The sequence below is a fragment of the Stenotrophomonas sp. TWI1409 genome (assembly GCF_039673015.1).
Taxonomy (GTDB): domain Bacteria; phylum Pseudomonadota; class Gammaproteobacteria; order Xanthomonadales; family Xanthomonadaceae; genus Stenotrophomonas; species Stenotrophomonas maltophilia_A.
Genome location: NZ_JBDJKU010000024.1, coordinates 1 through 55412, shown reverse-complemented (window position 1 = coordinate 55412; position 55412 = coordinate 1). Strand labels below are relative to the sequence as shown.

Below are 55412 nucleotides of genomic sequence, written 5' to 3'. Positions count from 1 at the left end.
TGCCGGCCACACCGGCCAGTTCGAGCGCACCCTGATCGTGTGCGAGGACAAGGCCTACGTGTCCTACCTGGAAGGCTGCACCGCGCCGATGCGCGACGAGAACCAGCTGCACGCTGCGGTGGTCGAGCTGGTCGCGCTGGAAGACGCGGAGATCAAGTACTCCACCGTGCAGAACTGGTACCCGGGCGACGAGAACGGCGTCGGCGGCATCTACAACTTCGTCACCAAGCGTGCCGAGTGCCGTGGTGCGCGCAGCAAGGTCACCTGGACCCAGGTCGAAACCGGCTCGGCGATCACCTGGAAGTACCCGTCCTGCGTGCTGCTGGGCGACGACTCGGTCGGTGAGTTCCACTCCGTGGCGCTGACCCATCACCGCCAGCAGGCCGACACCGGCACCAAGATGATCCACGTCGGCAAGCGCACCAAGAGCAAGATCGTCAGCAAGGGCATCAGTGCCGGCCGCGGCCAGAACACCTACCGCGGCCTGGTACGTGTGGACCGCAATGCCGATGGCGCGCGCAACTACACCCAGTGCGATTCGCTGCTGATCGGCAAGCAGTGTGGCGCGCACACCTTCCCCTACATCGAGGTGAAGAACCCGGGCGCCACCGTCGAGCACGAGGCCACCACCTCGAAGATTTCCGACGACCAGCTGTTCTACTGCCGCGCCCGTGGCATCAGCCAGGAAGACGCGGTGTCGATGATCGTCGACGGCTTCTGCAAGCAGGTGTTCCGCGAACTGCCGATGGAGTTCGCGGTGGAAGCCAAGAAGCTGCTGGAAGTCTCGCTGGAAGGTTCGGTGGGCTGACCGCCCGCCCCTGCCCCTCGCAAACGCATTCTCTTTACCGGCGGGCCGCGGCCCGCCCCACGGAAACCCCCACCATGCTGAAGATCGAAAACCTCCACGCCCGCATCGGCGACAAGGAAATCCTCAAGGGCCTGTCGCTGGACGTCCAGCCGGGCCAGGTGCACGCCATCATGGGCCCGAACGGCGCCGGCAAGTCCACCCTGGGCAATGTCCTGGCCGGCCGCGACGGCTACGAAGTGACCGGAGGCAGCGTGCAGTTCGACGGCGTCGACCTGCTGGAGCAGGACCCGGAAGCGCGCGCCGCCGCCGGCCTGTTCCTGGCGTTCCAGTACCCGGTGGAAATCCCGGGCGTGAACAACACCTACTTCCTGCGCGCGGCACTGAACGCCCAGCGCAAGGCGCGCGGTGAGGAAGAACTCGATTCCATGCAGTTCCTCAAGCTGGTGCGCCAGAAGCTGGCCGTGCTGCACCTGAAGGACGAACTGCTGCACCGTGGCGTCAACGAAGGCTTCTCCGGCGGCGAGAAGAAGCGCAACGAGATCTTCCAGCTGGCCGTGCTCGAACCGAAGCTGGCGATCCTGGACGAAACCGACTCGGGCCTGGACATCGATGCGCTGAAGAGCGTGGCCGATGGTGTCAATGCACTGCGCGCCGCCGACCGTTCGTTCCTGGTCATCACCCACTACCAGCGCCTGCTGGACTACATCAAGCCGGACGTGGTGCACGTGCTGGCCGATGGCCGCATCGTCAAGAGTGGCGGCCCGGAGCTGGCCCTGGAACTGGAAGCGCACGGCTATGATTTCCTGAAGGACCGGGTCGTGCCCGAGGCGGCGGTCTGATGAGCGCCCTGCTTGATTCGATGGCCCAGGCCTTCTGCGGCAGCGATGCGCGCCGCGAAGTGCTGGACGCGGCCCTGCGCGACGGCCTGCCGGCCGCCCGCAACGAAGCCTGGAAGTACACCTCGCTGCGCCAGCTGGAGCGCCGTGCGTTCGCGGCTGCACCACTGCAGGGCCCGGCGCTGGATGCCGCGCTGCTGGAGGACATCCCGGCACCGCGCCTGGTGTTCGTCAACGGCCGCCTGGATGCCGCGCTGAGCGACGTGCAGGCGCTGCCGGCCGGCGTGCAGCTGCAGCCGCTGTCGGCCGCACTGGCCTCCGGCGAAGACGCCGTGCGTTTCCTTGGCCGTCGCTACGAGCGCAGCGAAGAGATCTTCTCCCGCCTCAACGCTGCGCTTGCCGATGAAGGCGCGGTGCTGCGCGTGGATGAAGGCGTGCAGGTCGAAACGCCGCTGCAGCTGGTATTCGCCAGCGTCGCCGGCGACACCGACCTGGCCTGGCACCACCGTCACCTGATCGAACTGCGTGCCGGCGCCAGCCTGGGCGTGGTCGAGCATCGCTTCAGCGTGGGTGACTCCGCCCACCTGGACAACACCGTGCTGCATGCCCACGTCGCCCGTGATGCCGTGCTCAAGCACGCCCGCGTGCAGGCAGGCAGCGCGCGCCAGACCAGCTTCCTGCGCACCGACGCGGTGCTGGCCCGCGACGCGCAGTACCACCGCGTCGACCTGGAACTGGGCGCCGCGCTCAGCCGCCATGAACTGAACGTGCGCCTGGAAGGCGACAATGCCCAGCTGACCGCCAACGGCGTGCTGCTTGGCAATGGCCGCCGCCACGTCGAAACCCGCCTGGGCATCGACCACATCGCACGCGATACCGCCTGCGAACTGCTGTGGCGCGGCGTCGCCGCCAACCGCAGCCGCGTGGTGTTCCATGGTGGCATCCAGATCCGCGAAGGCGCCGATGGCACCGACGCGAACCTGTCCAACAAGAACCTGCTGCTGTCGGCCGATGCCGAGATCGACACCCAGCCGACGCTGGTGATCGACGCCGATGAAGTGAAGGCCGCGCACGGCGCGACCGTCGGCCAGCTCGATGCCAATGCGCTGTTCTACCTGCGCTCGCGCGGCCTGCCGCAGGCACAGGCGCAGGCACTGCTGAGCGCCGCGTTCTGCCACGAGCCGCTGAAGATTCTGCCCGATGCGCTGCGTGCGCAGCTGGCACGCCGCCTGGACAAGGCGCTGGCCGAGGCGGGTGTCGCATGAACCTGTCCACGCCGCGACCGATCGAAGAACGCACCGGCGCCCCCGACTGGGACCGCGTCCGTCTCGACTTCCCGCTGCTGATGCGTGAAGTGCACGGCAAGCCGCTGGTCTATTTCGACAACGCCAACACCGGCCAGAAGCCGGTGCAGGTGATCGGCGCGGTGGATGAGTTCTACCGTCGCTATAACGCCAACGTCAGCCGCGCGGTGCATGCACTGGGCAGCGAAGCCACCGATGCCTACGAAGGCGCACGCAACAAGCTGGCGCGCTTCCTCAACGTGCGGCCCAGCGACCTGGTGCTGTGCAGCGGCACCACCTTCGCCATCAACCTGGTGGCCTACTCGTGGGCGCTGCCGCGATTGAAGGCCGGCGACGTGATCCTGATCACGCGCATGGAGCACCACGCCAACATCGTGCCGTGGCAGCTGGTCGCGCAGCGCACCGGCGCCACCATCCGGGTGGCCGAGATCACGCCCGACGGCGCACTCGATCTGGATGCGCTGCGCGCGGCGATGACCCCAGAAGTCAAGCTGCTGGCGGTCACCCATGTCTCCAACGTGCTGGGCACGGTCAACCCGGTGCGCGAGATCTGCCGCGAAGCGCGCAAGCGCGGCATCATCACCGTGGTCGATGGCTCGCAGGCGGTGCCGCACCGCAAGGTCGACGTCGCTGCGATCGGCTGCGATTTCTACGCCATTACCGGCCACAAGATGTGCGGCCCGACCGGCACCGGTGCGCTGTGGGCCCGTCGCGAGCATCTGGATGCGATGCCGCCGTTCCTCGGCGGCGGCGAGATGATCAAGGAAGTCAGCTTCGACGGCACCGTGTTCAACGATGCCCCGCACAAGTTCGAAGCCGGCACCCCGAACATCGCCGGTTTCATCGGCCTGGGTGTGGCTGCCGACTACCTGCAGCAGCTTGGCCAGGAGAACGTGGAAGCCCGCGAAGCCGAACTGCTGGCGCACTTCACCGAAGAGCTGCGCCGCGTCGACGGCCTGCGCATCATCGGCGAAGCGCCGGAGAAGGCTGCGGTGGTCTCTTTCCTGATCGATGGCGCGCATGCGCACGACCTGGCGACCCTGCTCGACCTGGAAGGCGTGGCCGTGCGCTCGGGCCAGCACTGCGCGCATCCGCTGCTGCAGTACTTTGGCGTTGCCGCTACCTGCCGTGCCTCGCTGGCGTTCTATAACACGCACGCCGAGATCGAGCGGTTCATGACGGCATTGACGAAGGTGCGAAAGCTGCTGGGGTGAAGATTCGCCAGAATCGGGAAAGCATGAGAACGCCGCAGGAAACTGCGGCGTTTTTTATTGCGCGCTGGACGCAAGCAAGCAGAGGTGTGACCTGGAAACACCGAGTGATGCCAGGAATGGGCAATCTCACCGTAATGCCGATCCATCCACCATCAACAGCCTTGAGGCGCCGCCCCCTACATGCCGACAAGCATGGATACCCCGGAGGCAATCAAGAAGACGTACATCATCACGACGCCCCTCAACACCCACCGTTCCCCCTGATGGAGCGTCTGCCCTTTGGAAGTAAGGGCAAGCACTGCAATACCGCGCAAGCACCTAAGCCACCAATCAACCTTGATGATTCCGACTGCAGCGAGTACTTCCGGCCGTTCACGCTCGATTTTAAGCAACATCCTGTGAGCCGCAAATGCGTTTATCCACATGGCGCCTAGAATAATGGAAGCCAAAATGGGGAAGCTTTCAACAAGGCTTTTCATCGCTCTTCACCCTGGCGCCCCGCTATAAAAACTCGTCAAACACGCTCCGCAGATCAAATCAATCCGCAATTTCTGCAATACGGCAAACCCCTCCACCCACATCCACCCCAATCTTGACGTAGAGATTATTCGTAAAATACACATCCCCATGGCAAACCACGCGGACACTGCTCTCGTAGTAAGTTACAAGAAGTGAGGAATCAGTAGCGACCTCAGGCTTCACAACCCTACTTTCACCGACAGGAATTGATTCTACGCCTACCACATCACCACCAACCTCCAAGCTGACGCCATAAATCACGTCCCTTCCAACATTCTTTACAACAATCACCGGATCCGACAACCAATCACAACCCTGCAACCCCAGCGAAAGAACCACAGCAGCCAGGCATGATTGGATTCGACCACTCCACGCGGTTGAATACTCAGCATCCAGCTTGCATTTCGCCATCTCTTGCAGCCTCCGAACATGGAAACGGATTCCTGTGCGACTGCCGGAGCCACACAAGCCACGAGCACCCCCAACCGCGAGTACCACCCGAATCAACAGCGAACAGAGCCATTCATGGCTTAGTCCCAATTCAATACGCCGCGGGTGACGGGAAAGCCTGCGGAGCATGCCGAACAACCACCGGCGTTGCAGGCCCTTTGAAGCTACTCCATCACATAGCCCCTGCACGCCCAATCTTCTACGCAGCAATCAGCTATGGAGTCGATGCGTTCAAGGGCGCAAGAAGCCCCTTGACGTACCCACCGAGGCCAACAACGTCCTCAGCTGTACCAATCAGGTCCCGTCGCATCATCTTCTCGACATGCTCTACACCACCAAGTCGCGCGACAACATCCGCAAGGAAAGTGACATCTCCCGCAAACAACGTCACGTCCTGATCCAGCTTTACAACCCAGCGACTATTACGCGAGAACAAAAAATGATCACGCATGAAGTTCCCATCTGCCAGCCAGTAGGAGCGCAGGCCATCCAGACCTCGCTCAATTTCCACGGGGCTCCCCCCGTCGGAGCACTCGGAACATGGAACCGCGCACATCGCGATATCTGCAAAGTGCTCCGAAAGTACTTTCAGCCACGCCACCCAAACATCATTCGGAGCAAAATCCTCATACAGGTTGCGATCAAACGCCATCCCCGCCCAGTCTTCCCGGAGAAGAGGGAGATCCGGAGGGGTAGCATCCGAGAGGGATGCCGCAATGAAGTCTGGCAAGCAACATTTATTGTTCATGGCTTCTCTGACTGCACTCAAGCCCACTCATCAATACTCTGCCTAACGGCCAACACCTGTGCTTCGGCATAGCGGGGATCGCGAATACGGATATCGGCGTCATCAAGATAGTGCCATATCACGTGAGGAACCCCGATTTCATACGAAATTGACCGAAGCACGTCCTTGATAAATTCCGCCCTCTGGCACCAGCCAGACGCCTGTTCCACGGAAGCAGGCTCGGATTCCAACAGTCTCCGCAGACAGGCTAAAACGAGATTCTTTTCATCGATAGCGCTCAATGCGAAACCTCATATTCATCAACCAAGAGGAAATTCCCACAAAGCCTATCGACGTGATCGATCAGTTCGCAATGGAAGCCGTGGCGTTGTCCTTCCCGTGGTTGCCCATGCTGCCCCACTGCACGTCGACCTTAAACATCATCTGCAGAGGTATGTAGTGACCTGTCGGCACCCGCCTCGGACACCAGCAGAAGAATCCCTGTTATCACGAACCGCTTCATGGGAGCCGCGATTGATACTTGAAACTCACTTCAGATCTTCGAGATCAACGGACACGTCTCCGAAAGTCGCTCTTGGAATCGGACCTGGGACCCTCAACGACTGAACGTCAAGCGGGGCATGCATTTCGCCGAGAAGAAGATCATCCGTCGACCCGTCCGTCTTCCTAAGCCTGAACTCTCCAGTCACTGATACCCACGAATAGGCATACCGATTAAACACGTCACGCTGGAGATCTATTGGGCCCTTGATGCGAACTTGGGTCTCATCAGTCACTCCAGCTTCGAACAGCTCCTTGCTGGAGTTCAATACAAAGAGCCCCCGACTAACTCCGAGATAGCCCTCCACGCGTATCGATTTCCCATCGAATAGACGGGGGGTCGAAGCCAGCGCCCGGAAGCTGACTCGGCAAACTGGTTTCTGACCGATCCCACAATCCTTTGCGAGCGGCATCTGCCGTCTTTCCTGATCACCGCAACCGACCACGAAAATCGCCAAGAAGAAGGCCACGAAAAGCTGATAATTTATTCTCATTTCACAACCTCCGACACACCATCCTTGTTCAGCCTATAGACACCCGACGGGTCCGAAACGTAATTGATCGAATTTGTTTTCTTGTACGTTTCCACATCCCAATAAGAGAATGGCGAGTAGGCACGCTTGTATCCGTCCAATGCTGGATGCGTGTGGATATTGATCCCCCCTACGAGAGGCCTACCGGCAGTCCCACCCAGCCAGTCCACGTCACGAACCTGACTGGATATCCCAATATCGGAAAGGTGAAAGGCACCGCTATTCTTCATCACGATTTCCGCACTCACTTCCCATCCAAATCTAACAGAGTACTTCTGATAAACCTTTGAAAAAATCTTGGCAGCGCTGTCTGAATTCGCGTTCGGAATTGACTCCATCTTTTCCTTCGTAGCATCAACAACACCCTTCATAGCATCATACCGAGCCTGTGCATTTTCCTTTGTAAAGCCAGACGGGAGAGCCCCTCCGATTGCCGCCACTCTTACCCCGGCCGCAATGCCATTGTTTTTTATTTTGCTCCCAGTAATAGCCTGCCGAGCATCCTTGGGCTGCCTTCCATCCGGATCAAGGAACCGATACGGGTTCCCCAGCGCATACGCGTAGCGCCCAAAAGCAGCCACTGATGAAGCTATTGGATCGGCGGATAGAAATGCCCCAGTCTCCACATCATAGTACCGCTGCTGCATGTAACTCAGCCCCGTGCCCGAGTCCGTCACATGCCCCGTATACCCCGGCCCATCCTTCAACGGCCGATTCACCACCGCCCCATACGGCTCATACACCGTACGCTCGATGACGTTTCCGCTGGCATCGGTGATCGCCACCGGTGAACCCAGTGCATCAGTGTGGATGTACTCGACGACTTCCTGTGCGACCGCCGGAGCCACACAGGCTGCCAGCGCCACCACCGCGAGTACCGCCCGAATCAACAGCGAACAGAGTCCATTCATGGCTTAGTCCCAATTCAATACGCCGCGGGTGACGGGGAAGTCTGCGGACCATGCCGAACAACCACCGGCGTTGCAGGCCCTGACAATGTAGAGACTGGCGCAGTAGGTCCCGCCGCTCGACTGCACATAGGTCTTGGGGCCGGTGTACAGGCGCCGTCCAGCTCCGGAAGGCTCCAGCTGATACTCCGTTGCCCCCGGAACCGCGCGCCAGCCGACGCTGCACTGCACCTGATAGGGCGCCTTGCGCGTGCTGAGCCACTCCGCCACGTAGATCTGAGTGGCCGCAGGAGGAAGCACGACGGAGACACTGGCGATGCCCGAATAGGGACTGCACCCCGCGAAATTGCACGCCCTCACACGATAGGCATAGCTGCCATTACCACGGCTGGCACCAAAGCTGTTCCCGCCGCCGTTATGCACCACCGTCCAGCCACCACCGTTGGCACTCTCCTCCAGCACGAAGCTCTCGCTGTTGGCCGGCACCGACCAGCTCAGGCTGTACTGCGGCACGTTCACCAGGCCCGGTGCGCTGATCACCGGCTCGATCGTCGGCGGCCCGATCACCGCTACCGTCGACGTGGCCGACCACGGCCCGCAGCCTGCGCCATTGCAGGCGGCAACCCGATAGCCATAGCTGCCCACACCACGCGCAGCGGTGGCATAGGAACCTGCGTTGCCGTCGAACAGCGTGACCCATCCGCCACCATTGCTGCTCTCCTGCAAGGTGTAACGCGTGGCACCAGCCACCCCGTTCCAGCCAATACCAATACTGCCCGGCGCAGAGCGTGCCGGCGCAGAGAGACCTGGCGCAGTGGCAGGCGGATACACCACCGTCACCGCAGCCGTGGCGCTGTATCCCGTGCACCCCACCGGGTTACATGCGCGAACCCGGTAGTTGTAGCTTCCCGCTACCTTGCCACTGAAGGCCTTGGACTGACCGATGGCGTTATGCACCTGGACCCAGGCGCCACCATTGGCGCTTTCCTCCAGCTCATAGCGCTCGGCACCGGAAGCCGCAGACCAAGCCACGTTGTAGCTGCCGTTGAAGGCTGTGGCAGGCAGGTTCAAGGTCGGCACGGTGGATGGCGCCAATGCCACGGCCACTGACGCGACATTGCTCCATCCGCCGCACACCGCCCGGCAGCCGCGCACCCGGAACTGATAGGTCCCCGTGACCAGGCCGGTGCTGGTGAACGATTGCGCCGCGCCATCGAAGACCGTGCTCCAGGTGCCCGCAAGGGCACGCTGCAACTCATAGCGGTTGGCACCACCGGCCGGGCTCCAGGTCAGGTTCACGCTGCCCTGGGTGATGTAGCCCGGCGCACTCAGCGCGGGAACGCTGGGTGCGGCTTCACCATGCACCTGGGAAACCAGGCTGCCTGACAGGTAGAGATAGTCGGTCTGCTTGCCGGTACGTTCGTTGCGCTGGAATCGCAGCACGCCGCCGTTGTCGTAGAACGAGTAGATTGCCCCCTTGCCACTGGCACCAGCCTTCACCCGGCGACCGTGGGCGTCGTACTCGTAGCTCTCTGCTGTTCCGGCCGCGCGCAGCCGGTTGCCGTAGTCAAACGCGAAAGCCTGACCATTGCGCACCGAAAGATTGCCCTGCACGTCATAGCCAAGACCGGTCACGGTTGCGCCGGTTCCGGTTTCAATCACGTTGACCAGTCGATTGGTCGGATCGAAGTAGTGCGTACGATCGCGGCTGCCGACCTTGGCACGGCGCAGGTTGTCCAGCGCGTCATACTCATACAAGGCGTTGCCGAAGCCCGGCGCAGTGACCGTCCGCAACCGGTCCAGGCCGTCATAGGTCATGTCCCGGTTGCCGGGCGCCCCGGGCAGACCATCGGAAATGGCCATCACGTTGCCGCCAGCATCGTAGTCATAGCTGTCATCCAGCACTGCGGCCGCTGCAGTGGCATCGCGGCTGCGGTCGGGCAGCCCGCGGGCATTCTGGGTCAACGTGTGCACGATCCCATTGCCATATACGAAGCGGGCCAACGCGCCATTGGCAAAGTAACTGGCCTCCTTCGCATATCCGCCGACCGTCGTCGCCCGACCCAGTGCGTCCGGCGCATAGCTGACGACACGCCCACCCGGATAGGTATTGCTGGCCAGTGTGCCGTTGGCATCGTATCCATAGGCCAGGCTCAGGCTTCCCAGATCCGGATGCTGCAGGGTTTCGCCGCTGAGCAGGCGGCGGCGGTTGTACTGGTAGCGGTTGACGACCATCGGCCGGGCCGGATCGTTCTGCGTGCTGATCTCGGCCGGCAGACCATCAGGCGCGTAGGACCAGTTCTGATTTCCGCGCCCATCCGGGAAGATCAGGGACGACAAGCGGTTGGCGGCGTCGTAACTACGCTTCACCGCACGTCCGCTGGCCAGGGCTTCACTTCGGTTGCAGTCGGTGGTGCTGGTCAAACCCGTGCCGGCCGCCGACCACAGCACGTTGCCTGCCGCGTCGTAGTCCTGCACGGTCGCACCGGTTTCCGGCTCGATGGTCTTGCACAGCTGCTGGTAGCCGTCATAGACGTAGCGGCGGGTGAGCGACTGGCTGCCGTCTGCATTGCGGCGGGTGATCGCCAGCGGCTTGCCCAGCGTGTCGCGCTGGATCTCGGTCACCACGCCTTCCGGGTGCTGCAGCGTCAGCGGCATCTCGTAGCTGGGCTGGTCGTAGGCAAGGTGACGGGTCGTCGTGGCCTGGCCGCGGGGGTTGGTCACCTTCACCGACAGGTTGCCCACGTACTCGGTGCGGGTAACCAGTGCCCCAAGCTCGGACGATTGACTGACCACGGTGGGGCGGCCCAACGCGTCGTACTGCGTCGTGGTGCCGGTCAGGGCGGCATTGATATCGGAGAGCTGCCGCGTGGGATACGAGGCAAACACGGTCTTGCCGCTCGTGTCGTAGCGGGTGACCACGGCACTGTCCAGCACGTTGTTGGCGTTCTCGGTTACCAGCACCGGGCGGAACATCGCATCCAGGTAGGTATCGGTGCGCCGTCCGCCCTGCGTGCGGGAGTGCTTCCATGCCCCGGCGGGCACGCCCAGTTGCGCGCCACCCAGGCGCTGCAGGTCCATGGTTACGCCATTCCAGTTCACGCTGTCGCCGCCAGGGAACTGCTGGCTGCGCAGCCTGCCCATGCTGTCGTAGCTGAAGCTGGTGGTTGCGCCGGTTTCGTCGGTCAGCGAGGTGATCCAACCGTTGTCGTCGACGGCAACCGTGCGCACCGCACCATTGGGCGCTTCGGGCGTGGCCGGCATGCGGAGCTGCTGCGGAACACCACGCTTCCATCCCGACAGATGGCTGGTATTTCCACGGCCATCGGCCATCGAGGCAACCGTGCCGTCGGCTGCATAGGTCACCTGCTGCGCCAGGCGGCCAAATGCGTAGGCGCGCAGCGGCAGTGCTTTGGCCGTATCGAATTCGGTGCGGGACTGTTCGATGCCATTGAGCACACTGCGCGCTGTCTGGCCGTTCACCCATAGCGCGGGATTGTCGTAGTAGCTGGTGCTGGTGGTGCGACTCTGGCCTGCGGAATTCGCTTCAACGACGGTGACTTCGCGCGCAAATGCATCAAAGGCCTGCACGGTGCGGGTGAACTGCACGCCATCCTGTTCCACCACAGTGGATTGGACGGGGCGGTTGTAATGGGCCTTGAGATCGCTCGCACCGTACTTGAAGTCCTTGCCGGCCTCTTTCGGGAAGGGCGCCGCATCCAGCTGGGCATCTGGATAGTAGTTGTTGCGGTCAACGCGCACGACCGAGCCGCCCGATCGCGTTGTCGTGGACAGCAACAGGCCGTCGTTGTAGGCAACTTCCTTGCCGAACTCGTAGACGCGAACGACACCATCGGGCAACGTCTCGGTGGTGATCTTCGGCTCTGCCTGGCCTACGGGGATTACTGGACCGCCCAGGTCCTGGGCGAAAGCACCATTGAGATTGGTGTATTGATAGGTCCACTGTGCAGTGGGCATGCCCGGACCGCTGATGGTCTTGGTCACCAGCGACATTGCGTCACGGTAGACCGGCGTGTAGTTCCAGCCATCGGCAAACAGGTGATTGTCGCCAGAGGTCTGGCAATCCAGCTTCACATTCTTGCGCCCATGGCGGAACGGCCGGAACAGGAACGTCCCCAGCGCACCCGACGGATGCTGGATGCTCAGGGTGATCTCGCTGGGCACGATCTTGTTGACGCGCGAACATGTGGCCGGGTAGTCCATGTACTCCCAGATGCTCTGCCCGATGTAGTCGGCATACTTGTGGGTGACTGACAGCGGCGGCAGGTTGTAGACCCATTGGGTTCCGTCCGGCAGCGTCACTGTCCGCAGGATATCGGCCTCCGTGTACCCGTAAGTCCAGGTACGCCCAGCAGCGGTTGCGGATGCGATCAGTCCTTTCGCGTTGTAGCCCAGGCTGATCTCGCGGCCATCGTTGGCAACCATGCGCAACAGCCGGTCGCCACTCCACTCGTAGCGCACCCAGTTGCCGAAGCGATCCACAACCTGCGATGGGTACAGGAACACACGCTTTCGATTCAGCAGTGCATTGCTTTCTGGCCCGTAGGGTTGCAGCGTTGCACCGTTGTGGTGCTTGGCGACCATCCAGTCGAAGTAGTACTTGGTACCGTCCGGCGCATGACCAAGGAAGCCTTGTCCCGGCTGTCCGCTCTTCAGGGCGGTCAGGCAACTGAACGTCCAGCCGCCCTTGGTATTCCAAGGCGCCGGTTCGCCAAACTGTGGCTGCGGCTGGCGCGCATCTCCGCTGCCTCCCAGCACCGGCTCACTGCCACCACCCGGTAGAGAGAGTCGCACGCCATCCCAGAATGTAGTGGGACTGAAATTGACGGTCTGGGTTTTGCGACGGTTCCAGACCTCTAATGACGGAGGCGCCGCCACCGTACTGCAGCGCGCGGCAGGCGCCCAATAGCCGACAGACGCGGTCTCCGGCAGATCACCATAGACGCCGGACATGGACGGGATATCCAGGCCCCAATTCGAGAATGAGTTCTCTCCGCCGCCATCGTCATCGCTGTAGCTGCGGCCCAAGGTCATCGTCAGACTGCCATTGCCTGGAATCGAAATATCCGTGGCCTTGAAGCTGATCGAGCCGTCATAGAGGTTGACCTGCTCGCCGAAGATCTCGCCCTTCAGCGGTTCGACAAGGTCCCCGTACTTCAGTCGCTTGTCGTACTCCTGGCGCCAGGTGGGAACGATCTGGGCTGAAACGCCGACAGGTGCCAGCACACACAGGGCAATGACACCGAGAAACAGACCCTTGGCAGCCGTTGCGGCGCGCGGATGAGAAATGAGGCCAGACTGCATGAAGATCCTCCCTGGATCGACGTCCCTGTGTGCCCCACCTGCGCCGAACGGCAGTTGGCCTTCGACCAGGCGGCACCCACTCCGGCAGACAGCCACGCGTTACTTCACGGTGGGCGGGTGCTGACCATGAATATGAACGAATAATGAAGACGACGTCAACCCTGCGTATTGGCCACACTCGGCAAAGTTGACTCAAGCGGTAGCCTCCCGCGCCCTTCTCCGCTCCACCTAGAATGTGCCCATGAGCACCCTGACCTTCCGCGCCGCCACGTCGGCCGACATCCCCGCCCTCATTGCCCTCGTCACCTCGGCCTACCGGGGTGATGCCAGCCGCGTCGGCTGGACCACCGAAGCCGACCTGCTGGACGGCGCCCGCATCGATGCCGAAGGCATCCAGGCCGACCTGGACCGCCCGCGCTCCACCATCCTGCTGGCCGAACGCGACGGCCAGCTGGTGGCCTGCGCCCACGTCGCCGATGTCGACGGCAAGGGCTACTTCGGCATGTTCTCGGTCGACCCGGCCCAGCAGGGTGGCGGCGTCGGCAAGCAGCTGATGGACGCCGCCGAAGCGCACGCCGCACGCGAATGGAAGGTGCCGGTGATGCAGATGACGGTGATCGACGTGCGCGACGAGCTGATCGCCTTCTACGAGCGCCGCGGCTATCTGCGCACCGGCATCAAGAAGCCGTTCCCGTACGGCGACGAACGCTTCGGCATTCCCAAGCGCGACGACCTGCGCTTCGAGATCCTGGAAAAGCCGCTGGCCGGAGCCGCCGCGTGAGCGATACCTGGACCTTCGTCTGTGCCGGCACCGAGCTGCTGCCGGGTGAAATGAAGAGCGTGTTCGACGAAGTGACCGGCACGCCGATCGTGGTGTTCAACCTCGACGGTGAGTTGTACGCGCTGGAAGACCAGTGCACACATGAAGAGTTCGAGCTGTCCTCGGGCGAGTTCAACACCACCGAGGGCAGCGTGGAGTGCGTGCTGCACGGCGCGCGCTTCGACGTGCGTGACGGCCGCGCCCTGTGTGCCCCGGCCTACAGCCCTGTGCCCAAGTTTCCGGTGAAGCGCGAGCACGACGCTGTCTGGACCCGCGACGACCGGGATTGAGGCGGCGCTCGGCCCAGAGAGCCCCCCCCAGAGGGCGCCCCGCGGGAGAGCATCCACCCATGGGGTGGATCTACCGGAAGGCCATGAGGGCGCCCCCAGGCCGCTCCGGGGCGGCCCCAGCGGCCCGTCACGCCCCGCAGATGCGAATCATTATCGTTGATGTTATTCTACGTAACATCTTCGTAACGACTCCGCCCCCGCGCCATGGCTTCGCCCGCGCCCACCGCCACGCTGTGCCAGCTTGCCCGTCAAGGGTGGCCGCTGCTCGTGGCCGTGCTGCTGACGCTGGTGTTGGGCTGGTCGGCACTGCACGAAGGACGCGGCAACAACCCGGCTGCCCACGGCTGGCAGGCACACGCTGACGATCTGCAGCAGGTCATGCCGATGCCGGTCCCCCCGGCCGACGAGTGCCCGCATCATGCCGCACCGGCACCGGAGCCGCCGCTGGATGGCGAGGGCACCACGCCCTGTACCGGACTGGCTCCCGCGCGCGCCGCCCTGGTCGCGCATGTTCCGCTGTGGCGTTCCGACGCCCTGCGCTGGCAGCTGCACGATCCCGCACTGCGGTTGAACCCCGGCCACGCTCCGCCCGCACCGCACGCCAGCTGAGGCGCCCTGCGGCCGTTGCCGTGCGCCTGATTGCGTTTCCTGCCAGCCGAGCATGGCTCGGCTCTACAGAACCCACCTCCCGCCTGTCGCCGCACGTCCATCTGCGCCGGCTCGCGCTCGCCCTTTCCCGATCCAAGCCACCGCCACCCAGACCATGACCCACATCACGTCCCGCAAGCACGCTCCGCGCGTTTCCCTGCTCGCTACCGCAACCCTGGCCGCCGGCTTCGCACCGCTGGCCGCACAGGCGGCCGACAGCGCCGACGCCGGCTCCCGCAAGGCCACCGACCTGGACAAGGTGCAGGTGCGCGGCAGCTGGTTCAATCCGTCCTCGCCGAAGTTCACCGCCGAGCTGCTGGACACCCCGAAGTCGGTGTCGATCGTGTCGGAGAAGCTGATCGCCGAAACCGGTGCAACCAACCTGCAGGATGCATTGCGCATGGTCCCGGGTATCACCTTCGGTGCCGGCGAAGGCGGCAACCCGACCGGTGACCGCCCCTTCATCCGTGGCTTCGATTCGCAGAGCAACGTCTTCGTCGACGGCCTGCGCGACGTCGGCTCGCAGACCCGCGAGATCTTCGACCTGGAGCAGGTGGAAGTGGTCAAGGGCCCGAGCTCGGCCTACGGCGGCCGTGACTCCGGTGGTGGCAGCCTGAACCTGGTGAGCAAGACGCCGAAGTTGAAGAACGAAACCAGCGCCAGCATGGGCATCGGCACCGACAGCTACGCACGCGGCACCGTGGACGCCAACTACGTGCTGGGCGATGGCATCGCCGCCCGCCTGAACCTGATGAAGCACGAGTCGGACATCGCCGGCCGCGACGCTGCCAATGTCAGCCGCTGGGGCATCGCACCGTCGATCGCGTTCGGCCTGAACGGTCCGGCACAGCTGATCGCCAGCCACTACCACATGCAGAGCGATGACCTGCCGGACGCGGGTGGCTTCCCCTACAACAATCCGTTCTCCAGCGGCCCGAACGTGGCCAAGAACGGCGATGGCCGCCCGATGGTACCGGACCGCAACAACTACTACGGCCTGGTCGATCGTGACTTCCAGCGCACCCGTGCCGATATCAGCACTCTGGACGCCAGCTACGACTTCGGCGGCCACAAGCTGCGCAACATCGCGCGCCTGGGCAACACCAGCAACGACTACCTGTGGACCCAGCCGGACGACAGCAAGGGCAACCCGAACAATTACGGCACCTTGTGGCGCCGCACCAACAGCCGCGCCGTCGACGTCAAGAGCTTCGCGGACCAGCTGGGCCTGACCGGCGCGTTCCAGACCGGCGCACTGAAGCACAGCTACAGCGCCGGCGTGGAATACAGCGACGAGAAGATGACCCGTGGCAGCTACCAGATGACGCCGGGTACCGCCAACCCGCTCGAACCCCTCGCGGCCAACAGCTCGGTGTGCCGGGTGTCCGGCGCTGCCACCAACTACAACTGCACCGACTTCAATAATCCGAATCCGAACGATCCGTGGGCGGCCGGTCAGATCGTCTATCGCAGCAACAAGGCGCTGGACGTTGAACAGCGCACCAAGACCAAGTCCGCCTACCTGTTCGACACCATCGAGCTCAATGCACAGTGGAGCTTCAACGTCGGCCTGCGCTATGACGACTACTCCACCACCCTGCTCACTCCGGGCAGCGCCACTCCCCGTGTGCGCAATGACAACGACTTCCTGAACTACCAGGCCGGCGTGGTGTTCAAGCCGGCCGCCAACGGCAGCATCTACCTGTCCTGGGGCACCTCCTCGACCCCGCCGGGCATGGACGGTGGCGACGGTTCGGACGGCCTGAATGCCGGCGTCGCCGACCTCAAGCCGCAGGACACCAGGAACCTCGAACTGGGCACCAAGTGGGACCTGCTCGACAACCGCCTGAACCTGACCGCGGCGATCTTCCACACCGTGATGAACAACGCACGTGTGACCATCGACAACGGCACCAGCCAGAACGCCGGCAAGAAGGAAATCAACGGCTTCGAGCTGGGCTTCAATGGCCAGTTGACCGATGCCTGGAGCCTGTACGGCGGCTACACCTACCTGGATTCGGAACTGAAGGACAACGGCTTTGTCTGCGCCGTATCGGGCCGCACCTGCCCGAGCGGCATCTACGTGCCGTCGCCGAACAACGGCAACGTGTTCCCCAACACCGCCAAGCACAGCGCCAACCTGTGGACCACCTACCGCTTCCCGATCGGCCTGACCATCGGCGCCGGTGCGTTCTACTCGGACAAGCAGTACGGTGACGTCGCCAACACCAAGTGGATTGCCAGCTACACCCGCTTCGACGCGATGGCCAGCTACGCGATCCAGGACAACATCAGCCTGCAGCTCAACGTGCAGAACCTGACCGACAAGACCTACTTCACCAAGGCCTATGCCTCGCACTACGCGAGCATCGCCCCGGGTCGCTCGGCCACCCTGGCACTGAACGTGAAGTTCTGATGTAACTCCGCTCCACCACGGCGGCAGGCTCTCCTGCCGCCGTTTTTGTTTCCGGCGATACTCACCTCATGGCAACCCGTACCCCCATCGACAGCGACGCCCTGGCCGAGCTCCTGCAGCACGATCCGCAGGCCGCGTTCGCACGCGTGCGCGACGCCGCGCAGGCTGGACAGGTCGATGCACAACTGCTGCTCGCGCAGATGCATATGGAAGGCAAAGGCACCACACAGGACGCCTCGGCGGCACTGCTCTGGTACGAAACCGCCGCCAACAACGGCGCGTCGATGGCGATGAACATGCTGGGCCGCTGCCACGAACTGGGCCAGGGCACCGCGCCCGATCCGGTGCTGGCCGCGGTGTGGTACCGGCGCGCGGCCGATAGCGGGCTGGACTGGGGCCTGTACAACCTGGCCAACCTGCTGGCCACCGGCCGCGGCGTGACCCAGGACCGCGCGCAGGCATTGGCCCTGTATACCCGTGCCGCACACCTGGGCCATGCCAAATCGATGAACCTGCTGGCCCGCCACCTCGAAGACGGCCTGGAGATCGAACGCGATCCGCAGGCCGCCCTGGGCTGGTACCGGCGCGCGGCCGAGACCGGCGATTTCCGCGGCCAGGCCAACTACGCCTCCATCCTGCTACAGGCCGGTCAGATCGAGCAGGCCGTGCACTGGCTGCGGCTTGCACTGGCCCACGGCAGCCCGGCGTTCATGGCGCACATCGTGCCGGAACTGGCCGCGTCGCCGCATCCGCAGGTGCGCGCCCTGGTCGCACCGCCGTCCCTCTGAGGAGTCCCGCATGCTGCTGCACATCCCCGATATTCTCAGCGCCGACCAGGTTGCCGACTTCCGCCGCCGACTGGATGCCGCCGACTGGACCGATGGCCGCGAAACCGTGGGGCATCTGGGCGCACAGGCCAAGCATAACCAGCAGCTGCCCGAGGCCTCGCCGCTGCGCCGCGAACTCGGCGAGATCATCCTCGTCGCGCTGGCCCGGCACCCGCTGTTCTTCAGCGCAGCGCTGCCGCTGAAGTACCTGCCGCCGCGCTTCAACCGCTACAGCGGGGGCGGCACCTATGGCTTCCACGTCGATGGTGCGGTGATGAACCTGGCCAACGGCGAGCAACTGCGCTCGGACATCTCCTGCACCCTGTTCCTGTCCGATCCGGACGAATACGAAGGCGGCGAGCTGATCATCAGCGATACCTACGGCGAGCACGAGGTAAAGCTGCCGGCCGGCGACCTGATCGTGTATCCGTCCAGCAGCCTGCACCAGGTGCGGCCGGTCACCCGCGGTGCGCGCGTGGCCTCGTTCTTCTGGGTACAGAGCATGATCCGCGACGATGTGCAGCGCCGCCTGCTGTGGGAAATGGATGGCTCGATCGAGCGCCTGCGGCAGACCGGCGGTGACGCCGAGGCGGTGCTGCAGCTGACCGGCGTGTACCACAACCTGCTGCGACGCTGGAGCGAAGTCTGAGCCCCATCCGGCCGACCCGCGACAATTTAGCAATCATTCTCATTTGCAACAGCTAACAGCTCTCATTACAATCACGCCCCGTTGATGCCGGCCGCTGCCGGCAGACCCCTGGGGACCCCTGCTTGCTGCGCCCGCTTCGCCCTCGCCCACTCATCCATCGCAAGATGGGCACCGCCATGCGCGGCCAGCGTCCTGCGCTGGCCAGTCTGCTGGCGTGGGTGGCGATGCTGGCTTTGCTGCTGGGCACCCTGCCGCTGCTGCCACACGGCCGGGCCGGAATGGCCGTGCAGATGCCGCTGGAAGAGCGCGGTGGCGAAGCGTCCCCGCAGGAAGAAGCACCGGCCAAACTGCGCCGCTGTGCTGCCGCCCCGGTGAAATCGGCCGAGAAGGCGCGCCCGCCGTTGCTGCTGGCCAGCCAATGGCTGCGCACCGAGCTTGAACTCGTACCCGCCACGCCGGCCATGCCCGGCGTGCGCCCGGACTGGCCGCTGGCCGCTCCGGACACGCCCTGGGCCGACGCGCCCGGGCGCCGCCAGCAACGCGGCCAGGCGCCGCCGCTCGCCTGATTCACGGCCCCGCGTGACCGCCTGCGCGGTCGTGCCCGCACGCCGCTGCCTGCTTCATCCCTGCCGCCCCTGACCGGGCCTCCCCGTGCATGCCGCGCCGTTCGCGCTTGGCATTGCACCACCCTGCATCCTTCGAGGTTACTGCCATGGCCCAGCGCCATCGTGTCCGTTCGTCCCTGTCCCGTACCCTGCTGACCAGCGCCGTGCTGGCAGCCATGACCGCCCCAGCCTTCGCCCACGGTGACGCTTCCGGCGCGCCACAGACGCTGGACAAGGTGGTGGTCACCGCCTCCGGCTTTGAGCAGAAGGTGGTCGATGCACCGGCCAGCATCAGCGTGGTCAGCCGCGAAGAACTCAGCAAGCGCCCGTACACCAATCTGGTCGACGCGCTGCGCGACGTTGAAGGCATCGACGTCGGCCTGGAAGCCAGCGACAAGAACGGCCGTGCCACCATCTCGATGCGCGGCCTGCCCTCCGAGTACACCCTGGTGCTGATCGACGGCCGCCGCCAGAGCAATGTCGGCCAGCTGTATCCGAACAACTTCGGCGGTGGCCAGTTCGCCTACCTGCCGCCGCTGGATGCCATCGAGCGCATTGAAGTGGTGCGCGGCCCGATGTCCACGCTGTACGGCTCGGATGCAATGGGCGGCGTGATCAACATCATCACCCGTCGCAACCAGGACAGCTGGCACGGCGCGCTCACCCAGGGCTTCACCGTGCAGCAGGACGATCAGTTCGGCGATGCACGCACCACCGACGTCTACCTCAGCGGCCCGCTGGTCAAGGACCGCCTGAGCCTGGCAGTACGCGGCAGCTACTACGACGCCAAGGCCTCCAATCCGGAGTGGGATGCACTGACCCTGCCGGACGGCAGCCTGTGGGAGCGCAGCATCGGCTTCGGTGGCGGCGGCAAGTCGGTGGCCAACACCAACTGGAACACCGGTGTGCGGCTGAACTTCCACGTCAACGATGACCACGAACTGTGGCTTGACTACGACGTGTCGCGGCAGAAGTACGACAACAGCGAGGGCCAGACCGGCACCCTCGACAGCCTGGCCAGCCTTTGGCGCGTCGGCAATGCCGTCATCCCCAACCCGAACGGCAGCGGCACCGTCACCCGCCGCGTGGTGCAGCCGCGCGTGGGCTACACCGCCTACCAGCGATACGAGCGCGACCAGTTGTCGCTGACCCACCAGGGCCGTTACAGCTTCGGTACCTGGCAGACCTCGCTGACCCACAGCAAGAGCAGCAACCTGGGCCGCTCGCTGCCGCTGACCCTGGACGAACGCACCAACCTGCAGACACTGTGGAACGACGTCTGCCGCCGCACCGGCGGCGCCAACAACTGCGCGGCCGGCCGCGGCAATGCACTGGCCGCCCTCAACCCAAGTGAAATGGCACGCCTGAAGGCATTCCTGCCGCGTCCGCTGCGCACCATGGAGCTGGAAGGCTACGTGCTCGACACCATGCTCGACCTCGACTTCGGCGCGCACAAGCTGACCGTCGGCGGCCAGTACAACGACACCGACATGATCGACGGCGTGTTCGGCATGGATGGCGCCGGCTACCGCAGCAACACCAAGCAGAAGCACCGCATGTGGGCGCTGTTCGCCGAGGACAACTGGTCGCTGACCGACACCCTCACCGCCACCTTCGGCCTGCGCTACGACGACCACAACGTGTTCGGCAGCCATGTCAGCCCGCGCGGCTACCTGGTGTGGAACGCCACTGACGCCTGGACCTTCAAGGGTGGCGTCAGCACCGGCTACAAGACCCCGCGACCGGATCAGCTGTTCCCGGGCATCACCGGCTTCGGTGGCCAGGGCGTGCTGCCGCTGGTGGGTTCGCCGAACCTGAAGCCTGAAACCAGCACCAACTACGAGCTGGCCGCGTACTACGAAGGCCAGCGCTGGGGCTTCAATGTCACCGGCTTCTTCAACAAGTTCGAAGACAAGATCGCCAGCGGCGGCACGTTCCCGAACTGCGAAGTGGCCCGCGCCGGCAGCGGTTACTGCGTGGACATCGGCCCGGGCTGGGCAGCACTGGGCTACAGCACCTTCACCCAGAGCGTGAACATCGACAAGGCCGAGACCCGCGGTGCGGAACTGGCCGGCCACGTCGACCTGCTCGACAACCTGCAGCTGCGCGGCAACTACACCTGGACCAAGAGCGAACAGACCAGCGGCCCCGACAAAGGGCGCCCGATCTCTGGCACCACGCCGGCAAAGCACATGGCCAACGCCAGCCTCAACTGGCAGATCAACGAAGCGGTCAGCCTGTCGCTGATCGGCGAAGGCCGCTACGACCGCTATCGCGACACCCTCATCGACAGTGCCGGCGCCCGCCACGTGCGCTACTACGAGGACTACACGATCTTCCATCTCGGTGGCAGCTGGAAGGCCACGCCGTGGCTGACGGTCAACGCACGGGTCAACAACCTGTTCGACAAGGACTTCGTTTCGCAGTCGTGCCTGCTGCTCAATCCCAGCGAGTTCAGCTGCGTGGACGACTACGCGACCAAGGACCAGCGCCGCAGCTACTGGATTTCGTTGAACGCGAAGTTCTGATCTCTGCGCCCTGCCCTGGCGGGTGCCGACCTTGGTCGGCACCGCTCCATCCACGCATGGCGTGGATCTACTGATCCGTGGGATTGCCGGCCAGTCCGTAGTGCCGGCCGCTGGCCGGCAATTCCCCCCAGGGATACAGAACGACACGCAATTGCGAGCTATTCTCATCAATGATGTAATGGGCAGTCCTCGTCCGCCTCGAACCGTGCCGTGAGCCGTCCTGCCTCTTCCACCGTGCAGCAGCAACAGAACCGTGGCTTCTGGCTGCGGACGCTGCACCAGTGGCACTGGATCAGCTCGGCGGTGTGCCTGATCGGCATGCTGCTGTTTGCGGTGACCGGCCTGACCCTCAACCATGCCGCGAAGATCGAGGCCAAGCCCGAGGTGCAGAACCAGCATCTGGAACTGCCGGCCGCGCTGCTGGGCCAGCTGGGCACGCGCGAGGACGGCAACGCGCCGATCCCGCGCCCGGCCCGGCAATGGCTGGACACGCAGCTGGGCATCGCCATCGGCGGGCGCCCGGCCGAGTGGTCGGCTGAAGAGATCTACCTGTCACTGCCACGCCCGGGTGGCGACGCCTGGCTGAGCATCGATCGCGCGACCGGCGCGGTGGAGTACGAATCAACCTCGCGCGGCGCGGTGTCCTACCTCAACGACCTGCACAAGGGCCGCAACGCGGGCCCAGCGTGGCGCTGGTTCCTGGACCTGTTCGCCGTGGCCTGCCTGGTGTTCTGCATCACCGGCCTGTTCCTGCTTCACCTGCATGCACGGCAGCGGCGCATGACCTGGCCGCTGGTCGGCCTCGGCCTGATGATCCCGCTGCTGATCGCCCTGCTGCTGATCCACTGACTTTCCTTCGTTTCCGGAGCCGCCCCATGCGCGTCACCCTGACCATCGCCCTCAGCGGCCTGCTGGCCACCTCGCCGGCCTATGCCACCACCCTCGACATCAACGTCGAAGTGCCCAAGCTCAACGTGGCCGAGTACCACCGCCCGTATGTGGCGGTGTGGCTGGAAGGCGCCGACCAGAAGGTCGCGGCCAACCTGTCGGTCTGGTACCAGCAGACCAGCAACAGCGAAGGCCACGGCACCAAGTGGCTGCCGGACCTGCGCCAGTGGTGGCGCAAGAGCGGCCGCACCCTGCAGGTACCGGTGGACGGCGTGACCGGCCCGACCCGCCCGGCCGGCAAGCACGCGCTGTCGTTCAACGACAAGCAGCCGGCGCTGAAGCAGCTGGCTCCGGGCAACTACACCCTGGTGGTGGAAGCGGTGCGCGAAGTCGGCGGCCGCGAGCTGCTGAAGATCCCCTTCACCTGGCCGGCCACCGCCGCGCAGAACGGCAAGGCGCAGGGCGCCACCGAACTGGGCCAGGTCACCCTCGCCGTCAAACCCTGAAAAGGGGACGGAGGGGATTAAGTCGTAATTCCCCTCCTCTCGCCGCACCACCCTGCATCCACCTGGAGTCTTCCGCATGAAGCGCACGCTCGTCCTCGCCGCCGCTCTGGCCGCTGCCCTTCCCTTCTCCGCCCTGGCCCACAAGGCCTGGCTGCTGCCCTCGCAGACCGTGATCGCCGGCAATGCGCCGTGGATCACCGTCGACGGTGCGGTCTCCAACGACCTGTTCTATTTCAACCACGTGCCGCTGCGTCTGGAGTCGCTGGTGATCACCGCGCCGGACGGCAGCACCGTGCAACCGCAGAACGCGTCCACCGGCAAGTACCGCAGCGTGTTCGATGTCGAGCTGAAGCAGCCGGGCACCTACCGCATCGCGTCGGTCAATGACGGCCTGTTCGCCACCTACGAGCAGAACGGCGAGCGCAAGCGCTGGCGCGGCAGCGTCGCCACCTTCGGCGAACTGCCCAAGGATGCGAAGAAGCTGGAAGTGAGCCAGTCGGTCGGCCGCGTGGAGACCTTCGTCACCAACGGCGCCCCGAACGACACCGCGCTGAAGCCGACCAACCGTGGCATCGAGCTGGTCGCCGTCGGCCACCCGAACGATCTGTTCGCCGGCGAGGAAGCCACCTTCCGCGTGCTGGTCGACGGCAAGCCGACCGCCGGCCTGGAGTTCGAGATCGTGCGTGGCGCCACCCGCTACCGCAACGCGCAGGACGAGCTGAAGGTCACCAGCGATGCCAAGGGTGAGATCAAGGTGACCTGGCCGGAAGCCGGCATGTACTGGCTGGAGACCGGCACCGAAGACAACAAGACCTCGGTGAAGCAGGCCGCCAAGCGCCGCCTGAGCTACGTCGCCACGCTGGAAGTGCTGCCGCAGTAATGACGTGGACCGCGATGCCGGGCACGCCCCGGCATCGCGCCTGCAGCACACCACCATGACCGATCCCCTGCTCGACATCGCCCGCCTCGGTGGCACCACCATGGGCACCACCTGGAGTGTGTCGCTGGTCGCGTCGCGCCAGCGCGACCTGCACCCGCTGCACGCTGGCATCCAGGCGCAGCTGGATGAGGTGGTCGCGCAGATGAGCACCTGGGAACCCGGCTCGGATCTAAGCCGCTACAACCGCGCCGACGCCGGCCAATGGTGCGCGTTGCCGGCCGAAACCCGTCACGTTCTGGTCTGCGCACAGGCCATCGCTTCCGCCAGTGACGGCGCCTTCGATCCCACCATCGGTCCGCTGGTTGCACTGTGGGGCTTCGGTGCACATGCCGGTGAACGCCGCCAGCCCGACGACGCTACCCTGCAGGCCACGCGTGATCGCTGCGGTTGGCAGCGCCTGCAGTGGCAGGACGATGCGCTGCTGCAACCGGGTGGACTGGAACTGGATCTCTCTGCGATCGCCAAGGGCTTCGGCGTCGATCACGTGGCCGCCTGGTTGCGTGGACAAGGCATCACTGCCGCGCTGATCGAAGTCGGCGGCGAACTGGCCGGCTACGGCCGCAAACCGGACGGCCAGCCGTGGCGGGTGCTGGTGGAATCCGCACCCGAAGAAGACGCGCACACCGATACCCCACCACGCGTGCTGGCACTGGACGGCAAGGCGGTGGCCACCTCCGGCGATCGCTGGCACCAGTATCAGGCCGATGGCGAGGCCTACAGTCACAGCCTGGACCCGCGCTCCGGCAGACCGGTGCGGCAGGTTGCCGCGGCAGTAACCGTGGTGGCCGACGACGCCATGCACGCCGATGCCTGGGCCACCGCACTGACCGTACTCGGTCGCGAACAGGGCATGGCACTGGCCGAGCGCGAAGGACTGGCTGCGCGCTACCTGCAGCGTGCGGCAGACGGCCCGCAGGAATTTCTCAGCAGCGCCTTCCAGCGCCTGCTCGACGAGCAGGACGCATGAGCGCACGTCCATCGCGCGCCTGGCTCGGCAACGCACTGGTTCTGCTCCTGCTGGCAGCGATCGGCTGGGCACTGCTTCGCCTGCATCTCGGCGAAGCGTGGTGGCGGGGCGCACCACCGGCGCGGCAGTCGCAGATCGCGGTGCTCGCCACGGTGCTGTATGCGCTGGCCTGCGCGGCCCTGTGGTGGCGTGGGCGCCCGCGCGACGACGCCGCAACCGGAGACACCGCGCCCATCCTGCTGGTCTGGTCCAGCCAGACCGGCTTCGCCCGCGAACTGGCCGAACGCAGCGCCGAGGCCCTGCGCGGTGCCGGCGCGCCAGTGCGCGTGCGCGGACTGCATGAGGTGGATGCAGCACTGCTGGCTTCCAGCCAGCGCGCGCTGTTTATTGCCAGCACCACCGGCGAAGGCGATCCACCCGACCACGCCCTGCCGTTCCTGCGCGGGGTGATGGCCACCCCGCCCCCGCTGCAGCACCTGCACTACGGGGTGCTCGCGCTGGGCGACCGCAGCTATGGCCACTTCTGCGGATTCGGCCACCAGCTGGACACTTGGCTGCGCCAACACGGCGCGCATCCGCTGTTCGACGCCATCGAGGTCGACAACGCCGATCCGGCAGCGCTGCGTCATTGGCAACAGTTGCTGGGACAACTCGGCGGTAACGCCAGCGAACTGCCCGACTGGAGTCCGGCCGAGTACCAGCCGTGGACGCTGCTGCAACGCGAGCATCTGAACCCGGGCAGCCCCGGTGGTCCGGTGTACTGGTTGCGCCTGCAGCCACCGGCCGATGCAAATGCGCAGTGGCAGGCCGGTGACATCGCCGAGATCGGCCCGCAGCACGCATCGCACACCGTGCGTGCATGGCTGGATGCACAACGCTTCGACGCGGACACCGTGCTGGATGACGGGCAGACGTTGCTGGCACGCGTCGCGCGCTCGCACCTGCCCTCATTGGTTCCCCCGGGTGATCTGCCTGCCTTGCTGGCGACCCTGCAACCGCTGCCGCATCGCGAGTATTCCATCGCCTCGGTCATGGCCGACGGTGCGGTTGAGCTGCTGCTGCGCCGCCAGCTGCGCGCTGACGGTACACCCGGCATCGGCAGCGGCTGGCTGTGCGACCACGCTGCCATCGGCGAACCGGTACAGCTGCGTCTGCGCCGCAACGACAATTTCCATGGCGCGCCCGCCGACGTGCCGCTGCTGCTGATCGGCAACGGCACCGGCATCGCCGGCCTGCGCGCGCATCTGCACGAACGCGTACGCAGTGGCGCACGCCGCACCTGGCTGCTGTTCGGTGAGCGCACCGCCGCGCATGACTTCCACTTCGGTGAAGAACTGCAGGCGATGCTGGCCGACGGCACGCTGGTGCGGTTGGATGCAGTGTTCAGCCGCGATGGCGGTGCGCACCGCTATGTGCAGGACCGGCTGCTGGCCGAAGCGGCAACGCTGCGCCAGTGGGTGGATGAAGGCGCCACGATCCTGGTCTGCGGCAGCCTGCAGGGCATGGCCCCGGCGGTGGATGCAGTGATCGAGCAGGTGCTGGGTACCGCGGGCAAGGAAGCGCTGTTGCTGGCCGGTCGTTACCGGCGCGATGTGTATTGAGGCCGCCGCATCCACGCATGGCGTGGATGTACTGCTCCACTTCAGCGGATGCGAATCGCCTTCTGGTGGGTGCGAACCGCTTTCTGGTGGGTGCGAACCTTGGTTCGCACCATGACGCGGTATCGGCGGCCGCATCCACGCATGGCGTGGATCTACTGAACAGATTCGGCTGGCGCGAACCGCTTTCTGGTGGGTGCGAACCTTGGTTCGCACCATGACGCGGTGTCGGTGGCCGCATCCACGCATGGCGTGGATCTACTGAACAGATTCGGCTGGCGCGAACCGCATTCTGGTGGGTGCGAACCTTGGTTCGCACCGTGACGCGGTGTCGGTGGCCCCATCCACGCATGGCGTGGATCTACAACGGCGTGTCCAGGCGTGGTGGCAACCACACCCAGTAGATCCACGCCATGCGTGAATCGAGCCACCGGCGCCCAGGAATCATCCCGCCGCTGCACTGACCCGTATCGCCAGCAACTCGCCACCGCCCTGCAACGCGTGCCGCTGCCGTTCACCGGCCGCCAACCACGCAGTGTCTCCCGCCTGCAGCGCCGGCAAGCCGCTATCTGCACCGAACTCCGCCTGACCAGCCAGCAGATGCAGCGCCCAGGCAACGCCCGGTTCGCAGAAGAAGAACATCGTGCCCACCAGCGGCCGGTGCAGCAGTTCGGCCTGCAGCAGCTCGCGCTTCCACATCAGGTTGAAGTCGTGGGTGGTGCCATCGACCAGTTCGCCGTGCAGCGCTTCCTCACCGGCAAAACGCACACGCCCGTGCGGTGGCAGCACCTCGGCCACCCGGCCATCCTCGAAACGCAGGCGCACGCCATTGCCCTGCAGCAGCACCAGTTCGCGCTCCACGCCGGGGAAAGCAGAGAACGCGGCGTCCTGTTCGATCTCGGCCACCGACAGGCGTAGCGCCCAGTCATCACCCTGCGCCGGCAGTCGCAGGATCTCGCGGGTCCAGCCCAGGCCGTTGCGCCAGCGTTCGCGGCGATAGTCCAGGCGGGAGATCACCTGGCTCGGAGTGTGCAGCAGGGAGTCGATGTTCATCGGCGCATTGCATCATGCCGCGCGCCGTCATGCATCACCGCGTGGCGAGCGTGCCCTGGCCACCACACTCACCGCCCAGCAGCTGCGAGTGCTTCAGCCAGTCCTGGTCGGGGTAGTAGGCGAACACCATCGTGCCGCCACGCAATGCGTCGATCAGCGGCTTGGCCACCGACAGGCGTACCGCAGGGCAGCCCAGGCTGCGGCCGAGCCGTCCCTGCAGCTGCGCGGTCGCCGGGTTCACGTAGGGGGCGCCGTGGATGACGATGGCGCGTTCGCGCGCGCGGTCGTTGAAGCCCGGTTCCAGCCCGGCCAGACGCAGCGAGTACCCATTGCCGCCCATGTAGGTCTCCTGCGCGGTGAACGCGCCAAGACTGGACATGAAGCTGCCATCGCGGTTGGAGAAGTGTTCGGTGCGGTTCTCACCGCTGTTGCGGCCATGCGCCACCCATTCCTCGAACAGCAGGCGCTGGTGGGCCAGGTCGAACACCCACAGGCGCGGCTCGGTGGACGGCCGCGAATAATCGATCACGCTGAGGCGATCACCATTGATGCCCAGCTCCGGCCGCTGCAGCGCGCAGCGCATGGCGTGCGCCGCCAGTTGCAATACGTGGCGGTCGGCCTTGGGCGCACTGCGCGACAGCAAGGCGGCCAGATCATCAGCACTGGTGGCAAGGGCGGGCGTCTGTGCCAGCGCCGGAGCACTGGCCGAGGTCGCCAGCAGGCCGAACGCGGCCAGCCGGCACAGGCGGGATGCAGTCATGGGCACAACGAAGGGACTCAGTTGCCCTTGAGGGTGGACCCTGGCGGCTCGGATTCCAAGACCGGCTGCATTCCGGATTCAGCCGGGCTTGGGCGGACCGCCGGCAGCGAGGTCACCAGCAAGGTCGTGCCCGGTACCAGCACCTGGTACAGCTGGCGGGCGAAATCGGCCGGCAACGCCATCGGCAGCGAGGGCGTGGCCAGCAGGTCCGGCGTGGCCTGGGCACGGTCCTGGCCCAGCAGCGGATAGGCCGTCCACTGGTGCAGGCGCTTGTTCGCGTCCAGCGGGCTGGGCGTATCGCTGTAGCCCTGCCCCATCACGAACAGGGTGGTGCCCTGGAACGCCGGCAGGGCGTCGGCCTTCAGCGGCGACTCGCCGATCATCACGCCATCGCGCAGCACGTACAGGCGCTGGTCGTGCAAGCTGACCAGGATGCCGACCTGCCCGGCCGGCGCCGCGGCGTCATCCCACCAGGCCTGCGCCGGGGCCCCACCTTCGGTTTCCGGAAGGGCCTGGCCGCGCGCGTTGACCGGTGCCAGCACCGACGGATAGGCCAGCGTCATCGGCGAGCTCTTGGCATCGGCCACGACCACGGTATCGCCGCGCTGGGTTTCACTGAACAGCTTCTGCGCGAAGGCCTGCGGCAGCCGCACGCAGCCATGCGAGGCCGGATGACCGGGCAGGCTGCCGCCATGCAGGGCGATGCCGTCCCAGGTCAGCCGCTGCATGTAGGGCATCGGCGCGCTGTTGTAGAGGTTGGACTTGTGGTCCTTGTCCTTCTGCAGGATGGTGAACACGCCGGTCGGCGTCTCATGCCCAGCCTTGCCCGAGCTGATCGTGGTCAGGCCGATGGCAATGCCGTTGCGGTACACGTACGCGCGCTGCTCATCGAGGCTGACCACCAGCACGATCGGGCCGGTCGGTGAAATTTCCGGATGCCACAGGTATTCGCCCGGCTTGAGGTCGGTCGGTCCGCGCACTTCGGCGCTGCTGGCTGCGGCAGCGGCAGGCTTGGCGGCCGGCGTCGGCGCAGCGGCATGGCCCAGCAGCGGCAGAGCCAGTGCAAGGGCGAGCATCAGGGTGGTGGGGCGGTGCAGAAGCATCCAGCGGGGGTCCTTTCCATGCGGTGCGGCCACCGTACACCATCGACCCGTGGTGGCCGCGGCAAAACCAGGCGCCGGAAATGAAACTGCCCGGCGACACAGCCATGTGTCGTACCGGGCAATCGTTACGTCCTTGTCGGCCTGCTGCCGCCCCCTCGCATCCTGCGCTGTGGGGGTAGCGTTGCATCCTGCACGCGGCCGCGTCTGTCCTGTTTGTATCTCAGCCCCTTCCACAGGTCTGTGATGCCACCATCCTGGTGATTGGTGCCGCGTCCTGCGGCGGTCGGTGGTCACGGCCTTCCTGTCCGTGTCCGGTGAACCAGCCTCCTGCCGGTTCCGACGATTCCTGCTGTCAGCGCCTCGGTACGGTTCGCACCGGTACCGATCCGGGTACCGGATCCGCCGGCAACAACCTGTTGCCTACGGTGATCCGCTGTCGATTCCGTTCGACGATTGCTTTCCCTATCCCCTTCACCTGCGTCAGGTCCTCGACGCGATGAAACGGGCCGTGTCTGCGCCGGTGCTCGACGATCGCCTCGGCCTTGGCGGCTCCGACCATCGTCAATCCCTGCTGCAGCGCCTGGGCATCGGCGCGGTTGATGTCGATCGGTTCGGCGGCATGCGCCCCAGCGATCCACACGACCAGCACCAGTGCCCTCAACACGACACTCCAAGGCACGACGTGTATCTCCTTGTGATTCTGGCCGTCCCGACCGGCAATCCCGTCGGTAGGAACAGTGTCCGTCACCACATGCACACAGCCTATCGGTTTCCTGGATTTCTAAAAGCCAGCCAAATACCCGACGTGATGTAGGAAAAACCCTACCCGCGGCACAGGCGTAGAATGGCCGGATCAGCCCATGCAACCGGAGTTTCAGATGGACAGCGCCAAGCTCGGCCAATTCGTCAATGACAAGTGGGACAGCGAAATCGTCCCGCAGTTGGTCGACTACATCCGCATTCCCAACAAGTCGCCGATGTTCGACGCCAATTGGGTGCAGAACGGCTACATGGAACAGGCGGTCACCCTGATGGAGAACTGGGCCAAGGCCCAGCAGCTGCCCGGCCTGAAGGTTGAAGTGGTGCGCCTGGAAGGCCGTACCCCGCTGATCTTCCTGGAAATTCCGGCTACCGGCGCCGAAACCGGCGACGACACCATCCTGCTCTACGGCCACCTCGACAAGCAGCCGGAAATGACCGGCTGGGACGACGACCTCGGCCCGTGGACCCCGGTCCTGCGCGGCGACAAGCTGTATGGCCGCGGCGGTGCGGACGACGGCTACGCCATCTTCGGCTCGCTGGCCGCGGTGCTGGCACTACAGGCCCAGGGCCTGCCGCACGCCCGCTGCGTGGTGCTGATCGAAGCCTGTGAAGAGTCGGGCAGCTATGACCTGCCGGCCTACGTCGACCACCTCGCCGACCGCATCGGCAAGCCGTCGCTGGTGGTCTGCCTGGATTCGGGCTGCGCCAACTACGACCAGCTGTGGTGCACCACCTCGCTGCGCGGCCTGACCGGCGGCAACTTCACCGTGAAGGTGCTCAACGAAGGCGTGCACTCCGGCGATGCCTCCGGCGTGGTGCCGTCCAGCTTCCGCCTGCTGCGCCAGCTGCTGTCGCGCATCGAGGACCAGGACACCGGCCGCATCCTGATCGACGGCATGAACGTTGAGATCCCGGCCGAGCGCCAGGAACAGGCCAAGCGCGCCGCCGAAGTGGTCGATACCGAGATCTTCGAGAAGTTCCCGATGGTCGACGGTCTGCGTCCGATGAACGAGGACCTGACCGAGCTGGTGCTCAACCGCACCTGGCGCCCGGCACTGTCGGTCACCGGCGTCGGTGGCATGCCGGCGCTGGAATCGGCCGGCAACGTGCTGCGCCCGCAGACCTCGGTGAAGCTGTCGCTGCGCCTGCCGCCGACCGCCGATGGCAAGACCTGCGGTGAGCTGCTGAAGGAAGCGCTGCTGCGCGATCCGCCGAACGGCGCGCAGGTCACTCTGGATCTGGAAAAGGCCTCCACCGGCTGGAACGCCCCGGCCATGGCGCCGTGGCTGACCCAGGCCATCGACGACGCCAGCCAGGCCTTCTTCGGCAAGCCGGCGATGTACATGGGCGAAGGTGGCTCGATCCCGTTCATGGGCATGCTGGGTGAGAAGTTCCCGGGCGCCCAGTTCATGATCACCGGCGTGCTCGGCCCGCACTCCAATGCACACGGCCCGAACGAGTTCCTGCACATTCCGATGGGCAAGAAGGTCACCGCCTGCGTGTCCAAGGTGATCAGCGAGCACTACGCCGCCAGCCTGCGCGGCGAGACCAGCGGTTCGCCGGTGGCTGCCGACAGTGGCACCCGCCACGGCGACCACGGCTGCTGCTGAATCCGGCACACCGTGACGGACGCAGCCTGGCCTTGCTAGGCTGCGTCCACCCTTGGTGGAAATCGCGCGCATGAATGGTCTGTTCGGCAGCAGCAGCTGGCTCTACATCATCCTGGTCGGCTTCTTCGTCGGCCTGCTCGGGCGATTCTTCATGCCCGGCAACAACCGCATGGGCTGCCTGCTGACCATCGTGCTGGGCATCATCGGCGCGCTGCTGGCCGGGTGGTTCGGCCAGTACATGGGCTGGTACGCCCCCGGTGAGCCGGCCGGCTTCCTCGGTGCGGTGCTGGGCGCGGTGGCCGTGCTGGCCGTCCTGCGTCTGTTCAGCGGTCGCCGCTGATCCCGCACCCTCTTCCCTTCCTGTTCCCGACGTAGGCGCGCCCGGCGCGCCCGGATATGCCTGCATGACCGAACCCGCCTCCGATCCCCAGCGCAGCGCGCAGCGCCTGCAGTGGGCCCGTACCCAGCTCGATGATTCCAGTGCGGTGGTCGAACGCGCCTCGGTCGATGCCGGCATGCGCAGCTACTGGCGCACCACCAGCACGCGCGGCAGCCACATCGTGATGGATGCCCCGCCGGGGCTGGAAGATCCGCGCCCGTGGCTGCGCATGCGCGGCCTGCTGGATGACAACGGCCTGCGTGTGCCCGCGCTGCTGGCACAGGATCTGGATGCCGGCTTCCTGCTGCTGGAAGATCTCGGCGGCCCGACCCTGGCGAAGATCCTCGACGAGCGCAACGCCGATGAATGGTTCGGCCGTTCGATCGAACAGCTGCTGCGCCTGCAGGCGATCCCGGTGCCGGCCGACTTCGGCCAGTTCGGCGAAGCGCTGCTGCAGCGCGATGCCGGCCTGTTCGACGAATGGTTCCTGCAGCGCCACCTGAACCTGGAACTGGACTGCGGTGAGATTGAAGGGCTGCAGCTGGTACACCGCCGTTTGATGGACAACGCGCTGGGCCAGGCCCAGCTGATGACCCACCGCGACTACATGCCGCGCAATCTGATGCCGGTCGAGAATGGTCCGGCAGTGCTGGATTTCCAGGACCTGGTGCGCGGCCCGATTGCCTACGATGCGATGAGCCTGTTCAAGGACGCGTTCCTGAGCTGGCCGCTGCAGCGTGTGGACGAGTGGCTGGCGCAGTATCACGAGCGCGCCCGCAACGCCGGCCTGCCGGTGCCCGACCGCGCCACCTTCCTGCGCGATGCCGACTGGATGGGCATCCAGCGCCACGTGAAGATCCTCGGCCTGTTCTGCCGCCTGCGCTATCGCGACAACAAGGGCCATTACCTGGACGACGCGCCGCGCTTCATCACCTATCTGGACGAAGTGCTGCCGCGCTACCGCGAGCTGGCACCGCTGCAGCAGCTGCTGGAACACCGCATCAAGCCGGCGCTGACCGACCTGGCCGCACCGATGCGCGTGGCCCGATGAAGGCGCTGGTCTTTGCTGCCGGCCTCGGCGAACGCATGCGCCCGCTGACCCTGCACACGCCCAAGCCGCTGCTGGACGTGGCCGGCAAACCGCTGATCGTCTGGCACCTGGAACGCCTGGCCGCACTCGGCGTGCGCGAGGTAGTGGTCAACACCGCATGGCTGGCCGAACAGTTTCCAGCGACGCTGGGCGATGGCAGCCAATGGGGCTTGCGCCTGCATTTCATGTACGAAGGGCAGACCCCGCTGGAAACCGGCGGCGGCATCCTCAACGCGTTGCCGGTGCTGGGCGACGCCCCGTTTCTGGTCGTGAACGGCGACATCTGGACCGATTTCGATTTCGCCACGCTGCCGCGCGAGCCGCAGGGCCAGGCGCATCTGGTGCTGGTCGACAATCCGGTTCAGCACCCGAACGGTGACTACCGCCTCGATGCGCAGGGGTTGCTGCACCACGACCGCGAAGGACCGTGCCTGACCTATGCCGGCATCGGCGTGTATCGCCCTTCCATCGTGGCCGACTGGCACACGGTGATCGGTGATGCACCGGGCAGCGAGCGGCTCCCACCGAAGTTCTCGGTGGTGCCGCTGCAGAAGCACTTCATGGCACAGGGGTTGATGACGGGGCAGCATCATCGCGGACGCTGGACCGATGTCGGCACCGTGGATCGCCTGCGCGCGCTGGATGTTGAGTTGGCGGCGAACGGCTGAGCCCCTCGTGGTTGGTCGCTCAGATCAAAAGCCGTGCTTGGCCGGGCGGGGTGGGTTCGCGGGGGACGCCGTGAACCCGTCCCTGAAGTGCCCCCCGCGAACCCACCCCGCCCGGCCTCTGACAGTTTCCGTGGGCGTCCAGCCACGGAAGAAAGAAAGAAAAGCAAACGCGGGTCGCGTCGCTGCGCTCGCTCTGGTGACGACCAACGGTCGTCACCTACCACAAGCAAGACACGTGTCGACCAAGGTCGACACCCACCAACAGCAGTGCAGTACGCAGTCCCGGCAGATCGCGGGAACCTGTCGAAGGCGGGGTGGCTCAGGTTGCGGGGGCGTGAGCGCCATGGATGGCGCGATCGAGGCTACAGGGACGTACTTGCGCCGTCCCCCGCAACCTGAGCCACCCCGCCTCCCCTCAGGAAGCCAGCTTCTGCTGTTGCTTCAGCACTTGCTGTTGCCGGCCAGCGGCCGGCACTACGGCGGGTGCAGGGCGCAGCCCTGCAAAGCAAACCCCACCCTCAGTAACGCGGCCGGCCTTCTTCCAGCACCTGGCGCAGGAACGGCACGGTGATCCGCCGCTTCGCCGCCAGCGACTCGCGGTCCAGCCAGTCCAGCAGCGTGATCAATCCACCCAGCTCGCGACCGGTGTGCGACAGCAACCACTCGATCGAGGCCTCGTCGATCGCCAGCCCACGCCGCAGCGCGCGCTCACGCAGCACCGCTGCCCGTCCTTCCTCATCCAGCGGCTGCAGCAGCACACGCACGCACTGACCCAGCCGCGAACGCAGATCGGGCAGTACCAGGCCCAGTTCTTCCGGCGCCTTCTGCGCCGTGTACAGCACGGTCACGCCCGCAGCGCGCGCGCGGTTGTGGAAATCGAACAGCGCGATCTCGTCCTCGCGGTTGCCGGCCACCTCGTCCAGGCCGTCCAGCGCCACCAGCTCGCGCGCCTCCAGCCCATCCAACGCCGCGCGTACGCGGCCGGCGGCGCTGGCCAGCGGTACGTAGGTCGGCAGTCGCCCGGCCTGCTCGGCGCTGGAGCACATCGCCAGTGCCTGGTGGGTCTTGCCCGTGCCCGCCGCACCTTCCAGATAGACCCAATCGTGGCTGGCACCCACCGCGATCGCGCGCAGCTGCGCCAGCGCGCCGTCCGGCGCGCCGATGAAGGTCTCCAGGCGCTGGTCCCGCGGGTAATGCAGGGCCAGCGGCAGTTGCGGCACACCCATCACTTCAGGTCGGGGCCCTTGTCGTTCGGAATGATGATATGGGGGGCATCGACCACGCCATCAAGCACGATCGCCGGCTTCTCACCCACGTACAGCTCGCTCTGGCGATAACGCTGGTGCGCGTAGCGCAGCAGCACGTTGGTCACCGCTGCCACCGGCAGCGCCAGCAGCATGCCGAGGAAGCCGAACAGCTGGCCGCCGGCCATCACCGCGAAGATCACTGCCACCGGGTGCAGGCCGATCTTGTCGCCGACAATCCGCGGGGTCAGCACGTAGCTTTCCAGCAGCTGGCCCACGGTGAACACCACGCCGACCAGGATCAGCAGCTTCAGGTCGAAGCCCTGTGCCTGCACCAGTGCGGCGACCACCGCCATCAGGATGCCGGTGGTCGCGCCCAGGTAGGGAATGAAGCTGATCAGGCCGGCAATCAGGCCGATCAGCAGACCCAGCTTGAGGCCGACCAGCGACAGGCCGCCGGCATAGATCACGCCCAGCGCCAGCATCACCAGGAACTGACCGCGGATGAAGGCGCCCAGCACCTCGTTGGACTCACGCGCCAATGCGCTGATGGTGCCGATCTGGTTGCGCGGAATCACCGACGCCACGCGTTCGACCAGCTTGTCCCAGTCACGCAGGAAGTAGAACGCCAGGATCGGCAGCAGCAGGATGTTGACCACCCAGGTCACCATCGCAAAGCCCGAACGCGAGACGTAGCCCATGAACGTGGTGGCGAAGCCGCCGGCCTGCTGCCAGTGGCTGCGCACCCATTCGATCAGGCGGTCCGGGTCCAGCCACTGCATCACTTCCAGGCCGGTCTTCTGCTCGAACCAGGGAATGCCCTTTTCCATCAGCCACGCCTGTGCCTGCGGCGCGACCGCAATCAGGGTGGTGATCTGGCGCTCGATCATCGGCACCAGCACCAGCAGCAGCGCCACGATCACCAGCACCATCGCCGCGAACACCAGCACCACGCCGGTCATGCGCGAACGGCCGGTGGCCTCGATGCGGTCCACCAGCGGATCGCCCAGCCAGGCCAGCGCCAGCGCCAGCACGAACGGGGTCAGGATCGGCGCCAGCAACCACACCACCCAGCCGATCAGGCCGGCGAACAGGATGTACTTCAGGCGGCGCAGGAACTGCGCGATTTCCGCTTCCGGGGTCAGGTTCATCGCAGGCGGTACTCGTTGCTGACCGGCGCAGCGACCGGGGCACCGGTGGTGTCGTCGATCGGCGTCGGCAGGGCCGGCAGCGGTGCGCTCGGCACCAGCACGCCGTTGTCGCCCAGCATGCGGTTGAAGCCGGCCAGGCCGGTGGTCATCTCCAGGCTCAGCTCCAGCTGGCCAGCCGAAGCGTGCAGCGGGGTGACGTTGCGCACCACCGGCACCTCACGCAGGCCGGCAGCCAGGCGCAGGTAGTCGTCGGCACTGTTGATGCCGGTGACCACCACCCGATAGGTGCCGGCCTGGCCGACGGCCGCGCCGGCCTTGGCATAGCGCTTGACCAGCGCATCGGCGGCGCCGTCGGCACCGGCGGCCATCGCGCGCATGGCGTTGGCGTCCTTGCTGGTCCACTTGTTCAGCTCACGGCCGTTGTCGACGAACACCCAGTCCGCCTGCCAGCCGCCATTGGCGCGGTACAGCTTGCCGATCAGCTGCATCGGCGGCGAGTAGCGCGAAGAGGCACGGGCCACGGCGGCACTGTCCTGGCGCCAGATGGCACCGGCCAGCGCCTGTTCGGCGGCACCACCGCTGGGCAGGCCCAGCTTGTAGCCGCGTTCAATGGCGCGGTTCAGCAACGGGCGGGCGGCGTTGGCCTGCTGCACGCTGACCAGGCGCGGACCGCTGCCGTCATCGACGGCCAGCCACAGCACCGGCTTCGGCCGCGGCTGCGGCCACAGCGGCAGGCCCAGCGCCGACACCAGCGAATCGACATCGTCCTCGCGGAAGCGGGCCACCAGCAGGGTACGGAAGCTGGGGGCGCCACTGGCGCTCACGCTCTGGTCCTGCTTGTAGTCGTAGCTGGCCACGTAATCCTTGGCATTGCGCAGCGCCTGCGCCACGCCAGGGCGCGACATCACGCTGCGATCGCCGGACAACTTGCCCAGTACAACGCTCAAGGCGCGGGCCAGGGCGCCGTTGCGGTCGGCTTCGGCCTGGCTGTTGACGGGCACTTCGGCCTCGTACGCGCCAGTGGCGGTGGCAACATCACCCTCGGTGCGCAGGCCGCTCTGGGCCATCGTGGCCACCGGCAGGCTCAGCGCAAGGAGCAGGGTCAGAATCAGGCTGCGGCGCATCAGGACATCCATTGGCTCGACGTATCCGGGGGAATTGTTGCCCGAATACGGCCTTTGCGCCAATGCGGCCTGTTAAAATCGCCCGTTCAACCCCTGCCAGCGCCGACGCCCGTGACCAACACCCCGTCTTCCGCCCCCTCCCCCCTCACCTACCGTGACGCGGGTGTCGACATCGACGCCGGCAACGAACTGGTCGAGCGGATCAAGCCCCTGGTCAAGCGCAGCTTCCGCCCGGAAGTGATGGGCGGCCTGGGCGGCTTCGGCGCCCTGTTCGACCTGTCCAACAAGTACCGCGAGCCGGTGCTGGTGTCGGGTACCGACGGCGTGGGCACCAAGCTGAAGCTGGCCCACCAGCTGAACCGCCACGATACGATCGGCATCGACCTGGTCGCCATGTGCGTGAACGACGTGCTGGTGCAGGGTGCCGAGCCGCTGTTCTTCCTGGACTACTTCGCCACCGGCAAGCTGGACATCGACACCGCCGCAGCGGTCGTGGGCGGCATCGCCAACGGTTGCACCGAGGCCGGCTGCGCGCTGATCGGCGGCGAAACCGCTGAAATGCCCGACATGTATGCCCCGGGCGAGTACGACCTGGCCGGCTTCACCGTCGCCGCGGTCGAGAAGAGCGAGCTGAAGGATGGCGCCAGCGTGGCTGTCGGCGACGTGCTGATCGGCATCGCTTCGTCCGGCCCGCATTCCAACGGCTACTCGCTGGTGCGCCGCATCTACGACCGCGCCGGCCGCCCGGCCGAGCTGGAGCTGGAAGGCGGCGTGAAGCTGGTCGATGCGCTGATGGCGCCGACCCGCCTGTACGTGAAGCCGATCCTGTCGCTGCTGAAGTCGCACGGCGCGGCCATCCACGGCATGGCCCACATCACCGGTGGCGGCCTGACCGAGAACATCATCCGCGTGGTGCCCGACGGCCTCGGCCTGGACATCCAGGCCTCGTCCTGGACCCTGCCGCCGGTGTTCCAGTGGCTGCAGAAGGAAGGCGCGGTCGCCGACAGCGAGATGTGGCGCACCTTCAACTGCGGTATCGGCTTCGTGCTGATCGTGGCGCCGGACCAGGTGGCCGCGGTATCCGATGCGGTCAAGGCGCAGGGCCTGGAGCACTGGACCATCGGCCAGGTGGTCACCGCCGAAGGCGCCGAGCGCGTCCACATCGCCTGATCCCGACAACCCAGGAGCCCGCATGGACGCAACGCCCCCCTTGTCGCCCGCCCCCGTGCCGCCGCCGCTGGCGACGGTACCGGTGTTCAACGCGCAGGATGCCGACCACCTGCGCATGCTGGCCATCGCGCACTACGTGGTCGGCGGCCTGATCGTGCTGTTCTCGCTGATCTTCATCATCCACATCGTGCTGGGCATCACCGCGCTCACCGGCAACCTGCCGATGAATTCCGGCGGCCAGCCGTCGTCGCCGGCCGAACAGCGCCTGTTCGGCTGGATGTTCACCCTCATCGGTTGCGTCGCCGTATTCGGTGGCGTCACCCTGGGCGCGTTCGTCGCCTATGCCGGCCGCTGCCTGGCCCAGAGACGCCGCTACCTGCTGTGCCTGATCGCGGCCGGCCTGGCCTGCCTGTTCACCCCCGTCGGCACGGTGCTGGGGGTGTTCAGCCTGATCACCCTGCTGCGCCCGCAGGTGAAGGCCGCCTTCGACCTTCCCGCCACGCCCGCATGACCGCCTCCGGCAATCCGCCGCCGCTGCCGCATCAGACCCTGGCGCAGCTGCAGCTGACCAGCCATCTGCAGACGCTGAAAGTGCTGTTCTACGCGTTGGCCGGCTTCCATTGGTTCGCCACAGTGGCGTTTCTTGGCCTCAGCGGATGGGTGGCCCACTCGCGCGGGCTGGACGATGCCTGGATGCTGACCACGGTATATGCGTCCATCGCCGTGCTGGCGGCCCTGCTGGGGTTCGTGCAGTTGTATACCGCGCGCCAGCTGTCACATCGCACCGGGCTGGCCTGGTGCCGGCGCGCGGCGTGGCTGGGCGTACTGGCCGGCCCGCTGGGCATGGCCTTGGCCGCCTATGCCTGGGTGTTCCTGTCCAAACCTGACATGGCCGCGCTGTTCGACCGCGGCGACCACCTCAGTGTCTGAACCTGCCGGCAGACGCCCCGTCCTTTCCTGATCGATTTCCCATGTCCGCGCCTGCCCTCCCCACGTCCGCTTCGCCCACCACCCACCGTTTCTCGGGCCCCAAGAAGCTGGCCTTTGCCGCCGTGCTGGCGGTGTTCGCAGTCAGCTGGGTCCACCCGCTGTGGCCTACCGAACAGGCCCTGCACAGCACCCTGACCGTGATCGGGCTGGCCGCGCTGCTGTGGGTCGACCGTCGCGGCGGCTGGCTGGGCAACGGTGCCTTCATCGCGATCTGCGGCTTCATCGCCCTGCACTGCGTGGCCGCGCGCTGGTTGTATTCCAACGTGCCCTACGACGCCTGGGCGCAGACGCTGAGCGGCTGGTCGCCGAATGCGGCCTTCGGCTGGCAGCGCAACCATTTCGATCGCCTCATCCACTTCCTGTTCGGCGTCTGCTTCACTCCTGCGCTGCTGCAGCTTGCCCGTCATGCGTGGCCGGCGCTGCGCCTGGGCCAGGCCTTCACCCTGGCGGTGATGACGGTGATGTGTGCCAGCCTGGTCTACGAATGGTTCGAGTGGGCCATCGCGCTGGCGCTGTCACCGGATGCTGCCGAGGCCTACAACGGGCAGCAGGGCGACATGTGGGACGCGCACGCCGACATGCTGATGGCCACCCTCGGCAGCCTGCTGATCTGGCCGCTGATCCGCCGGAGCGCCCAGCAGTGACCGCGACCACCCGCATTGCCGTGCTCGCCTCCGGCCGGGGCAGCAACCTGCAGGCCATCCTCGATGCCATTACCGACGGCCGACTGCCCGCCGAGGTGGTCGGCGTGTTTTCCGACCGCCCCGCCGCAGAGGCCCTGCAGCGCGTCGCACCGAACCTGCGCTGGGCGCATGCACCAAAGTCCTTCAGCGACCGCGCCAGCTACGAGCAGGCGCTCGGCGATGCGCTGGCCGCAGTACAACCGGACTGGATCGTCTGCGCCGGCTACATGCGCATCCTCGGCGCGGCCTTCGTACAGCGCTTCAATGGCCGGCTGGTCAACATCCATCCATCGCTGCTGCCGCTGCACAAGGGCCTGGACACCCACGCACGGGCGCTGCAGGCGGGCGACGCCGAGCACGGTGCCAGCGTGCATCTGGTCGTGCCCGAGCTGGATGCGGGCGCCGTGCTGGCGCAGGTGCGGGTGCCGGTGCTGCCCGGCGATGACGCCGACAGCCTGGCCGCGCGCGTGCTGGCGGTGGAGCATCCGCTGCTGATCGCCACCCTGCAGCTGTTGTGCGCCGGCCGCCTGGCTGAACGGGAGGGCCAGCCGCAACTGGACGGTCACCCCCTGTTTAGCCCGTTGGCCCTAGATTCCGCCGGGAACCTGAACCGGTAGTCCCCATGCACACGCCCCGCTGACTGCGGGGCTGGCATCCTGCCCCCTCCTGCGGTCCCTGTCCTCCATGAAGACCACGACCCTGCTGTCCACTCCATTGCTGTTGTCGCTTGCCGTGTTCCCCGGCGTGGGCTGGGGCCAGGCACAGGGGCCCGCCCCCCCGCCGGCACCGGTGCCCGCAGCGCAGCCGCCAGCCGATGCGCCGGCCGTACCGATGCCACCGGCACTGGCCTGGGAGCCACCGCCGCTGCAACCGTTCAGCGCCACCTACCAGGCCTTCTACAAGGGCAAGGAAGCGGGCGATGCCAGCATGCAGGTCACCCACACCGGCGGCAGCCAGTGGCGGGTGGACATGCAGGTGGTCGGCCGCCGCGGCTTTGCCAGCGTGCTGGGCCTGAACATCGAACAGAGCACGGTGTTCGAGGAGCGCAGCGGCGTGTATGCGCCGCTCAGCCAGAGCACGGTGCGCAAGGGCCTGTTCCTGGGCAAGAAGGCGGTCGGCACCTACAACTGGCAGGCCGGCACCGCGCAATGGACCGGTGACGTCAAGAAGGAACGCGCGCAGCCGATCCCGCTGCAGGCAGGCGACCAGAGCGCGCTGCTGATCAACCTGGCGATCATGCGCGATGCGCGTCCAGGCGCCTCCATGCATTACCGCTACGTGGACATGGGCAAGGTCCGCGAACACGACTACCAGGCCGCGCCGCAGACCGAGAACGTCGAGGTCGGCGACCTGTCCTACAACGCACTGCGGGTCTACCGGACCAACGGTGGCAGAAACGAAACCATTCTCTGGATCGCCAACGGTGTCCCCACCCCGGTGCGCATCCTGCAACGCGAAGACGGCGAAGACCGCGTCGATCTGCGCCTGATCGAATACCAAGGAGTCTGAGCATGAATACCCTGACCCGCCCCCTCACCTGGATCGCAGCCGCTGCCCTGACCGTGGCCAGCCTGCCGGCCATGGCGCTGGAACCGTTCAAGGCCGATTACCTGGCCAGCTACATGGGCATGCAGGCCAACGGCACCATGACCCTGGCCAGCGAAGGCAGCAACAAGTGGCGCTACAGCCTGCAGGTGAAGAACCAGCTGGCCGACCTCAGCCAGAGCACGGTGTTCGAGGAAGTGCGTGGCCAGCTGCGCCCGCTCAGCAGCCAGGACCGTTCGGCGCTGCTGGTGAAGAAGCGCAACGTGCAGGCCAACTACAACTGGACCAGCAACCAGGCCACCTGGACCGGTGACATCAAGCCGGATCGCGCTGGCCCGATTGCGCTGAAAGCCGGTGACATGGACGCGCTGCTGATCAACCTGGCGATCGCCCGTGACCTGGCGGCGGGCAAGCCGCTGACCTATCGCATGGTCGACGAAGGCCGCATCAAGAACATGACGTACCGTGTGATCGGCAAGGAATCGATCACCGTGGGCGGCAAGAGCTACGAGGCCACCAAGGTCTCGCGCGCCGACGGCAACAAGGAGCTGATCGCCTGGATCGTGCCGGAATTCCCGGTGCCGGCGCGCATGCTGCAGCGTGAGAGCGGCCGCGATGCGCTGGACCTGACCATCAAGGCGATGAACTGACGGGAGATCCACATCATCCACGCATGGCGTGGATCTACTGGAAACCTGAAGTAGATCGACGCCATGCGTGGATGGGTGTACCCCAAAGAAAACGCCCGCTTTCGCGGGCGTTTTCTTATTTCTTCGCTTCAGCCGGTTTCTGTTCCTCGGCCGGCTTGAACTCGGTCCGGCAGTCCACGCGGATCTGCTCACCGGTGCTGCGCCAGACGAAGGTGCGGCAATGACGGTTGCCGTCCTGGCTGTCGTTCACTGCGACCGCATAGAACGACTCGATGATTTCATCACGCGAGACCGTGCCATCGCCGTTCCAGTCCATGTCCTTCTGCTCGATGCCCTGGGTGATGGCGATGTTGGCGTACCAGGCATAGCCCAGCCACGCCAGCACGATCAGCACCAGGGCCAGCAGCGCCTTGCGACGCGGGCTGAACTTGCCGCGCAGGATCATGGCACGCGCCGGATGGTGGCGCCGAGCGAAGACAGCTTCTCTTCGATGTTCTCGTAGCCACGATCAAGGTGGTAGATGCGGTCGATGGTGGTATCGCCGCTGGCCATCAGGCCGGCCAGGATCAGCGAGGCCGAGGCGCGCAGGTCGGTGGCCATCACCGGCGCGCCGCTCAGGTGCTCGTTGCCACGCACGATGGCGGTATGCCCTTCGACCTGGATGTCCGCGCCCAGGCGCAGCAGTTCGTTGACGTGCATGAAACGGTTCTCGAAGATCGTTTCGTTGATCACGCCCACGCCGTCGGCCACGCAGTTGAGCGCCATGAACTGCGCCTGCATGTCGGTCGGGAATGCCGGGTACGGCGCGGTGGTCAGGTTGACCGCCTTCGGCCGCTTGCCCTGCATGTCCAGGGTGATGCTGTCGTCGGTGGTCTCGATCTTCGCACCGGCTTCGACCAGCTTGGACAGCACCGCGTCCATGGTGTTCGGGCGCGCACGGTTGACCGTGACCTTGCCACCGGTCATCGCTGCGGCCACCAGGAAGGTGCCGGTCTCGATGCGGTCGGGCAGCACTTCATGGCGGCCGCCGGACAGGCGCTCGACACCTTCGATCACCAGGCGGGCAGTGCCCAGGCCTTCGATCTTCGCGCCCAGCGCGATCAGGCAGTGCGCCAGATCGGTCACTTCCGGTTCCATCGCGCAGTTGTCGAGGATGGTGGTGCCTTCGGCCAGCACCGCGCCCATCAGCACGTTCTCGGTGCCGGTGACGCTGACCATGTCGAAGGTGAAGTGGCCCCCCTTCAGCCGCTTGGCGGTGGCCTTGATGAAGCCGTTCTCGACCACGATCTCGGCGCCCAGCGCCTGCAGGCCCTTGATGTGCTGGTCGACCGGTCGCGAGCCGATCGCGCAGCCGCCCGGCAGCGACACTTCGGCGGCGCCGAAGCGGGCCAGCAGCGGGCCCAGCACCAGGATCGAGGCGCGCATGGTCTTGACCAGCTCATACGGTGCGACGTGCTGGTTGACCGGACGCGGGTCGACCACGATCGCGCTGCCGCGCGACAGCGTGCCCTGGTCGATGGTGACCTTGGCGCCCAGCTCGCCGAGCAGCTTCACCGTGGTGACCACGTCGTGCAGGTGCGGCACGTTGGTGATCTCCACCGGCGCATCGGCCAGCAGGGTCGCGCAGAGAATGGGGAGGACGGCGTTCTTGGCGCCGGAGATGCTCACTTCACCGTGCAGCGCAGCGCCGCCGGTCACAACGATCTTGGCCATGTATTCGGGATCTTCTGCGGTTCAGCCGGCTTCGGCCGGGGTCACGGTTTTCAGCGCCAGCGCGTGGATCGCGCCGCCCATCAGGTCGCCCAGCGTGGCATACACCATGCGGTGGCGGGCCAGCGGCATCTTGCCGGCGAAGGCCTCGCAGACCACGGTCGCTTCGAAATGCACGCCATCGTCGCCCTGCACGTCGGCGCGGGCGCCGGGCAGGCCGGTTTCGATCAGATTGCGGATGGTGTCGGCGTCCAACGGGCTTTCCTAATAAAATGTGCCTCCATTCTACTTCCGCTGCGTGGCGTCCGCATGGCCGAATCCCTGTTGCCCCCCCGTTCCGTCGACCCTGCCGGCCTGGTCGCCAGCGGCCGCCGCGTCTTCGAGATCGAGCGGCAGGCGCTGGACGCCGTGGCCGACCGCCTTGGCGAGGCGTTCCAGCAGGCCTGCCAGGCGATCCTGGCCAGCCGCGGCCGGGTGGTCGCCACCGGCATGGGCAAGTCCGGGCACATCGCCCGCAAGATCGCCGCCACCCTGGCGTCCACCGGTACGCCGGCGTTCTACGTGCACCCGGGTGAAGCCGGCCACGGCGACCTCGGCATGATCACCGAGGACGACGTGGTGCTGGCGCTGTCCTATTCGGGCGAGTCGGACGAAGTGCTGATGCTGCTGCCGGTGCTCAAGCGCCAGGGCAACGTGCTGATTTCCATGACCGGGCGCCCACAGTCCAGCCTGGCCACCGCCGCCGACATCCACCTGGACGTGAGCGTGCCGGCCGAGGCCTGTCCGCTGGCGCTGGCGCCGACCTCCAGCACCACCGCCTCGCTGGCGATGGGCGACGCGCTGGCCGTGGCCCTGCTCGACGCACGCGGCTTCACCGCCGACGATTTCGCCCGTTCACACCCGGCCGGCAGCCTCGGCCGCCGCCTGCTGCTGCACATCACCGACGTGATGCACACCGGCGACGACCTGCCCAGCGTGGGCGCCGACGCCAGTCTCAGTGAAGCGCTGATGGAGATGAGCCGCAAACGGCTGGGCATGACCGCCGTGGTCGATGCCGGCGGCGTGCTGATCGGCCTGTTCACCGACGGCGACCTGCGCCGCGCGCTGGACAGCGCGCTGGACGTGCGCACCGCCAAGATCGCCGATGTGATGACGCGCAACCCACGCACCATCGGCGCCGACCAGCTGGCGGTGGAGGCGGCCCGGCTGATGGAGACCCACAAGATCACCGGCCTGATCGTGGTCGATGACCAGGGCCGTGCGGTCGGCGCCCTGAACATTCATGACCTGTTGCGGGCCCGGGTGGTTTAACCGACAGTCCGTAGACCCCATTCAGTCTGTACTGCCCCACCCGAACCCACCGAGCCTGCCGCCCTGATGCCCTGGTCCCCCCTGCCCGCCTTCCCTGCCCACCTGCATGCCGCCGCGGCCCGTATCCGCCTGGCCTGCTTCGACGTGGACGGCACCCTCACCGACGGTCGGCTGTACTACGACAAGGACGGCAACGAGAGCAAGGCATACTTCGTGCAGGATGGCCTGGGCCTGAAACTGCTGCAGCAGCACGGCATCCACCCCGTGCTGATCACCGCGCGCAACAGCCAGTCCGCGCTCAAGCGCGGCGCCGACCTCGGCATCGACACCCAGATCGCCGTGGGCGACAAGCTGGCCAGCGTGCAGGCGCTGTGCGCGCAGCATGGCATCGGCCTGGAACAGGTGGCCTTCATGGGCGATGACCTGCCGGACCTGGCGCCGCTGGGCGCGGTCGGCCTGGCCGTGGCGCCGGCCAACGCCCATCCGTGGATCGCCGAGCGCGTGCACTGGCAGACCCGTGCCGATGGCGGGCGTGGCGCCGCGCGCGAGCTGTGCGACATCCTGCTGGCCGCGCAGGGGCATGTGGATGCGGTGCTGGCGAGGTTCGGCGCATGAACCTGCCGACCGTGAACTGGCGCACCCTGCTCGGCATCGGCCTGCTGCTGGCCGCCCTGCTGAGCAGCTGGGCGGCGCTGCGCAACCGCGACAAGGGGCCAGCCAGTGGCGGCCAGGAAGTGGGCGTGGATTACATCCTGCACGACTTCCAGATCGTCGCCCTGGATGAGCAAGGCAAGGAATCGACCACGCTGCGTGCGCCGTTGCTGGAACGCCAGCGCGGTGACCAGACCATCAACATCGCCACGCCGTTGTTCGAGATGCCGGACAAGGATGGCAGGCACTGGACCCTGCGTGCCGAAACCGGCTGGCTCAGCGCCAAGGGCGACGAGATGAAGCTGCGCGGCAATGTCGCCGGCGACAGCCCGGTCGGCCCGGGCACGGTGCCGACCACCTTCCGCACCGATCATCTGGACGTGTTCCCGAAGGAAAACCGCGCCCGCACCGACGCCCTGGTGACCATGACCCGCCCGGGCATGGAACAGTCCGGCGTCGGCTTCGAAGTGGATTCGAAGAACAACACGTATCATTTCCTCAGCCAGTCCAAGGGCCGCTACACGCCCAAACGCTGATTCCGCCGCCAGCCTGCGACGTCTCCGGACAGGCGCAAGGCCGGCAGCCCCACCCGCCCGCCCCCGGTCCACCCGGGAGGCCCCCACCGGTAGAACGGACCCCGATGAAGATTCCCTTTGCCGCCGTACTCGCGCTTGGTCTTCTTGTCCCCAGCGCCGCCTTCGCCAAGTCCACCGACCGCAACGAAGACATGCACATCGATTCCGGCGCCCAGTCGGGCATGCTCACCGGCGACGGCAAGACCGTGCTGTCGCAGGGCGTGATCATCACCCAGGGCACGCTGGACCTGCGCTCGTCCGAGGCCGAGATCTACCTCAAGGACGGCGAAGCGGTGCGTGTGGTGTTCACCGGCAAGCAGGCCAAGATGAAGCAGCAGCTCGATGATGGCACCTGGATGGACGCGCTGGCCGATCGCATCGACTACGACATCAAGACCGAGATCATCACCCTGACCGGCAACTACAAGGTCACCAGCGCGCGCGGCACCAATGCCGGCCAGCGCATGATCTACAACACCCGCACCGGCGAAATGAACTCCGGTGGTGACGGCAGCCGCGTGCGCACCGTCATCCCGCCGAAGAACAAGACCCCGGCCGCACCTGCGGCACAGCCCAAGGCCACCACGCCGGCACAGCCGGCCGGGAGCAGGAAGTAATGCTCGTCGCCAAGGGCCTGCGCAAGAAGTACAAGCAACGCGAAGTCGTCAAGGACTTCGGGCTGACCCTCGACGCCGGTGAAGTGGTCGGCCTGCTCGGCCCCAACGGCGCCGGCAAGACCACCTGCTTCTACATGATCGTCGGCCTGGTTGCCGCCGATGCTGGCAGCATCGTGCTCGACGGCAAGGACATCACCGGCGACCCGATGTATACCCGGGCCAAGCAGGGCGTGGGTTACCTGCCGCAGGAGCCGTCGGTGTTCCGCAAGCTGACCGTGGCCGACAACATCCGCCTGGTGCTGGAGCTGCGCGAGGGCCTGGATTCGGCTGGCCGCGAGCGTGAATTGAACAGCCTGCTCGACGAACTGCAGCTGGGCCACGTCGCCGACCAGCTCGGCGCCAGCCTGTCCGGTGGCGAACGTCGCCGCTGCGAGATCGCCCGTGCCCTGGCCGCGCAGCCGCGCCTGATCCTGCTCGACGAACCGTTCGCCGGCGTCGACCCGATTTCCGTCGGCGAGATCCAGCGCATCGTCACCCATCTCAAGCAGCGTGGCATCGGTGTGCTGATCACCGACCACAACGTGCGCGAGACCTTGGGTATCTGCGACCGCGCGTATATCCTCGCCGAGGGCAGCGTGCTGGCCCAGGGTTCGCCGGAAGCGATCCTGGACAACGCCGATGTACGTCGCGTCTACCTCGGGGATTCCTTCAAGCTGTGAAGCAGTCGCCGGGTTCCTCTCCTTCCCTTCGGCACAGGCATGAAGACTCGGCTGCAGACATCGATGGGACAGCAGCTGGTGCTCACGCCCCAGTTGCAGCAGGCGATCAAGCTGCTGCAGATGTCCACCACCGAGCTGGAGCTGGAGATCGCCCAGGCGGTGGAAAGCAATCCGCTGCTGGACTGGGCCGACAGCAGTGACAGCAGCAGCGCCGGCAACGAAGGCAGCGATGGCAACGACGGTGACGCCCCCGCAGAACGTACCGATGCTGGTGACGACTGGGCACCGGCCGAACTGGACTGGAGCGCGGCCGGCAGCGGCGGCAGCTTCGACGATGACGACGACACCGGCAGCGCCGCCGAGCGCGTAGCCGAAACCGAAACACTGGCCGACCATCTGCTGTGGCAGCTGCATCTGTCGCATCTGTCCTCGCGTGATCGCAGTATCGGTGCCGCACTGATCGATGCGCTGGACGACGACGGTTACCTGCGCGAGCCGCTGGCCGGCATCGCCGAAACCCTGTTGCCGGCGATCCACGCCGACGAGGACGAGATCCTCGCCGTGCTGCATCGCATCCAGCGTTTCGATCCGGTCGGTGTGGCTGCACGCACGCTGGGCGAATGCCTGCTGCTGCAGCTGGATGTGCTGGCCGGTGACACGCCCGGCCTGGTGCTGGCGCGACAGATTGCCGCAGGCCCGCTGGAACGGCTGCCGCGCAGCGGCGTCGCCGGGCTGGCCCATGAACTGAAACAGCCCCTGGACGAGGTCGAGACGGCAGTCACCCTGCTGCGCTCGCTGGACCCGCGCCCGGGCACGCAGATCGCACCGCTGTCGCAGGACACCTACGTGGTGCCGGATGTGGTGGTGTGGCGGCAGAACGGCGTATGGCGCGCAGCGCTGGCCGCGCATGCCGGGCCGAAGGTGGTGATCCACCGCGGCTACGAACAGCTGATCCGACGTTGTGGCGACGCCGATGCCGGCTACCTGCGTGCCCAGCTGCAGGAAGCGCGCTGGCTGCTGAAAGGGCTGCAGCAGCGTGGCGAAACCCTGCTGCGGGTGGTACGCAGCCTGATCCTGCAGCAGGCCGGCTTCCTCGAATTCGGCGAGCAGGCGCTGCGTCCACTGACCCTGCGCGAGATCGCCACCGAGCTCGGCCTGCACGAATCCACGGTCTCGCGCGCGATCGCCCGCAAGCACGTGCGTACCCCGCGCGGCACCCTGCCGCTGCGCGCCTTCTTCGCCTCGGGCATCGATACCGAGGGCGGTGGCGAGGCGTCCAGCACGGCCATCCAGGCGATGATCCGGCGCCTGATCGACGACGAGAACCCACGCAAGCCGCTTTCTGACGCCAAGCTGGCTGACCTGCTCAAATCGTCGGGAATTCCAGTAGCGCGACGCACCGTGGCGAAGTATCGTGAAGCCATGAACATTTCCGCCTCGCACGAAAGGGTCAGAATCGCTTGACGCGCCGCCGCGCCCGGCGGAGAGGTTCATTGGCACATCCGAACACAGGAGAAACCCGATGCGCATCGAAACGTTTGGCAAAGATGTCGAAGTCACCCCGGCCCTGCAGTCCTATGTAGAGGAGAAGCTGGCCCGGATCGGCAAACACTTCGACCAGCACTGCGAAGCGCGGGTGACCCTCAAGCTGCAGAAGACCGAACACCACGTCGACGCCAGCCTCAACATTCCCGGCCAGACCCTGCACGCCGAGGCCAATGCCCAGACCATGTATGCCGCGATCGACCTGCTTGCGGACAAGCTTGACCGTCTGGTGATCAAGCACAAGGAGAAAAAACAGCAGCACGCACCGCTGCCGGTGGGCGACAATGGTGGCTGATCGCCACCGTTCCCCGCAGACATGCCCCTGACTGACCTCCTGGCGGCCGTGCAGACCCAGCTCTGCACGGCCACCGACCGCGACAGCGTCCTGCAGGCCGCCGCCGGGTTGCTGGCCTGCCGCCAGGCCAACGCCGAACAGATCTATCTGAACCTGTGCCAGCGCGAAGCGCTGGGCAGCACCGCGATCGGTCACGGCATCGCCATTCCCCACGGCCGCGCGCCAACCCTGGACCGCCCCCGCGGCGCCCTGCTGCGGTTGGCCACCCCGGTCGACTTCGGTGGCGACGAGCCGGTGGACCTGGTGTTCGCCATGGCCGTCCCCGCCCACTACACCCACCAGCACCTGATGCTGCTGTCCGAGCTGGCCGAGCTGTTTTCGGCGCCCGACATCCGCCAAGCCCTGCGCGAAGCGGGCGATGCCCGGGCGCTGCGCGAGGCGCTGGACATGACCCCACCTGCGAGTGCCGCATGAATACCAGCATCACCGCCCGTGAACTGTTCGAACAGCAGCGCGAGCGGCTGGGGCTGCGCTGGGCTGCCGGCAAGTCCGGCGAGAAGCGCGAGCTGGAGGCCGGCAACACGGTCTCGCGGCGTCCATCGCTGGCTGGTTATCTCAATGCGATCTACCCCAACAAGGTGCAGATCCTGGGCACCGAAGAGCTGTCCTGGCTGGATGCGCTGGAACCACGCCAGCGTTGGGAGACCATCGAAAAGATCATGCAGTCGCACCCGCTGGCGCTGGTGCTGACCCGCAACCAGGCCTGCCCGGAAGACCTGCGCGCCGCCGCGGATGAATCCGGCACGCCGCTGTGGCTGTCACCCAAGCGCGGCCACGAACTGCTCAACCATCTGTCCTACCACCTGGCCCGCACGCTGGCGCCGCGGGTCATCCTGCATGGCGTGTTCATGGAGATCTATTCCATCGGCGTGCTGATCACCGGCGAGGCCGGATCGGGCAAGAGCGAACTGGCGCTGGAGCTGCTCAGCCGCGGCCACCGCCTGGTCGCCGATGATGCGCCCGAATTCACCCAGATCGCGCCCGACGTGCTCGATGGCACCTGCCCCGAACTGCTGCAGGACCTGCTGGAAGTGCGCGGCCTGGGCGTGCTGAATGTGCGCGAGATGTTCGGCGACACGGCTGTAAAGAAGAACAAGTACCTTCGGCTGATCGTCCACCTGACCAAGCCGATGACCGAACCCACCCCGCATGGCTATGAGCGCCTGACCGGCGACTCGGGCACCCGCCATGTGCTGGACCTGGACGTTCCGCTGATCACCCTGCCGGTGATGCCTGGCCGCAACCTGGCCGTGCTGACCGAAGCCGCCACGCGCCTGCATATCCTGCGCACCAAGGGCATCGACCCGGCGGCGATGTTCATCGCCCGTCACAGCAACCTGCTGGAACGGCGAACGCCCTGATTCCCCTGTCCCCCGAAGAGCCTGTCCATGAGCACCGCAACCCCCTCCGCCCCGACCCTGATCATCGTCAGCGGCCTGTCCGGCTCGGGTAAATCCGTCGCCCTGAAGACCTTCGAGGACCAGGACTACTACTGCTCGGACAACCTGCCGATCAATCTGCTGCCCGACTTCGTGCGCAGTCTGCTGGCCAACCACGACGGCAGCGCACCACGCCGCCTTGCCGTAGGCATCGACGTGCGCGGCCAGGCCGACCTGAGCCAGCTGGGCGACTGGCGGCAGCTGGCCACCGATGCCGGCGTGGAAGTGAAGGTGCTGTTCTTCGAGGCCAGCGACGAGGCCGTGCTCAAACGCTACGCCGACACCCGCCGCCGCCATCCACTGAGCCAGCTGGGCCTGTCGCTGCCCGAAGCGATCGCGCGTGAGCGTGAATTGACCGCACCGCTGCGCCGCGAGGCCGATGCGGTGATCGATACCAGCAATCTCAACGTGCATCAGCTGCGGCGGCGGATCATCACCGAGTTCACGATGGACCATGCCACCGGCCTGTCGCTGCTGTTCGAATCGTTCGCCTACAAGCGCGGCGTGCCGGCCGAGGCTGACTTCGTGTTCGATGCGCGGGTGCTGCCCAATCCACACTGGGACCCGGATCTGCGTGCGCTGAGTGGCCGCGAACCGGGCGTGCGCGACTACCTGGAAGCGCAGCCGGACGTGCAGCGCTACCTGACCCAGCTGATGGATTTCCTCGATACCTGGCTGCCGAAGCTGGGGGATGGCACCCGCAGCTATGTGACCGTGGCCTTCGGCTGCACCGGCGGCAAGCACCGTTCGGTGTTCCTGGCCGAGCGCCTGGCCCGGCATGCCCGCGAGATGGGCTGGGAAGACGTGGCGACCTACCACCGCGAACAGGATTGAGGGGGTCGGCCGGGCTGCGCCCGGCACCCGCGGGTAGTGCCGGCCGCTGGCCGGCAACAGCAAAAGCAAAAGCGGCATTCCCTGGGATGGCGAGGCGGTGTGCTGTTGGTGGGTGTCGACCTTGGTCGACACAGTAGATCCACGCCATGCGTGGATGAATCCCGGTCAGGCATCGAAAAACGGATGGGGTCGGATCCTTTTCCAACGGAAATGGGCTCCGACCCGAGCAACACTGAATACGGGACACAGTGCCCCTCATCTGCTGCTATCGCCAATTCACCTTGACCTGTTAACGTGCAGTAATGACCTGTGGCATTCTCCTCGTAACACATCCCGGGGTCGGGACCGCCCTGCTAGACGTGGCGACCCGGCTCCTGCGGCAATTGCCGCTGAAAACCGAAGCTTTCGAAGTACCGTTCGACGCAGACCTGGACGCCCTGCTCCCGCTCGCCTCAGCCGCTCTGCGGCGGGTCGACAATGGTGAAGGCGTGCTGATCCTGACCGACCTGTACGGCGCCAGCCCCGCCAACCTTGCCGGGCAGCTGGCCCGGCTGGGGACCCCGGTTCGCCGGGTGTCGGCGCTGAGCCTGCCGATGTTGCTGCGGGTGATGAATTATCCGGAACAGGGACTGGATCAACTGCCCGCCACAGCCGCGGCGGGTACCCGTAATGGAGCGATAGTCGACGATGCTTGAACGAGAACTCACCGTGAGCAACCGCCTGGGCCTGCACGCCCGGGCCACCGCCAAGCTGGTGCAGACCCTGGCGCCGTTCCGCTGCAACGTGACCATGGCCGCCAAGGGCCGTGAGATCAACGCCAAGAGCATCATGGGCGTGATGCTGCTGGCCGCCGGCCAGGGCACCCCGGTCACGGTGCGCATCAACGGCGAGGACGAAGCCGCCGCGATGGAAGCGGTGGTCGGCCTGTTCGAACGCCGCTTCGACGAGGACAGCTGAGCGTGCCACGCGCGCGCGCCGGCCAGGTCCCTTCCGGCCAGCGGCCGGTACAGCTGCTGGCCGGGCACGGTGCTGCCCGTGGCGCGGCGATGGGCCGGGCGCGGGTGCGCCTGCCACATGCGCTGGAAGTGGCCGAGCAGCGCGTCGCCGCCCATCAGGTCGAGGCCGAGCTGGCCCGCCTGCACCGCGCGGTGGATGCCGCGCGCACGGAAATGCACGAACTGCGGCAGCGCCTGCATGGCGCCCTGAACCAGGAGGTGGGCGAGTTCCTCGACCTGCATGCCCTGCTGCTGGACGACCCCGAGCTGTTGTTCGGGCTGGACGAGCTGATCCGCAGCGGCCCGTACAGCGCCGGCTATGCGCTGCGCCTGCAGCGTGACCGCTTGGCCAAGGTCTTCGATGGCATGGACGATGCCTATCTGAAGAGCCGCATGGACGACCTCGACCATGTGATCGGCCGCATCCACGCCTTCCTGCAGCCCGAACGCCCGCCGGTGATGAAAGGCCTGGCCGGTGAAATCCTGGTCTGCGACAACATCGCGCCCTCCGAGCTTGCCCAGTTGCAGGCGCAGGGCGTGGTCGGCATCGTCACCGCCGCCGGCAGCGCGCTGTCGCACAGTGCGATCCTGGCGCGCAGCCTGCACCTGCCCTTGATCGTCAACGTGCCGCAGCTACTCAGCCGCATCGCCGATGGCGACGTGCTGATCATCGATGGCGCCGACGGCAGCATCACCGCCAACCCGCAGGCCGACAACCTGCGCGACTACCGCGCGCGCCTGAAAGAACATGCGCGCGAGCAGCGCGAGCTCGGCCGCCTGCGCAGCAAACCCAGCCGTACCCGCGACCAGGTCGACATCGCCCTGCTGGCCAATGCCGAATCGCTGGAGGACGTCACCCAGGCGCATGCGCTGGGCGCGCAGGGGCTGGGCCTGTACCGCACCGAATTCCTGTTCCTGCAGCGCAACGAGCTGCCGGACGAAGAAGAACAGTTCCAGACCTACCGCGATGCCGCGTTGGGCATGAGCGGGCGACCGGTCACCATCCGCACGCTCGATCTGGGCGCGGACAAGGCCGACCGCACCGGCCTGACCCTGAGCAACGAAGAAAACCCGGCCCTGGGACTGCGCGGCGTACGCCTGTCGCTGGCACGGCCCAAGGTGGCCGACACCCAGCTGCGCGCGATCCTGCGCGCCTCGGCCTACGGCAAGCTGCGCGTGCTGGTGCCGATGGTCAGCACCCGCGAGGAACTGCTGGCGGTGCGCCGGCGCATGCTCAAGCTGACCGAACAGCTGCGCAGCGAAGGCCACATGGTGTCCGACCATGTGCCGCTGGGGGCGATGATCGAGGTGCCCGCTGCGGCGTTGGCGCTGGAGAGCTTCATCGACCTGGTCGACTTCCTGTCGATCGGCACCAACGACCTGGTGCAGTACCTGCTGGCCGCCGACCGCAACAACGAGGCACTGGGCGAGCTGTATTCGCCGCTGCATCCGGCCGTGCTGCGGTTGCTGCAGATGGTGATCGAGACCGGCGCGCGGCATCGCATTCCGGTGGCGGTCTGCGGTGAGATGGCCGGTGATGCACGGATGACTCCGCTGCTGCTGGCGCTGGGCCTGAGCGAATTCAGCCTGCACCCCGGCACACTGCTGGAGGTGCGCCGCGCGATCCGCGAGGCCGACCTGGCCGCGCTGCGCGCGCGCGCACCGAAGCTGCTGGCCGCACGCGACCGCCGCGCGATCGAGCGCTGGCTGGCGCTGGTGGCGGATACGCCCTGAGCGCCAAGGGTAGTGGCGGGGGCCGGGGGGGCCCCCCGCTGGCCACAGGGGGGGGGCGGGACGGGGCCCCCGCCCCGC

57 protein-coding genes (1 of these 57 running past the window's edge) are annotated in these 55412 nt (G+C 66.2%); 41 read left to right on the top strand and 16 right to left on the bottom strand.

The window, feature by feature from the left end; translation table 11 throughout:
- From sufB to ABE423_RS10155, 4 genes are all read left to right on the top strand, one after another.
- Positions 1 to 808, top strand: the 3' portion of a protein-coding gene (gene sufB / locus ABE423_RS10170) for a Fe-S cluster assembly protein SufB (RefSeq protein ID WP_043396952.1). The gene continues 668 nt to the left of window position 1, outside the view; only the last 808 of its 1476 coding nucleotides appear in the window; its start codon lies beyond the left edge, outside the window; it ends in the stop codon at positions 806 to 808.
- A gap of 74 nt (positions 809 to 882) precedes the next feature.
- The gene (gene sufC / locus ABE423_RS10165) at positions 883 to 1647 is read left to right on the top strand and encodes a Fe-S cluster assembly ATPase SufC (protein WP_171952363.1); all 765 of its coding nucleotides are present in this window, start codon (positions 883 to 885) and stop codon (positions 1645 to 1647) included.
- Positions 1647 to 2909: a Fe-S cluster assembly protein SufD gene (gene sufD / locus ABE423_RS10160; protein ID WP_346485945.1), complete on the top strand. Its 1263-nt coding sequence runs from the start codon at positions 1647 to 1649 to the stop codon at positions 2907 to 2909. The genes sufC and sufD overlap by 1 nt, the downstream gene beginning before the upstream one ends.
- Entirely contained in the window at positions 2906 to 4162 is a 1257-nt protein-coding gene (locus ABE423_RS10155) for a cysteine desulfurase (RefSeq protein ID WP_005408431.1), read from the top strand. Before sufD ends, ABE423_RS10155 begins: the two co-directional genes overlap by 4 nt.
- Before the next feature lie 176 nt (positions 4163 to 4338).
- Here the strand turns inward: ABE423_RS10155 and ABE423_RS10150 are convergent, their stop codons facing one another.
- The 6 genes from ABE423_RS10150 to ABE423_RS10125 all read right to left on the bottom strand — a co-directional run bounded on the left by ABE423_RS10150 (position 4339) and on the right by ABE423_RS10125 (position 13185).
- Complete coding sequence (locus tag ABE423_RS10150) at positions 4339 to 4641, bottom strand: hypothetical protein (protein ID WP_346485943.1); 303 nt, start codon at positions 4639 to 4641, stop codon at positions 4339 to 4341.
- A 58-nt stretch (positions 4642 to 4699) separates the two neighbouring features.
- Positions 4700 to 5092 carry a hypothetical protein gene (locus ABE423_RS10145; protein ID WP_346485942.1) on the bottom strand — a complete coding sequence of 131 codons (393 nt, stop codon included), beginning with the start codon at positions 5090 to 5092 and terminating at the stop codon, positions 4700 to 4702.
- A 253-nt stretch (positions 5093 to 5345) separates the two neighbouring features.
- Positions 5346 to 5879, bottom strand: a complete 534-nt coding sequence (locus ABE423_RS10140; protein ID WP_346485940.1) for a hypothetical protein — start codon at positions 5877 to 5879, stop codon at positions 5346 to 5348.
- A 527-nt stretch (positions 5880 to 6406) separates the two neighbouring features.
- Entirely contained in the window at positions 6407 to 6913 is a 507-nt protein-coding gene (locus ABE423_RS10135; RefSeq protein ID WP_346485939.1) for a hypothetical protein, read from the bottom strand.
- Positions 6910 to 7863: an RHS repeat-associated core domain-containing protein gene (locus tag ABE423_RS10130; RefSeq protein ID WP_346485937.1), complete on the bottom strand. Its 954-nt coding sequence runs from the start codon at positions 7861 to 7863 to the stop codon at positions 6910 to 6912. The genes ABE423_RS10135 and ABE423_RS10130 overlap by 4 nt, the downstream gene beginning before the upstream one ends.
- A gap of 3 nt (positions 7864 to 7866) precedes the next feature.
- Entirely contained in the window at positions 7867 to 13185 is a 5319-nt protein-coding gene (locus tag ABE423_RS10125; protein WP_346485935.1) for a wall-associated protein, read from the bottom strand.
- Positions 13186 to 13426: 241 nt separating this feature from the next.
- On the opposite strand from ABE423_RS10125, the gene ABE423_RS10120 reads away from it, so the two are divergent.
- From ABE423_RS10120 to ABE423_RS10060, 13 genes are all read left to right on the top strand, one after another.
- Complete coding sequence (locus tag ABE423_RS10120; RefSeq protein WP_049398806.1) at positions 13427 to 13966, top strand: GNAT family N-acetyltransferase; 540 nt, start codon at positions 13427 to 13429, stop codon at positions 13964 to 13966.
- Positions 13963 to 14295 (top strand): non-heme iron oxygenase ferredoxin subunit, encoded by a 333-nt coding sequence (locus tag ABE423_RS10115; RefSeq protein WP_100437470.1) that lies wholly within the window; start codon positions 13963 to 13965, stop codon positions 14293 to 14295. The genes ABE423_RS10120 and ABE423_RS10115 overlap by 4 nt, the downstream gene beginning before the upstream one ends.
- Positions 14296 to 14499: 204 nt before the next feature.
- Complete coding sequence (locus ABE423_RS10110; RefSeq protein WP_346485932.1) at positions 14500 to 14904, top strand: hypothetical protein; 405 nt, start codon at positions 14500 to 14502, stop codon at positions 14902 to 14904.
- 154 nt (positions 14905 to 15058) lie between these two features.
- Positions 15059 to 17359, top strand: coding sequence for a TonB-dependent siderophore receptor (locus ABE423_RS10105; protein ID WP_346485930.1), 2301 nt, complete (start codon positions 15059 to 15061; stop codon positions 17357 to 17359).
- A gap of 68 nt (positions 17360 to 17427) precedes the next feature.
- Positions 17428 to 18147: a tetratricopeptide repeat protein gene (locus ABE423_RS10100; protein ID WP_346485928.1), complete on the top strand. Its 720-nt coding sequence runs from the start codon at positions 17428 to 17430 to the stop codon at positions 18145 to 18147.
- A gap of 10 nt (positions 18148 to 18157) precedes the next feature.
- The gene (locus ABE423_RS10095) at positions 18158 to 18835 is read left to right on the top strand and encodes a Fe2+-dependent dioxygenase (RefSeq protein WP_346485926.1); all 678 of its coding nucleotides are present in this window, start codon (positions 18158 to 18160) and stop codon (positions 18833 to 18835) included.
- A 164-nt stretch (positions 18836 to 18999) separates the two neighbouring features.
- Positions 19000 to 19401 (top strand): hypothetical protein, encoded by a 402-nt coding sequence (locus ABE423_RS10090; RefSeq protein ID WP_125894185.1) that lies wholly within the window; start codon positions 19000 to 19002, stop codon positions 19399 to 19401.
- A gap of 146 nt (positions 19402 to 19547) precedes the next feature.
- Positions 19548 to 21968, top strand: coding sequence for a TonB-dependent receptor (locus ABE423_RS10085; protein WP_346485924.1), 2421 nt, complete (start codon positions 19548 to 19550; stop codon positions 21966 to 21968).
- Between the two features lie 210 nt (positions 21969 to 22178).
- A complete protein-coding gene (locus tag ABE423_RS10080; RefSeq protein ID WP_346485922.1) occupies positions 22179 to 22817 on the top strand; it encodes a PepSY-associated TM helix domain-containing protein in 639 nt (212 codons plus the stop codon).
- A gap of 26 nt (positions 22818 to 22843) precedes the next feature.
- Positions 22844 to 23362: a DUF2271 domain-containing protein gene (locus tag ABE423_RS10075; protein WP_004147429.1), complete on the top strand. Its 519-nt coding sequence runs from the start codon at positions 22844 to 22846 to the stop codon at positions 23360 to 23362.
- 76 nt (positions 23363 to 23438) lie between these two features.
- The gene (locus ABE423_RS10070; RefSeq protein WP_071228078.1) at positions 23439 to 24242 is read left to right on the top strand and encodes a DUF4198 domain-containing protein; all 804 of its coding nucleotides are present in this window, start codon (positions 23439 to 23441) and stop codon (positions 24240 to 24242) included.
- 55 nt (positions 24243 to 24297) lie between these two features.
- Positions 24298 to 25269 (top strand): FAD:protein FMN transferase, encoded by a 972-nt coding sequence (locus ABE423_RS10065; RefSeq protein WP_346485920.1) that lies wholly within the window; start codon positions 24298 to 24300, stop codon positions 25267 to 25269.
- Positions 25266 to 26870, top strand: coding sequence for a sulfite reductase subunit alpha (locus ABE423_RS10060; RefSeq protein ID WP_125894177.1), 1605 nt, complete (start codon positions 25266 to 25268; stop codon positions 26868 to 26870). Before ABE423_RS10065 ends, ABE423_RS10060 begins: the two co-directional genes overlap by 4 nt.
- Before the next feature lie 441 nt (positions 26871 to 27311).
- Here ABE423_RS10060 and ABE423_RS10055 read toward each other — a convergent pair whose 3' ends face one another.
- The 4 genes from ABE423_RS10055 to ABE423_RS10040 form a co-directional block, all read right to left on the bottom strand.
- A complete protein-coding gene (locus ABE423_RS10055; RefSeq protein WP_180838136.1) occupies positions 27312 to 27920 on the bottom strand; it encodes a HutD family protein in 609 nt (202 codons plus the stop codon).
- A 34-nt stretch (positions 27921 to 27954) separates the two neighbouring features.
- Positions 27955 to 28680: a murein L,D-transpeptidase catalytic domain family protein gene (locus ABE423_RS10050; protein ID WP_004147404.1), complete on the bottom strand. Its 726-nt coding sequence runs from the start codon at positions 28678 to 28680 to the stop codon at positions 27955 to 27957.
- A gap of 17 nt (positions 28681 to 28697) precedes the next feature.
- Positions 28698 to 29783, bottom strand: coding sequence for a L,D-transpeptidase (locus tag ABE423_RS10045; RefSeq protein ID WP_346485917.1), 1086 nt, complete (start codon positions 29781 to 29783; stop codon positions 28698 to 28700).
- A gap of 352 nt (positions 29784 to 30135) precedes the next feature.
- On the bottom strand, positions 30136 to 30462 hold the full coding sequence (locus ABE423_RS10040; RefSeq protein ID WP_012510302.1) for a helix-hairpin-helix domain-containing protein: 327 nt from the start codon (positions 30460 to 30462) through the stop codon (positions 30136 to 30138).
- Between the two features lie 199 nt (positions 30463 to 30661).
- Here ABE423_RS10040 and ABE423_RS10035 point away from each other — a divergent pair, with 199 nt between their 5' ends.
- The 4 genes from ABE423_RS10035 (at position 30662) to murU (ending at position 34292) form a co-directional block, all read left to right on the top strand.
- Positions 30662 to 32155: a M20 family metallopeptidase gene (locus ABE423_RS10035; protein WP_010483606.1), complete on the top strand. Its 1494-nt coding sequence runs from the start codon at positions 30662 to 30664 to the stop codon at positions 32153 to 32155.
- 70 nt (positions 32156 to 32225) lie between these two features.
- A complete protein-coding gene (locus tag ABE423_RS10030; RefSeq protein WP_049398791.1) occupies positions 32226 to 32495 on the top strand; it encodes a GlsB/YeaQ/YmgE family stress response membrane protein in 270 nt (89 codons plus the stop codon).
- Positions 32496 to 32559: 64 nt separating this feature from the next.
- Entirely contained in the window at positions 32560 to 33585 is a 1026-nt protein-coding gene (locus ABE423_RS10025; protein WP_100437460.1) for a phosphotransferase, read from the top strand.
- Positions 33582 to 34292, top strand: a complete 711-nt coding sequence (gene murU / locus ABE423_RS10020) for an N-acetylmuramate alpha-1-phosphate uridylyltransferase MurU (protein ID WP_346485914.1) — start codon at positions 33582 to 33584, stop codon at positions 34290 to 34292. Before ABE423_RS10025 ends, murU begins: the two co-directional genes overlap by 4 nt.
- Positions 34293 to 34810: 518 nt before the next feature.
- On the opposite strand, the gene hda is transcribed toward murU, so the two are convergent.
- The 3 genes from hda to ABE423_RS10005 are packed head-to-tail and all read right to left on the bottom strand — an operon-like array spanning position 34811 to position 37823.
- Positions 34811 to 35518, bottom strand: a complete 708-nt coding sequence (gene hda, locus ABE423_RS10015; RefSeq protein WP_032130359.1) for a DnaA regulatory inactivator Hda — start codon at positions 35516 to 35518, stop codon at positions 34811 to 34813.
- Positions 35518 to 36687 carry an AI-2E family transporter gene (locus ABE423_RS10010; RefSeq protein WP_032130360.1) on the bottom strand — a complete coding sequence of 390 codons (1170 nt, stop codon included), beginning with the start codon at positions 36685 to 36687 and terminating at the stop codon, positions 35518 to 35520. Before ABE423_RS10010 ends, hda begins: the two co-directional genes overlap by 1 nt.
- Positions 36684 to 37823 carry a DUF2066 domain-containing protein gene (locus tag ABE423_RS10005; protein WP_032130361.1) on the bottom strand — a complete coding sequence of 380 codons (1140 nt, stop codon included), beginning with the start codon at positions 37821 to 37823 and terminating at the stop codon, positions 36684 to 36686. The genes ABE423_RS10010 and ABE423_RS10005 overlap by 4 nt, the downstream gene beginning before the upstream one ends.
- 99 nt (positions 37824 to 37922) lie before the next feature.
- Here ABE423_RS10005 and purM point away from each other — a divergent pair, with 99 nt between their 5' ends.
- The 7 genes from purM (at position 37923) to ABE423_RS09970 (ending at position 42849) form a co-directional block, all read left to right on the top strand.
- Positions 37923 to 38981: a phosphoribosylformylglycinamidine cyclo-ligase gene (gene purM, locus ABE423_RS10000; protein ID WP_180838131.1), complete on the top strand. Its 1059-nt coding sequence runs from the start codon at positions 37923 to 37925 to the stop codon at positions 38979 to 38981.
- A gap of 22 nt (positions 38982 to 39003) precedes the next feature.
- Positions 39004 to 39492 carry a hypothetical protein gene (locus tag ABE423_RS09995; RefSeq protein ID WP_180838130.1) on the top strand — a complete coding sequence of 163 codons (489 nt, stop codon included), beginning with the start codon at positions 39004 to 39006 and terminating at the stop codon, positions 39490 to 39492.
- Entirely contained in the window at positions 39489 to 39911 is a 423-nt protein-coding gene (locus tag ABE423_RS09990; protein ID WP_346485910.1) for a hypothetical protein, read from the top strand. The genes ABE423_RS09995 and ABE423_RS09990 overlap by 4 nt, the downstream gene beginning before the upstream one ends.
- A gap of 41 nt (positions 39912 to 39952) precedes the next feature.
- Entirely contained in the window at positions 39953 to 40615 is a 663-nt protein-coding gene (locus ABE423_RS09985) for a DUF2238 domain-containing protein (RefSeq protein ID WP_258015800.1), read from the top strand.
- Positions 40612 to 41271 carry a phosphoribosylglycinamide formyltransferase gene (gene purN, locus ABE423_RS09980; protein WP_180838129.1) on the top strand — a complete coding sequence of 220 codons (660 nt, stop codon included), beginning with the start codon at positions 40612 to 40614 and terminating at the stop codon, positions 41269 to 41271. The genes ABE423_RS09985 and purN overlap by 4 nt, the downstream gene beginning before the upstream one ends.
- A gap of 67 nt (positions 41272 to 41338) precedes the next feature.
- Positions 41339 to 42163, top strand: a complete 825-nt coding sequence (locus tag ABE423_RS09975; RefSeq protein WP_180838128.1) for a DUF3108 domain-containing protein — start codon at positions 41339 to 41341, stop codon at positions 42161 to 42163.
- A gap of 2 nt (positions 42164 to 42165) precedes the next feature.
- Positions 42166 to 42849: a DUF3108 domain-containing protein gene (locus ABE423_RS09970; RefSeq protein ID WP_010483632.1), complete on the top strand. Its 684-nt coding sequence runs from the start codon at positions 42166 to 42168 to the stop codon at positions 42847 to 42849.
- Positions 42850 to 42964: 115 nt separating this feature from the next.
- Here ABE423_RS09970 and ABE423_RS09965 read toward each other — a convergent pair whose 3' ends face one another.
- The 3 genes from ABE423_RS09965 to ABE423_RS09955 are packed head-to-tail and all read right to left on the bottom strand — an operon-like array spanning position 42965 to position 44814.
- Positions 42965 to 43294 carry a hypothetical protein gene (locus tag ABE423_RS09965; RefSeq protein WP_032130368.1) on the bottom strand — a complete coding sequence of 110 codons (330 nt, stop codon included), beginning with the start codon at positions 43292 to 43294 and terminating at the stop codon, positions 42965 to 42967.
- Entirely contained in the window at positions 43291 to 44562 is a 1272-nt protein-coding gene (gene murA / locus ABE423_RS09960; RefSeq protein WP_180838127.1) for a UDP-N-acetylglucosamine 1-carboxyvinyltransferase, read from the bottom strand. Before murA ends, ABE423_RS09965 begins: the two co-directional genes overlap by 4 nt.
- Before the next feature lie 21 nt (positions 44563 to 44583).
- Positions 44584 to 44814, bottom strand: a complete 231-nt coding sequence (locus ABE423_RS09955) for a BolA family protein (RefSeq protein ID WP_005408396.1) — start codon at positions 44812 to 44814, stop codon at positions 44584 to 44586.
- A gap of 54 nt (positions 44815 to 44868) precedes the next feature.
- Here ABE423_RS09955 and ABE423_RS09950 point away from each other — a divergent pair, with 54 nt between their 5' ends.
- The 13 genes from ABE423_RS09950 (at position 44869) to ptsP (ending at position 55334) form a co-directional block, all read left to right on the top strand.
- A complete protein-coding gene (locus tag ABE423_RS09950) occupies positions 44869 to 45870 on the top strand; it encodes a KpsF/GutQ family sugar-phosphate isomerase (RefSeq protein ID WP_032130370.1) in 1002 nt (333 codons plus the stop codon).
- 66 nt (positions 45871 to 45936) lie between these two features.
- A complete protein-coding gene (locus ABE423_RS09945) occupies positions 45937 to 46485 on the top strand; it encodes an HAD hydrolase family protein (RefSeq protein ID WP_049398160.1) in 549 nt (182 codons plus the stop codon).
- Positions 46482 to 47057, top strand: coding sequence for an LPS export ABC transporter periplasmic protein LptC (gene lptC, locus ABE423_RS09940; protein ID WP_071228064.1), 576 nt, complete (start codon positions 46482 to 46484; stop codon positions 47055 to 47057). The genes ABE423_RS09945 and lptC overlap by 4 nt, the downstream gene beginning before the upstream one ends.
- A 104-nt stretch (positions 47058 to 47161) precedes the next feature.
- On the top strand, positions 47162 to 47713 hold the full coding sequence (gene lptA, locus ABE423_RS09935) for a lipopolysaccharide transport periplasmic protein LptA (RefSeq protein ID WP_049462882.1): 552 nt from the start codon (positions 47162 to 47164) through the stop codon (positions 47711 to 47713).
- On the top strand, positions 47713 to 48432 hold the full coding sequence (gene lptB / locus ABE423_RS09930) for an LPS export ABC transporter ATP-binding protein (protein ID WP_049400688.1): 720 nt from the start codon (positions 47713 to 47715) through the stop codon (positions 48430 to 48432). Before lptA ends, lptB begins: the two co-directional genes overlap by 1 nt.
- Positions 48433 to 48471: 39 nt before the next feature.
- A complete protein-coding gene (locus ABE423_RS09925; protein WP_180838126.1) occupies positions 48472 to 49896 on the top strand; it encodes an RNA polymerase factor sigma-54 in 1425 nt (474 codons plus the stop codon).
- A gap of 58 nt (positions 49897 to 49954) precedes the next feature.
- Positions 49955 to 50272, top strand: a complete 318-nt coding sequence (raiA, locus tag ABE423_RS09920) for a ribosome-associated translation inhibitor RaiA (protein WP_004147311.1) — start codon at positions 49955 to 49957, stop codon at positions 50270 to 50272.
- 21 nt (positions 50273 to 50293) lie between these two features.
- Positions 50294 to 50746 (top strand): PTS sugar transporter subunit IIA, encoded by a 453-nt coding sequence (locus tag ABE423_RS09915; protein WP_032130191.1) that lies wholly within the window; start codon positions 50294 to 50296, stop codon positions 50744 to 50746.
- Positions 50743 to 51693: an HPr(Ser) kinase/phosphatase gene (gene hprK, locus ABE423_RS09910; RefSeq protein WP_005408388.1), complete on the top strand. Its 951-nt coding sequence runs from the start codon at positions 50743 to 50745 to the stop codon at positions 51691 to 51693. Before ABE423_RS09915 ends, hprK begins: the two co-directional genes overlap by 4 nt.
- A 27-nt stretch (positions 51694 to 51720) precedes the next feature.
- Positions 51721 to 52605 carry an RNase adapter RapZ gene (gene rapZ / locus ABE423_RS09905; RefSeq protein ID WP_125894150.1) on the top strand — a complete coding sequence of 295 codons (885 nt, stop codon included), beginning with the start codon at positions 51721 to 51723 and terminating at the stop codon, positions 52603 to 52605.
- A 302-nt stretch (positions 52606 to 52907) separates the two neighbouring features.
- A complete protein-coding gene (locus tag ABE423_RS09900; protein WP_049462131.1) occupies positions 52908 to 53300 on the top strand; it encodes a PTS system fructose IIA component family protein in 393 nt (130 codons plus the stop codon).
- A complete protein-coding gene (locus ABE423_RS09895; protein WP_005408385.1) occupies positions 53293 to 53562 on the top strand; it encodes an HPr family phosphocarrier protein in 270 nt (89 codons plus the stop codon). Before ABE423_RS09900 ends, ABE423_RS09895 begins: the two co-directional genes overlap by 8 nt.
- A 2-nt stretch (positions 53563 to 53564) precedes the next feature.
- Entirely contained in the window at positions 53565 to 55334 is a 1770-nt protein-coding gene (gene ptsP, locus ABE423_RS09890; protein ID WP_100437450.1) for a phosphoenolpyruvate--protein phosphotransferase, read from the top strand.
- The last annotated feature ends 78 nt before the right edge of the window (positions 55335 to 55412 follow it).

What these genes read in the sequence shown, in the direction of transcription:
- sufC (WP_171952363.1), top strand. Translation starts at nt 883, where the DNA reads ATGCTGAAGATCGAAAACCTCCACGCCCGCATCGGCGACAAGGAAATC.
- sufD (WP_346485945.1), top strand. Translation starts at nt 1,647, where the DNA reads ATGAGCGCCCTGCTTGATTCGATGGCCCAGGCCTTCTGCGGCAGCGAT.
- ABE423_RS10155 (WP_005408431.1), top strand. Translation starts at nt 2,906, where the DNA reads ATGAACCTGTCCACGCCGCGACCGATCGAAGAACGCACCGGCGCCCCC.
- ABE423_RS10150 (WP_346485943.1), bottom strand. Translation starts at nt 4,641, where the DNA reads ATGAAAAGCCTTGTTGAAAGCTTCCCCATTTTGGCTTCCATTATTCTA.
- ABE423_RS10145 (WP_346485942.1), bottom strand. Translation starts at nt 5,092, where the DNA reads ATGGCGAAATGCAAGCTGGATGCTGAGTATTCAACCGCGTGGAGTGGT.
- ABE423_RS10140 (WP_346485940.1), bottom strand. Translation starts at nt 5,879, where the DNA reads ATGAACAATAAATGTTGCTTGCCAGACTTCATTGCGGCATCCCTCTCG.
- ABE423_RS10135 (WP_346485939.1), bottom strand. Translation starts at nt 6,913, where the DNA reads ATGAGAATAAATTATCAGCTTTTCGTGGCCTTCTTCTTGGCGATTTTC.
- ABE423_RS10130 (WP_346485937.1), bottom strand. Translation starts at nt 7,863, where the DNA reads ATGAATGGACTCTGTTCGCTGTTGATTCGGGCGGTACTCGCGGTGGTG.
- ABE423_RS10125 (WP_346485935.1), bottom strand. Translation starts at nt 13,185, where the DNA reads ATGCAGTCTGGCCTCATTTCTCATCCGCGCGCCGCAACGGCTGCCAAG.
- ABE423_RS10120 (WP_049398806.1), top strand. Translation starts at nt 13,427, where the DNA reads ATGAGCACCCTGACCTTCCGCGCCGCCACGTCGGCCGACATCCCCGCC.
- ABE423_RS10110 (WP_346485932.1), top strand. Translation starts at nt 14,500, where the DNA reads ATGGCTTCGCCCGCGCCCACCGCCACGCTGTGCCAGCTTGCCCGTCAA.
- ABE423_RS10105 (WP_346485930.1), top strand. Translation starts at nt 15,059, where the DNA reads ATGACCCACATCACGTCCCGCAAGCACGCTCCGCGCGTTTCCCTGCTC.
- ABE423_RS10100 (WP_346485928.1), top strand. Translation starts at nt 17,428, where the DNA reads ATGGCAACCCGTACCCCCATCGACAGCGACGCCCTGGCCGAGCTCCTG.
- ABE423_RS10095 (WP_346485926.1), top strand. Translation starts at nt 18,158, where the DNA reads ATGCTGCTGCACATCCCCGATATTCTCAGCGCCGACCAGGTTGCCGAC.
- ABE423_RS10090 (WP_125894185.1), top strand. Translation starts at nt 19,000, where the DNA reads ATGGGCACCGCCATGCGCGGCCAGCGTCCTGCGCTGGCCAGTCTGCTG.
- ABE423_RS10085 (WP_346485924.1), top strand. Translation starts at nt 19,548, where the DNA reads ATGGCCCAGCGCCATCGTGTCCGTTCGTCCCTGTCCCGTACCCTGCTG.
- ABE423_RS10075 (WP_004147429.1), top strand. Translation starts at nt 22,844, where the DNA reads ATGCGCGTCACCCTGACCATCGCCCTCAGCGGCCTGCTGGCCACCTCG.
- ABE423_RS10070 (WP_071228078.1), top strand. Translation starts at nt 23,439, where the DNA reads ATGAAGCGCACGCTCGTCCTCGCCGCCGCTCTGGCCGCTGCCCTTCCC.
- ABE423_RS10065 (WP_346485920.1), top strand. Translation starts at nt 24,298, where the DNA reads ATGACCGATCCCCTGCTCGACATCGCCCGCCTCGGTGGCACCACCATG.
- ABE423_RS10060 (WP_125894177.1), top strand. Translation starts at nt 25,266, where the DNA reads ATGAGCGCACGTCCATCGCGCGCCTGGCTCGGCAACGCACTGGTTCTG.
- ABE423_RS10055 (WP_180838136.1), bottom strand. Translation starts at nt 27,920, where the DNA reads ATGAACATCGACTCCCTGCTGCACACTCCGAGCCAGGTGATCTCCCGC.
- ABE423_RS10050 (WP_004147404.1), bottom strand. Translation starts at nt 28,680, where the DNA reads ATGACTGCATCCCGCCTGTGCCGGCTGGCCGCGTTCGGCCTGCTGGCG.
- ABE423_RS10045 (WP_346485917.1), bottom strand. Translation starts at nt 29,783, where the DNA reads ATGCTTCTGCACCGCCCCACCACCCTGATGCTCGCCCTTGCACTGGCT.
- ABE423_RS10035 (WP_010483606.1), top strand. Translation starts at nt 30,662, where the DNA reads ATGGACAGCGCCAAGCTCGGCCAATTCGTCAATGACAAGTGGGACAGC.
- ABE423_RS10030 (WP_049398791.1), top strand. Translation starts at nt 32,226, where the DNA reads ATGAATGGTCTGTTCGGCAGCAGCAGCTGGCTCTACATCATCCTGGTC.
- ABE423_RS10025 (WP_100437460.1), top strand. Translation starts at nt 32,560, where the DNA reads ATGACCGAACCCGCCTCCGATCCCCAGCGCAGCGCGCAGCGCCTGCAG.
- murU (WP_346485914.1), top strand. Translation starts at nt 33,582, where the DNA reads ATGAAGGCGCTGGTCTTTGCTGCCGGCCTCGGCGAACGCATGCGCCCG.
- hda (WP_032130359.1), bottom strand. Translation starts at nt 35,518, where the DNA reads ATGGGTGTGCCGCAACTGCCGCTGGCCCTGCATTACCCGCGGGACCAG.
- ABE423_RS10010 (WP_032130360.1), bottom strand. Translation starts at nt 36,687, where the DNA reads ATGAACCTGACCCCGGAAGCGGAAATCGCGCAGTTCCTGCGCCGCCTG.
- ABE423_RS10005 (WP_032130361.1), bottom strand. Translation starts at nt 37,823, where the DNA reads ATGGATGTCCTGATGCGCCGCAGCCTGATTCTGACCCTGCTCCTTGCG.
- ABE423_RS09995 (WP_180838130.1), top strand. Translation starts at nt 39,004, where the DNA reads ATGGACGCAACGCCCCCCTTGTCGCCCGCCCCCGTGCCGCCGCCGCTG.
- ABE423_RS09990 (WP_346485910.1), top strand. Translation starts at nt 39,489, where the DNA reads ATGACCGCCTCCGGCAATCCGCCGCCGCTGCCGCATCAGACCCTGGCG.
- ABE423_RS09985 (WP_258015800.1), top strand. Translation starts at nt 39,953, where the DNA reads ATGTCCGCGCCTGCCCTCCCCACGTCCGCTTCGCCCACCACCCACCGT.
- ABE423_RS09975 (WP_180838128.1), top strand. Translation starts at nt 41,339, where the DNA reads ATGAAGACCACGACCCTGCTGTCCACTCCATTGCTGTTGTCGCTTGCC.
- ABE423_RS09970 (WP_010483632.1), top strand. Translation starts at nt 42,166, where the DNA reads ATGAATACCCTGACCCGCCCCCTCACCTGGATCGCAGCCGCTGCCCTG.
- ABE423_RS09965 (WP_032130368.1), bottom strand. Translation starts at nt 43,294, where the DNA reads ATGATCCTGCGCGGCAAGTTCAGCCCGCGTCGCAAGGCGCTGCTGGCC.
- murA (WP_180838127.1), bottom strand. Translation starts at nt 44,562, where the DNA reads ATGGCCAAGATCGTTGTGACCGGCGGCGCTGCGCTGCACGGTGAAGTG.
- ABE423_RS09950 (WP_032130370.1), top strand. Translation starts at nt 44,869, where the DNA reads ATGGCCGAATCCCTGTTGCCCCCCCGTTCCGTCGACCCTGCCGGCCTG.
- ABE423_RS09945 (WP_049398160.1), top strand. Translation starts at nt 45,937, where the DNA reads ATGCCCTGGTCCCCCCTGCCCGCCTTCCCTGCCCACCTGCATGCCGCC.
- lptC (WP_071228064.1), top strand. Translation starts at nt 46,482, where the DNA reads ATGAACCTGCCGACCGTGAACTGGCGCACCCTGCTCGGCATCGGCCTG.
- lptA (WP_049462882.1), top strand. Translation starts at nt 47,162, where the DNA reads ATGAAGATTCCCTTTGCCGCCGTACTCGCGCTTGGTCTTCTTGTCCCC.
- lptB (WP_049400688.1), top strand. Translation starts at nt 47,713, where the DNA reads ATGCTCGTCGCCAAGGGCCTGCGCAAGAAGTACAAGCAACGCGAAGTC.
- ABE423_RS09925 (WP_180838126.1), top strand. Translation starts at nt 48,472, where the DNA reads ATGAAGACTCGGCTGCAGACATCGATGGGACAGCAGCTGGTGCTCACG.
- raiA (WP_004147311.1), top strand. Translation starts at nt 49,955, where the DNA reads ATGCGCATCGAAACGTTTGGCAAAGATGTCGAAGTCACCCCGGCCCTG.
- ABE423_RS09915 (WP_032130191.1), top strand. Translation starts at nt 50,294, where the DNA reads ATGCCCCTGACTGACCTCCTGGCGGCCGTGCAGACCCAGCTCTGCACG.
- hprK (WP_005408388.1), top strand. Translation starts at nt 50,743, where the DNA reads ATGAATACCAGCATCACCGCCCGTGAACTGTTCGAACAGCAGCGCGAG.
- rapZ (WP_125894150.1), top strand. Translation starts at nt 51,721, where the DNA reads ATGAGCACCGCAACCCCCTCCGCCCCGACCCTGATCATCGTCAGCGGC.
- ABE423_RS09900 (WP_049462131.1), top strand. Translation starts at nt 52,908, where the DNA reads ATGACCTGTGGCATTCTCCTCGTAACACATCCCGGGGTCGGGACCGCC.
- ABE423_RS09895 (WP_005408385.1), top strand. Translation starts at nt 53,293, where the DNA reads ATGCTTGAACGAGAACTCACCGTGAGCAACCGCCTGGGCCTGCACGCC.